55 protein-coding genes and 1 pseudogene (2 of these 56 running past the window's edge) are annotated in these 55,466 nt (G+C 71.8%); 38 read left to right on the forward strand and 18 right to left on the reverse strand.

What is annotated here, in order from left to right:
* On the reverse strand, window positions 1-180 hold the 5' end (the start) of the coding sequence (locus AC5WS8_RS27875; RefSeq protein WP_496106241.1) for a 3-hydroxyacyl-CoA dehydrogenase family protein. It extends 1,626 nt beyond the left edge of the window; 180 of the gene's 1,806 nt are visible here — the first part of the coding sequence; the start codon lies at window positions 178-180; its stop codon lies beyond the left edge, outside the window.
* A 364-nt stretch (window positions 181-544) separates the two neighbouring features.
* On the opposite strand from AC5WS8_RS27875, the gene AC5WS8_RS27880 reads away from it, so the two are divergent.
* The gene (locus tag AC5WS8_RS27880) at window positions 545-1,120 is read left to right on the forward strand and encodes an adenylosuccinate lyase (protein ID WP_496106242.1); all 576 of its coding nucleotides are present in this window, start codon (window positions 545-547) and stop codon (window positions 1,118-1,120) included.
* Between the two features lie 84 nt (window positions 1,121-1,204).
* On the opposite strand, the gene AC5WS8_RS27885 is transcribed toward AC5WS8_RS27880, so the two are convergent.
* Entirely contained in the window at window positions 1,205-2,791 is a 1,587-nt protein-coding gene (locus AC5WS8_RS27885) for an alpha/beta hydrolase (RefSeq protein WP_496106243.1), read from the reverse strand.
* 665 nt (window positions 2,792-3,456) lie between these two features.
* Here AC5WS8_RS27885 and AC5WS8_RS27890 point away from each other — a divergent pair.
* The gene (locus AC5WS8_RS27890; protein ID WP_496106244.1) at window positions 3,457-3,972 is read left to right on the forward strand and encodes a GNAT family N-acetyltransferase; all 516 of its coding nucleotides are present in this window, start codon (window positions 3,457-3,459) and stop codon (window positions 3,970-3,972) included.
* A 590-nt stretch (window positions 3,973-4,562) separates the two neighbouring features.
* Here the strand turns inward: AC5WS8_RS27890 and AC5WS8_RS27895 are convergent.
* Window positions 4,563-5,375, reverse strand: a complete 813-nt coding sequence (locus tag AC5WS8_RS27895; RefSeq protein ID WP_496106245.1) for an alpha/beta hydrolase — start codon at window positions 5,373-5,375, stop codon at window positions 4,563-4,565.
* A gap of 101 nt (window positions 5,376-5,476) precedes the next feature.
* Here AC5WS8_RS27895 and AC5WS8_RS27900 point away from each other — a divergent pair, with 101 nt between their 5' ends.
* The 6 genes from AC5WS8_RS27900 (at window position 5,477) to AC5WS8_RS27925 (ending at window position 9,413) form a co-directional block, all read left to right on the forward strand.
* Window positions 5,477-6,070 carry a TetR/AcrR family transcriptional regulator gene (locus AC5WS8_RS27900; protein ID WP_496106246.1) on the forward strand — a complete coding sequence of 198 codons (594 nt, stop codon included), beginning with the start codon at window positions 5,477-5,479 and terminating at the stop codon, window positions 6,068-6,070.
* A gap of 145 nt (window positions 6,071-6,215) precedes the next feature.
* Window positions 6,216-6,398: a LexA family protein gene (locus AC5WS8_RS27905; protein WP_496106334.1), complete on the forward strand. Its 183-nt coding sequence runs from the start codon at window positions 6,216-6,218 to the stop codon at window positions 6,396-6,398.
* 99 nt (window positions 6,399-6,497) lie between these two features.
* Window positions 6,498-7,139 carry an HAD family hydrolase gene (locus AC5WS8_RS27910; RefSeq protein WP_496106247.1) on the forward strand — a complete coding sequence of 214 codons (642 nt, stop codon included), beginning with the start codon at window positions 6,498-6,500 and terminating at the stop codon, window positions 7,137-7,139.
* A 144-nt stretch (window positions 7,140-7,283) separates the two neighbouring features.
* Entirely contained in the window at window positions 7,284-8,435 is a 1,152-nt protein-coding gene (locus AC5WS8_RS27915; RefSeq protein WP_496106248.1) for a helix-turn-helix domain-containing protein, read from the forward strand.
* A 96-nt stretch (window positions 8,436-8,531) separates the two neighbouring features.
* Entirely contained in the window at window positions 8,532-8,729 is a 198-nt protein-coding gene (locus AC5WS8_RS27920; RefSeq protein ID WP_496106249.1) for a hypothetical protein, read from the forward strand.
* Window positions 8,730-8,816: 87 nt separating this feature from the next.
* On the forward strand, window positions 8,817-9,413 hold the full coding sequence (locus AC5WS8_RS27925; protein ID WP_496106250.1) for a hypothetical protein: 597 nt from the start codon (window positions 8,817-8,819) through the stop codon (window positions 9,411-9,413).
* 285 nt (window positions 9,414-9,698) lie between these two features.
* On the opposite strand, the gene AC5WS8_RS27930 is transcribed toward AC5WS8_RS27925, so the two are convergent.
* Window positions 9,699-10,745 carry an Rv2578c family radical SAM protein gene (locus AC5WS8_RS27930; RefSeq protein WP_496106251.1) on the reverse strand — a complete coding sequence of 349 codons (1,047 nt, stop codon included), beginning with the start codon at window positions 10,743-10,745 and terminating at the stop codon, window positions 9,699-9,701.
* Between the two features lie 198 nt (window positions 10,746-10,943).
* Here AC5WS8_RS27930 and AC5WS8_RS27935 point away from each other — a divergent pair, with 198 nt between their 5' ends.
* The 4 genes from AC5WS8_RS27935 (at window position 10,944) to AC5WS8_RS27950 (ending at window position 17,905) form a co-directional block, all read left to right on the forward strand.
* Window positions 10,944-11,870, forward strand: a complete 927-nt coding sequence (locus AC5WS8_RS27935) for an alpha/beta hydrolase (RefSeq protein ID WP_496106252.1) — start codon at window positions 10,944-10,946, stop codon at window positions 11,868-11,870.
* Window positions 11,871-11,914: 44 nt separating this feature from the next.
* Window positions 11,915-12,358 carry an SRPBCC family protein gene (locus tag AC5WS8_RS27940; RefSeq protein ID WP_496106253.1) on the forward strand — a complete coding sequence of 148 codons (444 nt, stop codon included), beginning with the start codon at window positions 11,915-11,917 and terminating at the stop codon, window positions 12,356-12,358.
* Between the two features lie 295 nt (window positions 12,359-12,653).
* Complete coding sequence (locus AC5WS8_RS27945) at window positions 12,654-15,068, forward strand: MFS transporter (protein WP_496106254.1); 2,415 nt, start codon at window positions 12,654-12,656, stop codon at window positions 15,066-15,068.
* 401 nt (window positions 15,069-15,469) lie between these two features.
* Entirely contained in the window at window positions 15,470-17,905 is a 2,436-nt protein-coding gene (locus AC5WS8_RS27950; protein WP_496106255.1) for an ATP-binding SpoIIE family protein phosphatase, read from the forward strand.
* Window positions 17,906-17,935: 30 nt separating this feature from the next.
* Here AC5WS8_RS27950 and AC5WS8_RS27955 read toward each other — a convergent pair whose 3' ends face one another.
* Window positions 17,936-18,937, reverse strand: coding sequence for a LacI family DNA-binding transcriptional regulator (locus AC5WS8_RS27955; protein WP_496106256.1), 1,002 nt, complete (start codon window positions 18,935-18,937; stop codon window positions 17,936-17,938).
* A gap of 121 nt (window positions 18,938-19,058) precedes the next feature.
* On the opposite strand from AC5WS8_RS27955, the gene AC5WS8_RS27960 reads away from it, so the two are divergent.
* Window positions 19,059-20,213, forward strand: coding sequence for a Gfo/Idh/MocA family protein (locus AC5WS8_RS27960; protein ID WP_496106257.1), 1,155 nt, complete (start codon window positions 19,059-19,061; stop codon window positions 20,211-20,213).
* Between the two features lie 10 nt (window positions 20,214-20,223).
* Here AC5WS8_RS27960 and AC5WS8_RS27965 read toward each other — a convergent pair whose 3' ends face one another.
* The 6 genes from AC5WS8_RS27965 to iolC all read right to left on the reverse strand — a co-directional run bounded on the left by AC5WS8_RS27965 (window position 20,224) and on the right by iolC (window position 27,385).
* Entirely contained in the window at window positions 20,224-21,024 is an 801-nt protein-coding gene (locus AC5WS8_RS27965; protein WP_496106335.1) for a GntR family transcriptional regulator, read from the reverse strand.
* Window positions 21,025-21,103: 79 nt separating this feature from the next.
* Window positions 21,104-22,597, reverse strand: a complete 1,494-nt coding sequence (locus AC5WS8_RS27970) for a CoA-acylating methylmalonate-semialdehyde dehydrogenase (protein ID WP_496106258.1) — start codon at window positions 22,595-22,597, stop codon at window positions 21,104-21,106.
* Window positions 22,598-22,632: 35 nt separating this feature from the next.
* Window positions 22,633-24,507, reverse strand: a complete 1,875-nt coding sequence (gene iolD / locus AC5WS8_RS27975) for a 3D-(3,5/4)-trihydroxycyclohexane-1,2-dione acylhydrolase (decyclizing) (protein ID WP_496106259.1) — start codon at window positions 24,505-24,507, stop codon at window positions 22,633-22,635.
* Complete coding sequence (gene iolB, locus AC5WS8_RS27980) at window positions 24,507-25,391, reverse strand: 5-deoxy-glucuronate isomerase (RefSeq protein ID WP_496106260.1); 885 nt, start codon at window positions 25,389-25,391, stop codon at window positions 24,507-24,509. The genes iolD and iolB overlap by 1 nt, the downstream gene beginning before the upstream one ends.
* A 97-nt stretch (window positions 25,392-25,488) precedes the next feature.
* Window positions 25,489-26,367, reverse strand: a complete 879-nt coding sequence (locus AC5WS8_RS27985) for a Cgl0159 family (beta/alpha)8-fold protein (RefSeq protein WP_496106261.1) — start codon at window positions 26,365-26,367, stop codon at window positions 25,489-25,491.
* Window positions 26,368-26,428: 61 nt separating this feature from the next.
* Window positions 26,429-27,385 (reverse strand): 5-dehydro-2-deoxygluconokinase, encoded by a 957-nt coding sequence (gene iolC, locus AC5WS8_RS27990; protein WP_496106262.1) that lies wholly within the window; start codon window positions 27,383-27,385, stop codon window positions 26,429-26,431.
* Between the two features lie 311 nt (window positions 27,386-27,696).
* Between iolC and AC5WS8_RS27995 the strand changes: the two genes are divergently transcribed.
* From AC5WS8_RS27995 to AC5WS8_RS28045, 11 genes are all read left to right on the forward strand, one after another.
* Window positions 27,697-28,719, forward strand: coding sequence for a sugar ABC transporter substrate-binding protein (locus AC5WS8_RS27995; protein ID WP_496106263.1), 1,023 nt, complete (start codon window positions 27,697-27,699; stop codon window positions 28,717-28,719).
* Window positions 28,720-28,723: 4 nt separating this feature from the next.
* Window positions 28,724-29,794: an ABC transporter permease gene (locus AC5WS8_RS28000; protein WP_496106264.1), complete on the forward strand. Its 1,071-nt coding sequence runs from the start codon at window positions 28,724-28,726 to the stop codon at window positions 29,792-29,794.
* A gap of 5 nt (window positions 29,795-29,799) precedes the next feature.
* The gene (locus AC5WS8_RS28005) at window positions 29,800-30,702 is read left to right on the forward strand and encodes an ATP-binding cassette domain-containing protein (RefSeq protein WP_496106265.1); all 903 of its coding nucleotides are present in this window, start codon (window positions 29,800-29,802) and stop codon (window positions 30,700-30,702) included.
* Window position 30,703: 1 nt separating this feature from the next.
* Window positions 30,704-31,612, forward strand: coding sequence for a sugar phosphate isomerase/epimerase family protein (locus AC5WS8_RS28010; RefSeq protein ID WP_496106266.1), 909 nt, complete (start codon window positions 30,704-30,706; stop codon window positions 31,610-31,612).
* A gap of 22 nt (window positions 31,613-31,634) precedes the next feature.
* A complete protein-coding gene (locus AC5WS8_RS28015; protein ID WP_496106267.1) occupies window positions 31,635-32,654 on the forward strand; it encodes a Gfo/Idh/MocA family protein in 1,020 nt (339 codons plus the stop codon).
* Window positions 32,655-32,991: 337 nt separating this feature from the next.
* Window positions 32,992-33,825, forward strand: a complete 834-nt coding sequence (locus AC5WS8_RS28020; protein ID WP_496106268.1) for a M55 family metallopeptidase — start codon at window positions 32,992-32,994, stop codon at window positions 33,823-33,825.
* Window positions 33,818-35,122: a M20/M25/M40 family metallo-hydrolase gene (locus AC5WS8_RS28025; RefSeq protein ID WP_496106269.1), complete on the forward strand. Its 1,305-nt coding sequence runs from the start codon at window positions 33,818-33,820 to the stop codon at window positions 35,120-35,122. The genes AC5WS8_RS28020 and AC5WS8_RS28025 overlap by 8 nt, the downstream gene beginning before the upstream one ends.
* A 13-nt stretch (window positions 35,123-35,135) precedes the next feature.
* On the forward strand, window positions 35,136-37,100 hold the full coding sequence (locus AC5WS8_RS28030) for a dipeptidyl-peptidase 5 (protein ID WP_496106270.1): 1,965 nt from the start codon (window positions 35,136-35,138) through the stop codon (window positions 37,098-37,100).
* The gene (locus AC5WS8_RS28035) at window positions 37,097-38,020 is read left to right on the forward strand and encodes a S66 peptidase family protein (RefSeq protein WP_496106271.1); all 924 of its coding nucleotides are present in this window, start codon (window positions 37,097-37,099) and stop codon (window positions 38,018-38,020) included. The genes AC5WS8_RS28030 and AC5WS8_RS28035 overlap by 4 nt, the downstream gene beginning before the upstream one ends.
* Window positions 38,021-38,109: 89 nt before the next feature.
* The gene (locus tag AC5WS8_RS28040) at window positions 38,110-38,361 is read left to right on the forward strand and encodes a LapA family protein (protein WP_496106272.1); all 252 of its coding nucleotides are present in this window, start codon (window positions 38,110-38,112) and stop codon (window positions 38,359-38,361) included.
* 24 nt (window positions 38,362-38,385) lie between these two features.
* The gene (locus AC5WS8_RS28045) at window positions 38,386-38,931 is read left to right on the forward strand and encodes a GNAT family N-acetyltransferase (protein WP_496106273.1); all 546 of its coding nucleotides are present in this window, start codon (window positions 38,386-38,388) and stop codon (window positions 38,929-38,931) included.
* 45 nt (window positions 38,932-38,976) lie between these two features.
* On the opposite strand, the gene AC5WS8_RS28050 is transcribed toward AC5WS8_RS28045, so the two are convergent.
* Together AC5WS8_RS28050 and AC5WS8_RS28055 are read right to left on the reverse strand one after the other, a co-directional pair.
* Window positions 38,977-40,671: a purine-cytosine permease family protein gene (locus tag AC5WS8_RS28050; protein WP_496106274.1), complete on the reverse strand. Its 1,695-nt coding sequence runs from the start codon at window positions 40,669-40,671 to the stop codon at window positions 38,977-38,979.
* 122 nt (window positions 40,672-40,793) lie between these two features.
* Window positions 40,794-41,147, reverse strand: coding sequence for a VOC family protein (locus tag AC5WS8_RS28055; RefSeq protein WP_496106275.1), 354 nt, complete (start codon window positions 41,145-41,147; stop codon window positions 40,794-40,796).
* Window positions 41,148-41,280: 133 nt separating this feature from the next.
* Here AC5WS8_RS28055 and AC5WS8_RS28060 point away from each other — a divergent pair, with 133 nt between their 5' ends.
* Both AC5WS8_RS28060 and AC5WS8_RS28065 read left to right on the forward strand, forming a co-directional pair.
* The gene (locus AC5WS8_RS28060) at window positions 41,281-41,763 is read left to right on the forward strand and encodes a phage holin family protein (RefSeq protein ID WP_496106276.1); all 483 of its coding nucleotides are present in this window, start codon (window positions 41,281-41,283) and stop codon (window positions 41,761-41,763) included.
* Between the two features lie 5 nt (window positions 41,764-41,768).
* Entirely contained in the window at window positions 41,769-42,806 is a 1,038-nt protein-coding gene (locus AC5WS8_RS28065) for an SDR family oxidoreductase (protein ID WP_496106277.1), read from the forward strand.
* A gap of 102 nt (window positions 42,807-42,908) precedes the next feature.
* Here the strand turns inward: AC5WS8_RS28065 and AC5WS8_RS28070 are convergent, their stop codons facing one another.
* The gene (locus AC5WS8_RS28070) at window positions 42,909-43,865 is read right to left on the reverse strand and encodes an LLM class F420-dependent oxidoreductase (protein WP_496106278.1); all 957 of its coding nucleotides are present in this window, start codon (window positions 43,863-43,865) and stop codon (window positions 42,909-42,911) included.
* Between the two features lie 190 nt (window positions 43,866-44,055).
* Here AC5WS8_RS28070 and AC5WS8_RS28075 point away from each other — a divergent pair, with 190 nt between their 5' ends.
* The 12 genes and pseudogenes from AC5WS8_RS28075 (at window position 44,056) to AC5WS8_RS28130 (ending at window position 51,492) form a co-directional block, all read left to right on the forward strand.
* Window positions 44,056-45,393 (forward strand): NAD(P)/FAD-dependent oxidoreductase, encoded by a 1,338-nt coding sequence (locus tag AC5WS8_RS28075; RefSeq protein ID WP_496106279.1) that lies wholly within the window; start codon window positions 44,056-44,058, stop codon window positions 45,391-45,393.
* Entirely contained in the window at window positions 45,390-47,237 is a 1,848-nt protein-coding gene (locus AC5WS8_RS28080; RefSeq protein ID WP_496106280.1) for a transketolase, read from the forward strand. The genes AC5WS8_RS28075 and AC5WS8_RS28080 overlap by 4 nt, the downstream gene beginning before the upstream one ends.
* A gap of 88 nt (window positions 47,238-47,325) precedes the next feature.
* A pseudogene (gene ligD, locus AC5WS8_RS28085) lies at window positions 47,326-47,625 on the forward strand (non-homologous end-joining DNA ligase LigD); the annotation flags it as partial.
* Between the two features lie 62 nt (window positions 47,626-47,687).
* Window positions 47,688-48,023, forward strand: a complete 336-nt coding sequence (locus AC5WS8_RS28090) for a gas vesicle protein GvpO (protein ID WP_496106281.1) — start codon at window positions 47,688-47,690, stop codon at window positions 48,021-48,023.
* Between the two features lie 49 nt (window positions 48,024-48,072).
* The gene (locus tag AC5WS8_RS28095) at window positions 48,073-48,495 is read left to right on the forward strand and encodes a gas vesicle structural protein GvpA (protein ID WP_496106282.1); all 423 of its coding nucleotides are present in this window, start codon (window positions 48,073-48,075) and stop codon (window positions 48,493-48,495) included.
* A complete protein-coding gene (locus AC5WS8_RS28100) occupies window positions 48,492-49,256 on the forward strand; it encodes a GvpL/GvpF family gas vesicle protein (protein WP_496106283.1) in 765 nt (254 codons plus the stop codon). Before AC5WS8_RS28095 ends, AC5WS8_RS28100 begins: the two co-directional genes overlap by 4 nt.
* Before the next feature lie 4 nt (window positions 49,257-49,260).
* The gene (locus tag AC5WS8_RS28105) at window positions 49,261-49,524 is read left to right on the forward strand and encodes a gas vesicle protein GvpG (RefSeq protein WP_496106284.1); all 264 of its coding nucleotides are present in this window, start codon (window positions 49,261-49,263) and stop codon (window positions 49,522-49,524) included.
* Window positions 49,521-49,883 (forward strand): hypothetical protein, encoded by a 363-nt coding sequence (locus AC5WS8_RS28110; protein WP_496106285.1) that lies wholly within the window; start codon window positions 49,521-49,523, stop codon window positions 49,881-49,883. The genes AC5WS8_RS28105 and AC5WS8_RS28110 overlap by 4 nt, the downstream gene beginning before the upstream one ends.
* On the forward strand, window positions 49,880-50,206 hold the full coding sequence (locus AC5WS8_RS28115; RefSeq protein WP_496106286.1) for a gas vesicle protein: 327 nt from the start codon (window positions 49,880-49,882) through the stop codon (window positions 50,204-50,206). The genes AC5WS8_RS28110 and AC5WS8_RS28115 overlap by 4 nt, the downstream gene beginning before the upstream one ends.
* Window positions 50,203-51,015, forward strand: coding sequence for a GvpL/GvpF family gas vesicle protein (locus AC5WS8_RS28120; RefSeq protein WP_496106287.1), 813 nt, complete (start codon window positions 50,203-50,205; stop codon window positions 51,013-51,015). Before AC5WS8_RS28115 ends, AC5WS8_RS28120 begins: the two co-directional genes overlap by 4 nt.
* Window positions 51,012-51,206 carry a gas vesicle protein gene (locus AC5WS8_RS28125; protein ID WP_496106288.1) on the forward strand — a complete coding sequence of 65 codons (195 nt, stop codon included), beginning with the start codon at window positions 51,012-51,014 and terminating at the stop codon, window positions 51,204-51,206. Before AC5WS8_RS28120 ends, AC5WS8_RS28125 begins: the two co-directional genes overlap by 4 nt.
* 1 nt (window position 51,207) lies before the next feature.
* Window positions 51,208-51,492: a gas vesicle protein K gene (locus AC5WS8_RS28130; protein WP_496106289.1), complete on the forward strand. Its 285-nt coding sequence runs from the start codon at window positions 51,208-51,210 to the stop codon at window positions 51,490-51,492.
* Between the two features lie 87 nt (window positions 51,493-51,579).
* Here the strand turns inward: AC5WS8_RS28130 and AC5WS8_RS28135 are convergent, their stop codons facing one another.
* The 4 genes from AC5WS8_RS28135 to AC5WS8_RS28150 form a co-directional block, all read right to left on the reverse strand.
* Window positions 51,580-51,750 carry a hydrophobic protein gene (locus AC5WS8_RS28135; protein WP_496106290.1) on the reverse strand — a complete coding sequence of 57 codons (171 nt, stop codon included), beginning with the start codon at window positions 51,748-51,750 and terminating at the stop codon, window positions 51,580-51,582.
* Window positions 51,751-51,791: 41 nt separating this feature from the next.
* Window positions 51,792-52,607 (reverse strand): class I SAM-dependent methyltransferase, encoded by an 816-nt coding sequence (locus tag AC5WS8_RS28140; protein ID WP_496106291.1) that lies wholly within the window; start codon window positions 52,605-52,607, stop codon window positions 51,792-51,794.
* Between the two features lie 237 nt (window positions 52,608-52,844).
* A complete protein-coding gene (locus AC5WS8_RS28145; RefSeq protein ID WP_496106292.1) occupies window positions 52,845-54,368 on the reverse strand; it encodes a bifunctional phosphatase PAP2/diacylglycerol kinase family protein in 1,524 nt (507 codons plus the stop codon).
* A gap of 525 nt (window positions 54,369-54,893) precedes the next feature.
* On the reverse strand, window positions 54,894-55,466 hold the 3' portion of the coding sequence (locus AC5WS8_RS28150; protein ID WP_496106293.1) for a baeRF2 domain-containing protein. Its footprint extends 534 nt past the window's final position; the window shows 573 of its 1,107 coding nt (coding positions 535-1,107); its start codon lies beyond the right edge, outside the window; it ends in the stop codon at window positions 54,894-54,896.

A 55,466-nucleotide genomic window follows, 5' to 3' on the forward strand; every position in this document is an offset into this window, starting at 1 on the left:
GGTGGTGGTCTCCAGGGTGGCGACGGCCTTGGCGGCGGCGGCCTCGCTGATGTCGATGCCGACGACCTCGCGGCCGGCCCGGGTGAGCACCTCGGCGATGCCGGTGCCCATGGTGCCGAGGCCGACGACGGCAACGGTCCTGAGCGGGGACAGGGGGGTGTCGGAGAGGGGAGTGGCCATCGCGGGACTCCAGAAATGAGGGTGACGACTGAGGGAGCGCGCCTGGGTGCGCCGAGGGCGCACCGCAGGGCGGAGAGTGCGGGTGCTTGCCGGGCTGACGAGCGCACACGCCCGGCGCCGCGTCACGGGCGAACACACGCCCGGAACGGCGACATCGACCGGCCCTGTCCCGGAGCCGAGTCGTACTGAGGTACGTGATGTACCGAACCGACCAGCACTCACGACGGCTGCGTCACCAGGCCGCCGCGAGTCTCGCGAGTGGGTAACTCGCTCGTCTGAGCTTAACCCGTGGGTAACGAGCGCGCCAGCCCTCGGCTTTGTGATCTGGGTCCCGCCGCGGGGACCGCGCGCCTACGCTCTGAGCATGGACGAAGCGTTGCGATCACTCACGGAGCGTGTACGGGTCGAGAGTGGCGGCTCCCCGGTCTGCGAACGGCTGGCGGCCACCGGTGATCTCGACGAGCTGGCCGCCGTGCTGACCGAGCCCGGGCAACCGCTCTGGGCCCGGGAACTGGCCGCGTTCCGGCTCGGCGTGGCGGGCGACCGGCGCTCCTTCGAGGCGCTTGTCCTGCTGCTCAACCACCGCGATCCGCAGCGTTGCGCATCGGCCGCCCACGCCCTGGCCCGGCTCGGCGACCCGCGCACCGCACGGGCGGCGGCCGCCCTGGCCACCAACGAGCTCCGTGTCGCCTACGCCCTGCACCCCGTGCGCCTGCTCGTCGAACTGCGCGCCCCCGAGTCCGTGCCCGCGCTGATCACCACCCTGAAGCGCCGGCTCCGCCCGCGCGATCCGTACCGCACGGTGGCGCTCGCCTGCGTGGAGGGGCTGGGCGCACTCGGCGACCCCCGGGCCAGACCCGTCCTGAACGATGCCCTCGCCCACCCGGCCCTCGCGGAGGCGGCGGTCCACGCGCTGGCCCGCATCCCCGGCGGGCGGTGACCACCGGTCCCGGGCGGGCGGTGGCCGCCGGTCCCGGGCGGGCGGTGGCCGCCGGTCCCGGGCGGGCGGTGGCCACCGCGCCGCTCAGTGGCGGAAGCCCAGCAGCGCGTGCAGCGCCGAGCCGTGCCCCGCGGCGGACCCCTCCGGGGACGCCGGCTTGCCGGTCAGCGGCTTGGGCTCGGGGAGTCTGCGGCACACCGCGTCGATGTCACCGACACCGCGTGGCACCGTACCGTCGGCGAGGTACGCCGCCAGATACCTGTCCAGGCAGGCGTTCCCGCTCAGGGTGACGCCGTGGTTCCCGCCGCCCTGTTCGACCACCAGACGCGAGCCGCGCAGCAGATGATGCATCGTCAGTCCACCCTGGTACGGGGTGGCGGCGTCGTCGGTCGCCTGGAACAGCAGCGCCGGCGGCAGCGCGTCGTTGGCCACGTCCACCGGCTGCAGGGAGTCCGTCGGCCAGAACGCGCACGGCGCGTTGTACCAGGCGTTGCTCCACGTCATGAACGGTGCCTTGGCGTACACCGCCCATGTGTCCGCGCGCCACCGTGCCCAGGCGCGCGGCCAGGCGACGTCACGGCACTGCACCGCGGCGTAGACCGCGTAGTTGTTGTCCCCCGAGGCGCCGACCGCGCCGAAGCGCTGGTACGCGTCGACCAGCGGTCGGGGGTCGCCGTGCTCGTAGGCCGCGAAGGCCTCGGCGAGGAGCGGCCAGTAACCGTCGTAGTAGCCGCCCGGCACGAAGGTGTCCTCCAGCTCGGAGGCGCCCACCTTCTTCCCGGCCGGATGCCTGGCCAGCGCCGCCCTCATCGCGTACCACTTGACCTCGACGGCCGCCGGGTCGGTACCGAGCCGGTACACCGCGTCATGCCGCGCCACCCACGCCAGGAAGGCCCGGTGACGGTCGTTGAAGGCGTAGTCCTGCCGGATGTTGTTCTCGTACCACACCCCTTGCGGGTCGACAATGGAGTCGAGCACCAGGCGCCGCACCCGCTGGGGGAAGAGCTTCGCGTAGACGGCGCCCAGATACGTCCCGTACGAGTAGCCGAAGTAGCTGACCTTCTCGACCCCCAGCGCCCGCCGGATCGCGTCCAGGTCGCGCGCGGTGCTCACCGTGTCGATGTACGGCAGCAGGTCCGCGTACTTGGTGGCGCACGCCTGGGCGAAGGAGGCGACGCGGGCCAGGTTCTTCTTCTCCCGGGAGGGTGTGCGGGGCATCGAGTCCGGGCGCACCGGGGAGAAGTAGCCCGGCGCGCAGTTCAGGGCGGGTCTGCTCTTCCCCACGCCCCGCGGGTCGAAGCCGACGACGTCGTACTGAGCCGCCACCGCCTTGGGCAGCGAGGAGGCGACGTAACCGGCGAGGGTCAGGCCGTTGCCGCCGGGCCCGCCGGGGTTGACCAGCAGCGGTCCCTGATACGTCTTCGCGGTGTGCGGAACGCGGGACAGCGCCAGCGTGATCTGCTTCCCGCGCGGATCGGTGTGGTCCAGAGGCACCGTGACGGTCGCGCACTGGAGCGTCGGATACTTGGTGGTGCCGCACTTCTTCCAGGTCAGGTGCGCCGCCGGTGCGGTGTCCGTGGTGCGCGGTGTACTCGCACCGGCCGGGACGGCGGTGAGCATCCCGGCCACCACCAGGGCGGCGCCGCACAGCAGGGCTGCGCGGTGTGTCATGTCGGACCTCCCAGGACGGAGGGGTTCGGACCGCGAGTGCCGGGTCCTTGCCGCATCGTTGCGGAAAGGTCGACCGGAAGAGCGCTGTTCGATGAGTGGTTGACCCGTTTGGGCCGTGCGCACCGCTCGTATGCGCGTCGATCACAGGAGCGAGAGCTGCTTGCGCCCGGCCGCCGGGGGCTCCGCCGCCACGGGCCGGCCCGGCCCGCCGATCGAGGCCGGACTCGAGCCGCCGCAGCACGGTGGGATGGGATTCCCACCCCGCAGAGCAGCCCCGATGCGGTTCGTCCGCCAGTCGCCGGTCATGACCCCAACGGCCCGGGGGCGAGTGCGGATCACCCCGAGGACTTGACCACCGTTGGGAACTGAGATGCGTGGGCGGTGGTATGGCGACCACGACCAGACGGCCTCCGAGCTCCAGAACCGCCTCGGCGAACAGCGAGTCACCGCCCTCGGCGATGCACGAGATGCCCGTCAGTGAGCCTTCGCCAACTTGAAGTCGCAGTTCAAAGGGCTGGTGTGACCGGTTCTCAGTGTGCTCGCGCTGGTCGTAGGCAGGTGTCCGCAGAGGAGATCGTTCGTCAGGAGCCGTTCTCGTGGGAGGAGGCGCCGACAGCGGGGTAAAGCAGTTCGTTCCGCGGTACCTGTGTTACTACGGTGGCGCGATGGTGCGCGTGCAGGAGATGGATGAGGCCGACATCGAGGCCGTTTCGACGATCCGAGTCAGAGGATGGCAGGCGGCGTACGCCGGCATTGTTCCCCAGACGTATTTGGATGCCATGACGGTGGAAGGCGATGCCGGTCAACGGCGGCAGCGGTTTTCTCAACCCGGACGAAAGTCTCGAGACCTTGTGGCGCTCGGTGACCGTGGCCCGGTGGGGTGGATCTGCTTCGGGCCGTATAGAGGTGAGATGCCCGGTCTGGAACGGGTCGGTGAGGTCTACGCCCTGTACATCTCGCCGGATCTGATCGGCCAGGGCATCGGCCGGACTCTCCTGGGTGAGGCTCATGCTCAGATGAAGGGCCAGGGCTTCGAGACGTCAGCTTTGTGGGTGTTGTGTGACAACCAACGAGCCCGGCGCTTCTACGAGCGGGCCGGCTACCAGGCTGACGGTGCGGCTCAGGACGATGTCTACGACGGGATCACGCTCACTGAGCTCCGCTACCAGCACGTGCTTTGACAGGGGCCGGCTTGTCGGTTCCCGCTCACCGCGACCGGGCGGCCTTCTCCGATCCGGCCCATGCTGGATCCCGAGCTGCTGGAACGGATCACCGCGCGGCGCGCGGAACTGGACGGACTCCAACGGGCGCCGAGGCGCCCGTTGGAGAGGCGGCCGGGCAGTCATTCGGCGGCGCCGGAGGGAGGCCGACGGGCGGGAGGGTGCTGCTGTGGTCGAAGCACTCCAAGAGGCAGGTGGGCCCGCGTGGTGGAGCAGAAGGCGGTAGGGGCCTTCCGCGTGTTCGTGGCGTCGGCCGCGAGCTCGGAGGCGGCCAGAAGGAGGTCATCAATGCCGTTCTGGGTGAGGCCGAGCGCGTGCAGGGCCTTGGCGACGTGGTGGCGGATGTGGACGGTCGGTTGTTCCGTCGTCGTCCACTGGCAGGAAGACCACAGCGCCTGCGATCGGTTGGCACATGCACCTCGTGAGGTCCTCCTGGCGATGGGGGCGGCGGTCGACGGCGGAAGCGGGCATCTCAGGCTCCGTGGCCCGTGTGATCCGGCCACCACGACGCTGCGGGGTCGCGGTAGGCACCGGAAGCTCGCGGCTCAGTATCAGTAGGTGTGGGCGGGGCGTCGCGTCTGCAGGGCCCAGTCGAGGACGTCGTCCGCGACGACCTCCCAGCCGTCGTGGAAGCCGGTGCCGTGGTCGCGGCCCGAGTACTCCTTGTACTCGGTGAGCGCCTTGGAGCGGCGGTAGCGGCGGTGGGTCTCGCGGACGACAGCGGCCGGCACGATGTGGTCGGCCGTGCCGCCCACCAGCAGCAGCGGTGCACGGTCGGAGTTGTCGAACCGGATCGCGGTGGCGGCGCGGCCGGCGGGGGTGAAGTTGGCGAAGCCGGCCTGGAAGAGGGGGCGGCCCACGCCCGGCACGGACCAGCGGGCGCGTTCGGTGGCGGCCTGCTCCTTGGCGACCGTGTTGGCGAAGGCGTAGTGGAACTGCCGGTCCGTGATCCTGACGGTGCGGCGGAGGTTGGCGGGGTTGCCGAGGACCGGCCGGGTGGCGAGCAGGGTGGACAGGGGGAGGCGAAGGACGCCCTTGGCCTGTGCGGGGTGCAGGGCCACGCCCGCGGCCCCCAGCCCACGGTCGAGAAGGATCTGGGTGACCAGGCCGCCGAAGGAGTGGCCGATGATGACGGGCGGCTCGTCCAGGGTGCGCACGAAGCGCTCGTAGTGGTCGGCGATCTCCCGCACGCCCAGGCCGGCGGGTGCCCGGTCGTGGTCGAGGGGCTCGTGCAGCTCCGAGACGCCGGGCCAGGCCGGGGCGTGGACCGTGTGGCCCTGTGCGCTGTAACGGTCGATCCAGGCCTGCCAGCTGTGCGGGCTGAGCCACAGGCCGTGGATCAGGACGATGGGCTTCGCGGACATCTTCACCACTCCTCAAATAGACAGACGGTTCTGTCTTCTCTCAACCTGAGCACGCAGTGCAGACGTCTGTCAAGACAGACCTGTCTGTTACCCTGGAGGTTATGGATGCCGTGCCCGACCGTGCCGCCCCGAGGTCGCAGCCGCGTGAGCGGCTGCTGGAGACCGCGTCGCGCCTCTTCTACGCCGAGGGGATCCAGGCCGTGGGGGTGGACCGGCTGATCGCCGAGGGTGCGGTGACCAAGGCGACGTTCTACCGCCATTTCCCCAGCAAGGACGACCTGGTCCTGGCCTACCTGCGCGGCCGCGATGCCGCCATCCGCGCCCAGTTCGCCGCCGGCACCGCCAAGGATGCCTCTCCTCGGCAGGCACTCGACCTGCTGGTCGCCGGGATCGCCGACGAGACCTGCGGTGCCGGCTTCAGGGGCTGCCCGTTCATCAACGCGGCCGCGGAGTACCCCGACCCGCAGCACCCGGTCCGCCAGGCCATCGACGAGCACCGGTCCTGGTTCCGCGACGCCCTCACCTCCTTGGCGACGGCCTGCGGGCATCCCGAGCCACCCGCCGCCGCTGCCATGCTGGTCCTGCTGCGTGACGGTGCCATGGTCGGCGGTTACCTCGACGGTCCGGCCGCCTCCGAGGCTCTGGCTCGTGGCGCCCACGCCGTCCTGAGTGAACCAGCGCCCGCTCACCACTGAGATTCGCTGTCCGACTTCCCGGTTCGGTGGGTGTTCGGGTGTGCCGGAAACCGAGCTGTGTAATCGGCTGTAGGCGGGCTCCGCCGGGCGCCCGGGATCGGGAGCAGCCAAGCAGGAGCGCGGCGGACACACGGTCTGTCAGCGGATCGTCAAGGTCATCCGGGAGGCGATCGCCGGGCACGGAGAAGGGCCCACCCTGCGCGAGATAGGCGAGCAGGTAGGGCTCGGCAGCATCGGCTCGGTGCACTACCACCTGAGGCAGCTGGAAGAGAAGGGCGTCATCGAACGCGCACGGTGGCAGCCCAGGGCCATCCGGCTCACGCGGTAGCCCGCAAACTCGGGCCCAGTTCCCGGATGGCCGCGAGCAGGCGGTCGCTTGGATCTTCTGTGCATCCCGGCGCGAGGGAGGAGCCCTTAGGCTCACAGGGTGATTGAGACCATCGTCTTCGACGTCGGCGAGACCATCACTCGGGACGACCGCTATTGGGCTTCCTGGGCTGACTGGCTTGGCGTTCCCCGTCACACCCTCTCTGCGCTCGTGGGAGCTGTTGTCGCACAGGGGCGCGACAACGCTGACGCCGTCCGGCTTGCCCGTCCTGGCATCGATATCGCTGCCGAGTACGACGCCCGCGAAGCGGCAGGACGCGGTGAGGTCCTCGATGAGAGCGATCTGTACGACGATGTACGCGCTGCCCTGGCCGGCCTCCGCAAGCTGGGGATCCGCGTCATCATCGCCGGCAACCAGACCCGCCGCGTCGGCGACCTGCTGCGCGACCTCGACCTCCCGGCGGACCTCATCGTCACGTCTGGAGACTGGGACGTTGCGAAGCCCGAACCGGAGTTCTTCCGGCGGGTGCTGGAGGTGGCGCAGGCCGCTCCCGGTGCAACGGTGTATGTCGGCGACCACCCGGCGAACGATGTGTTCCCGGCGAAGGCGGCCGGGCTGCGTACGGCGCACATCCGCCGGGGCCCCTGGGGGTGCCTGTGGGCCGACGATCCGGAGGTTGTGGCGGCGGCGGACTGGCGGATCGACAGCCTGACCCAGCTCATCACCCTCGCCGAGGGCTGACCGGAACGGAGCGCGGCCCCACCGGCTGTAGGTAGTGGGGCCGTTCATGTGCACGCGGCGTCTTCGCGCGGGTACGGTTCGGAGCGGACGTACCGCACTGGAGCCAGCATGCCCGCAGGAAGCAGAGGCGGTGTAGGCAGTCGGATGGCCTACTACCGCAGCGTCATGCGCCCCAAGATGACGCAGGAGCAGCTTGCCGAGGCGGCCTGTGTCGCGCTCGGCACCATCCGCAAGATCGAACGTGGCGAGCGTGGCGTCAGCGATTCCACCCTCGAAGCGATCGCGGACGCCCTCGGCGTGGACCCCTCCCGGCTCCGAACAGATCGCAGTCCCGCCAACACTCGCGTTCACGACGCACTGCCGACGCTGTCCGCCGCGATCGCCGCCTACGACATTCCCGAAGACGGGCCGGTCCGTCCCCTTCTCGAACTCCGTGAAACCGTTGACCAGGCGGTCGACTGGCGTCTGGCCGCCAAGTACACACGCATCGCCCGCCAGGTCCCCAGCCTTCTCTCGGAGCTCGCCCGCGCTTACCATCAGGCTGCCGCCCACGAGCGGGCCCAGTGGGCTTCGCTCCTCGTCCAGGCTTGTCGGTCGGCTGATGCCGTCGCCTACAAGTTCGGTGCCCGCGACCTGTCCGCGCGCCTTATCGACCTCATGCGGTGGGCTGTTCCCGAGACTGGTGACCCTCTCCTGGCCGCGTCCGTCGCCTACGTACGGACGGAGACGTTCTTCGCCGCGCACGCCCACGCTCCCGGACTACGGGCCCTGGAACAGGCCCTGGACGCCGCACCCGCGCCCAGCACAGCCCCCCAGATCGCGGCCAGGGGAGCCCTCCACATGCGGGCTGCCGTCATCTCCAGCCGGGCACGCGAGGCGGACACCGCAGCCACCCACCTGGACGAAGCCCGCTCGTTAGCGGACCAGGTGGCCGAGGACGTGTACTGCGGCACCGCGTTCGGCCCCGACTCGGTGCGCATCCATGAGGTGTCCGTGGCCGTCAGCCTCGGAGACGAACATGTCGGCCGGGCCCTCGACGTGGCCGGCGAATGGAAACCCCCCACAGACCTGCCAGCCGAACGCCGCAGCGGCTTCTACATCGAGCTCGCCCGCGCCCAGCTGTGGGCGGGGCTCGCGGACGACGCCTTCGAGTCGCTCAAGGTCGCCCGCCACATCGCCCCCCAGCACACGCGCGAGCACCCGTGGGTCCGTGAGGACGCCGCCACGTTGCGGCGACTGAAGCGCGCCGACGCGGAGAGCCTGACCAACTTCGCGGAGTGGTGCGCCGCCACCTGAGCGAACTACCGCAACTACCCCTCGCTGGGGTACTTGTGGCCTTCTCTTGCCCCCACCATCTGTGACACGCGCAGAAACCAGCAGATGGGAACGGGGATGCCCGACGCACTCCCGCTCACCCCGACAGTCATCGACGGGCCGGTGAGCATCGTCCGATTGCACGGCGAGGCCTGCATCGACTGTGGAGCCGTCAGTAAAAACCTGCGCACGGCCGGCCATGTAGTGGTTTGCGGCACTACCCGCATCTGGCAGGTCGTCACGTGCGGCTGCCGCAGCAAGGCGAACGCCGCATGAGCACCGCAGACCCAGGAGACCCCCGCGACCGCGCGAACGGCCCGGGGGCGTGGCCAACGCTCGAACCAGAGAGGGAGCGTCGACACCATGAAACCTACCGCGCAACCGGGCACCGTCGCATTGCGGCCGCTCGAACCCGAGCCGGGCGTGCTTGTACACCCCGCCTCCGACCGGAGGCTGGCCGTCGAGCACTGGCTCTTGGCGACGCGCCCGGACACCGGCCACGCCCGCAACGAGTGGAAGGAACACGGGGTGGCCCTGATGCCCCTCGGTGGCCTGTTCTCCACTGTGCGGCTCCCGGCCTACCTGCTGCTCGCCATCGTCGGAGGCAAGGCTCCCTCGAGGGACGTCGACGCGCTCCTGGCCGAGGTTCTGGACGGGCCGGTCATCTGCGACCCGCGGCACCAGCGGTACTACGCGCTCGTGCCCGCAACGATGCCAGTCACGTGGCACCAGGCCGCGGACGACTGGCGGGCGATGGACGTCGACTGCCTGGGGCGCGGCACCTACCTCGGCGTGCCCCGGATGGACGCCGTCGAGCTGCGCACTCTCATCGCTTACTGGTCGGTGCCGATGCGGTCCCCCGGCGAGCTGTGCGCGCCGCTTGCCGTGGCGCGGTTGATCGCGGCCGGACGGCACGTGCTCGCTGAGCTCGCCGAGGAGGAACCGCTCGATGAGCCGTGAGCACCGCTTGGTGACCGCCCGCCTCGTGGTCCTGGCCGCGCTCGCCGCGGCGCTCGGGTGGGGGACAGCCCACTGAACCCAGCCCCGGTCGGGGGCCCCACGGCGGCCGCTTCGGGTCAGGGCCGCACTCCGGAAGCCCTCGCCTCGCCGGTCTTCGCCAAGAACTGGTGAGGCGGGGCGGCCCGTCCCCGCCGAGCCTCCGCAAGAGCTCCGCCGGGACGGGGCTCCCATCCCGGCCCGGCTCCGTAACCCTGCACCCGGCGGGGCAGGTCGTCCGTGCGTCGATCACAGCAGTGACAGCTGTGTCGGCTCGGTCGCCGTGGGCTCCGTCGCCACGGGCTCGGGCTCGGGCGGGCGGATCCTGCGCGGCATCCCGGGACGCGTCGGGCCGATGCCGTACTCCTGGGCCAGCTCGTGCACCTGGCCGGTGATCCGGCGCTGGTACCACTTCGGGGCGTAGGCGCCGTCCGCGTACAGGCGTTCGTACCGGCGTACGAGGTGCGGATGCCGGCGCTCCAGCCAGGCCATGAACCATTCCCGCGCGCCCGGGCGCAGATGCAGCACCAGCGGGGTCACCGAGGTGGCCCCGGAGGCGGCGATCGCCCGTACGGTGGCGCGGAGTTGGGCCGGGTGGTCGCTCAGGAAGGGGATCACGGGGGCCATCAGGACACCGCAGCCGATGCCGTGCTCGCCCAGTGCGCGCACGACGTCCAGCCGGCGCTCCGGGGCCGGAGTGCCCGGTTCGACGGTGTGCCACAGTTCCTGGTCGGTGAAGCCCACGGAGACGGAGATGCCGACGTCGGTGACCTCGGCGGCCTGCTTCAGCAGATCGAGGTCGCGCAGGATCAGGGTGCCCTTGGTGAGGATCGAGAAGGGGTTCGCGCGGTCGCGCAGCGCCGCGATGATGCCCGGCATCAGCCGGTAGCGGCCCTCGGCACGCTGGTAGCAGTCCACGTTGGTGCCCATCGCGATGTGCTCGCCGCGCCAGCGGGGTGAGGCGAGGTGGGCGCGCAGCAGTTCGGGGGCGTTGACCTTCACGACGATCTGGGTGTCGAAGCCGATCCCCGTGTCGAGGTCCAGGTAGCCGTGCGTCTTTCGGGCGAAGCAGTACACGCACGCGTGAGTGCAGCCCCGGTAGGGGTTGACCGTCCACTCGAAGGGCATGCGGGAGGCGCCCGGCACCCGGTTCACGATCGAACGGGCCCGGACCTCGTGGAAGGTGATGCCGCGGAACTCGGGGGTGTCGAAGGTGCGGACGGTGACCGCGTCCGCGTCGAACAGTGCGGCGCCCCGGGCCGCGGCGGCGTTCTCGGCCAGATGGTCCCAGCGCATGGGCGCCTCCTCGGTAGCACTGGGCCACAGAATAGAACAGACGTTCCCTTGATCGCGATGTGTAATCGGTCTCAAGTTCGAATCTGGGGCGTCCTCGAGGCCGACCTGGGGCTTTCCGGGCGACGTCGGCGCGCGCGGCTGCGCGGGAAGTTGGCGCGCCCCAAGCACGCGTGGCGCTGCCTGGGCCATAACAGAGGGATGCATCAGCCGAGACCGCCGGGGACCCTCTCCACGGGCGTCCGCCCCCTCACCCTGGAAGCCGCGGGCGTCACCCTGTCCTGCCTGCTCGCCGAGGTACCGGACGGCGAGCCGCGCGCCACCGTGGTCGCCCTGCACGGCGGCGGCATGACGGCGGGCTACTTCGACGGGCAGGCCCACCCCGACCTCTCCCTCCTCACGCTCGGCGCGCGCCTCGGCTTCACGGTGCTCGCGGTGGACCGGCCCGGCTACGGCCTGTCCGCCGCCCGGCTGCCCGACGGACAGACCCTCGCCGAACAGGCCGAGGTGCTTCAGGCGGCCCTGGAGGCGTTCGCGGCGCGGTACGCCACCGGAGCGGGCTTCTTCCTGCTGGCGCACTCCTACGGCGGCAAGCTCGCCCTGGTGACCGCCGCGCGCGCCGCCGGGCTGCTCGCCCTGGACCTCTCCGGCTGCGGCCACCGCTACGGTGTCGAGACCGCCGAGCTGCTGCAGATCGGGCGCGGCGCGCACCGGGGGCGCAACTGGGGTCCGCTGTGGCTGTACCCACCGGGGACGTTCCGCTCGATCGGCTCGGTCATCGCTCCCATGCCGCCCCGCGAGGCCGCCGAAGTCGCCCACTGGCCCGCCCTGTTCGAGGACCTGGCGCCGCGCGTCCGGATCCCCCTACGGCTGACCTTCGCCGAGCACGAGGCGTGGTGGCTGCACGGGGAACGAGACCTGGCCGACCTCACCGCCCGCCTCGCCGCGGCACCGGCCGTCCGTGTCGCACGCCAGCCCGCCGCGGGCCACAACATCAGCCTGGGATGGGCGGCCCGCGCGTACCACCTGCGCGCGCTCGCGTTCTTCGAGGAGCGCCTGTCGGTGTCCGCGCAGGACCAGCGGCACCGGACGGCACGGGTGCGGTCCGAGGCCCTGCCCCGGGTGTGATGGGATGGCGCACACCCCATCTCACGTACAGGAAGAGGAAGGTCATGGCGCAGGTCGAGGCCACCACGGAGCGGACCATCGCGGCGGACGCGGAGACGGTGTTCGACGCGCTCGCCGACTACAGCGGCACTCGCGCACGGCTGTTGCCCGAGCAGTTCAGCGAGTACGAGGTGCGCGAGGGCGGCGACGGCGAGGGCACCCTCGTGCACTGGAAGCTGCAGGCCACCAGCAAGCGTGTCCGTGACTGCCTGCTGGAGGTCGGTGAGCCCACCGACGGCGAACTCGTCGAGAAGGACCGGAACTCCTCCATGGTCACCACCTGGCGGGTCAGCCCGGCCGGCGAGGGCAGGTCCCGGGTCGTCGTGACGACCACCTGGAAGGGCGCCGGCGGCATCGGCGGCTTCTTCGAGAAGACCTTCGCGCCCAAGGGTCTCGCCCGGATCTACGACGCGATCCTTGCCAAGCTCGCCGCCGAAGTGGAGAAGTGACGGGGCGTACGGTGCCGGCGTGAGCGGCGATCCCGTTCGCGCCGCCGTGACTCCCCGCGCGCTCCGGGGGCTCAGGAGCGGTGTTCCGCTCCCCGGAGCGCGCGCCGTCAGATGACGGGCTGATTCTCGCGCTCACCGGTTCGAGTGGTTTTCCGCGCGGTGCGGTGGTGCGCCGTAGCGCTCCGACCGGCGCATACCTTCCGCGCCCCGCCTCGCGGGCGACTCGTCGCGGTTGCTCCCTGTTGTCGCGCAATGCGAGAAATGGGCGGCGCAGACGCGAAGAGGGGAGCGGCATGTGGGCGGGACGACTGCGGTGGACGTGGACGACGAGCGGGCCGTGAGGTCCCCGGTCCCGTACACGCACCCGGAGCCGGCCGGCGCCGAACCGCCCCGGACGCCCGAACCGTCCGGGGCGCTCAGCCCGCGCCGGATCCGCCTGGTGTTCGTCGGGCTCATGCTCGCCCTGCTGCTCGCCGCCCTCGACCAGATGATCGTGGCCACCGCGCTCCCCAAGGTCGTCGGCGAGCTGCACGGCCTGGACCGGATGTCCTGGGCGATCACCGCCTACCTGCTCACCTCCACCGTCGGCCTTCCGGTCTACGGCAAGTGCGGTGACCTCTTCGGCCGCAAGGGCGTCTTCCAGTTCGCGATCGGCGTCTTCGTCCTCGGATCCGCGCTCGCCGGCCGGGCCTCGACCATGGACCAGCTGATCGCCTTCCGTGCGATCCAGGGGATCGGCGCGGGCGGACTCATGATCGGTGTGCAGGCGATCATCGCGGACATCGTCCCGCCCCGCGATCGCGGACGCTACATGGGCGTCATCGGTGCCGCGTTCGGCCTCGCCTCCGTGGCCGGGCCGCTGCTCGGCGGCTACTTCACGGACCACCTCTCCTGGCGCTGGTGCTTCTACGTCAACGTCCCCTTCGGCCTGGTGACCTTCGCCGTCATCACCACCGTGCTGAAACTTCCGAAGCCCGCCGCCAGGGCCCGCCTCGACGTCGTCGGCACCCTGCTGCTGGCCGGGACCTCGACCTGCCTGGTGCTGCTGACCAGTTGGGGCGGCACCGAGTACGCCTGGGACTCGCGGGTCATCCTGGGACTCGGCGCGGGCGCGGCCCTCGGATGCGTCCTCTTCCTGGTCGTTGAGCGGTTCGCTGTGGAACCCCTCATTCCGCTGCGGCTGCTGAGGGACCCCGTCTTCAACGTCACCGCCCTGGTGGGGCTCGTCATCGGCGTCGCCCTGTTCGGCGCAGCCAGCTACCTGCCCACCTTCCTGCAGATGGTCGACGGGGCGAGCGCCACCGCGTCCGGGCTGCTGATGCTGCCGATGATGGCCGGGATCGTCGGCGCCTCGGTCGTCAGCGGACAGCTCATCAGCCGCACCGGCCGCTACAAGGTCTTCCCGCTCCTCGGCAGCGTCCTCGCCGCGATCGGCATGTGGCTGCTGTCCCGGCTCGACGCGGACACGCCCCGGCTGCACTACAGCCTCTGGATGGCCGTCCTCGGCACCGGTATCGGCATGGTGATGCCGGTGCTGATCCTCGCCGTGCAGAACTCCGTCCGCCCCGCCGACCTCGGCACCGCGACCAGCGCCAACAACTACTTCCGGCAGATCGGGGGCAGCGTCGGCGCCGCCGTCTTCGGCGCCCTGTTCGCCCACCGGCTCTCGGGCGCGCTGCGCGAGCGCCTCCCCGCGGGCGCCGGCGCCCGGCTGCCCGACCCCGAGTCCCTCACCCCCCAACTCGTCCACGCCCTGCCGCCGACGCTGCGGCACGCGTACACCGAGGCGTACGCCGAGGCCATGCCGCGGATCTTCCTCTACCTCGTCCCGGTGATCGTCCTCGGCCTGCTCATCGCCTTCTTCCTCAAGGAGAAACCACTGGTGTCCCACAACGCCCCAGCCGACTGCCCGACCGCCGCCCAGGTCCCGCAGGCGCGCGCGCCGTACGCCGCCGGCGTGCCGGTCTGCGGCACGGTCCAGCACCCCGACGGCACCGTCGTGCCCCGCGCCGCGCTCACCCTCATCGACGTGGCGGGCGTGCAGATCGGCCGGGGTGCGAGCGGTGAGGACGGGCGGTACGCGCTGTCCACGCCCGGGTCCGGCTCCTATGTGCTCATCGCCGCCGCGGGCGGCCACCAGCCGCAGGCCGTGTCGGTGACCGTCGGGGAACGCCCGGTCGAACTGGACGTCGTGCTCGGCGGCGCGGGCCGGCTGGCGGGCAGCGTGGTCACGGCCGACGGCACCCCGGTGCGCGACGCCGCCGTCACGCTCACCAACGTGCACGGAGAGGTGGTCGCGACCACCCGCAGCGGGCGCGAGGGGAGCTACGTCATCACCGAGCTGGTGGCCGGCGAGTACACCCTCGCCGCCAGCGCGCCCGCCTTCCGCCCGGCAGCCCTCCCCGTCTCCGTGCAGGCCTCGCGCGAGACCCGGCAGGACGTGGAACTGGCGGGCGGCGCGGTGCTGCGGGGCACGGTCCGCGCGGGGGACGGGCGGCCGGTCGAGGACGCGCGGGTGACACTGCTGGACGCAGCGGGCAACGTGGTGGACACGCTCACCACCGGGGCCGACGGGACGTATCGGTTCGTTGATCTGTCGTCGGGGGAGTACACGGTGATCGCGGCGGGATACCCGCCGGTGGCCACGGTGCTGCAGGTCGCCGGCGGCGGGAGGACCGAGCGGGACCTTCAGCTGGGGCATGAGGACTGAAGGGCTTCCGACCGGTCGTTGTCTGCTCGGCCCGCGGTTTCCGGGACGGGCCCAGGCCCCTCCACGTCCACGCCTGGACGTGCGGGGAACTGGGCACCGAACACGACCGGGACCACAACGCAGGAAGAACGTCCTGTCCGAAGGGCGCCGGATCGTCGCCGCCGGACGGGTGGAGATGCTCAACGCCTCGCCGAGCACAGGCAGGACCAGGGCCCCGGCCCCGGCACGGCGCGTGGGGACAGGAAGCCGTCGAGAGGGTCAGCCGACCCTGGTGCGAATCCCCGTTCTGCGGGGCGGGGAGCACGTCAACAATTCGCGTAATGCCACACATCGCTACCGGGCGGGGCCGTACCGTGTTCGTGAGGCACGGATCTTGCACGCGGGCAGAAAGGGCCTGGGCCATGGACCACCGCACCGAGACGGGCGCCTCGGCCGGGCACGGCGTGGCCGGCCGTATCCCACTGGCCGTGGTCGTGGTGGGCCGCGAGGGCCTGGTCTCGCACTGGAGCCGGGGCGCACGAAGGTTGTTCGGCATCCCCAGGGAGGACGCGCTCGGCCGCCCTGCCGTCGATCTGCTGCCCGTCTCCGGCGCCCTGCCCGAGGAGAACGACGCCGGCCCCTACGGGGCTTGCACGGCCTACGACGGACTCGGTCCCGACCTGGAGTCCTCACTCGACGGGCGGCTGTCGTACCCGGCCGCGGGGCGCGCCCGCCTCTTTGGACCCGACAGGGACCGTGTCGACGTGGTGTGGTGGGCGTACCCCCTGGTGGGGCCCGGCCCCGAGCGGCTGCTGGTGCTGTCCGCCGACGCACAGGCGCTGCATCGCCGGGAGGACGGCGTGGCCGTCGAGCGCATCGCGCCGGGCTTCGCCCTGCACACCGACTTCCCCGGCGCGGAGGAACTCGCCCGCAGGCTGCCGGAGATACTGCCCAGCATGAGCGTGGGCGACAGCGCCCGCATCGTGTCGCAGATCCTCGAACTGGGCTATCCGATCCTGGAGTTCAGCCAGAACGAACGGGTGCCCGTCACCCCCGACTGGGGCGTGCCCCGGCGTGTGGAGCGCAGGGCGCGCCGGGAGCGGGCGGCGCTCGCCGCGGCGGCCGGGCACCCGGTGCCGCGAGACGTCCGGGACGAGGGCGAGGACCTCGAGTACGCCGCGGTGCGCGAGCGGCTGGAGTTCCTCAACGAGGTCAGCGGCAAGATCGGCACCTCGCTCGACCTGGCGCAGACCATCGTCGAGGTCAGCAAGGCCGTCGTGCCCCGCTTCACGGACGTGGCCTGCACGTATCTGCGTGAACAGGTCGTCGCCGGTGAGGGTTTCCCGGACGGTGTGCCCGACACGACCACCATGTGGCACCGGGTCGCCCTGGAGCACACCGACGAGCCGGGCCGCTGGGAGGACGTCGTACCGGTCGGCGAGGCCATGCCGTTCCCGGCCCAGACGCCCTTCTTCCAGTGCATGACCACCGGGGAGCCCGTCGTCATCCCGCGCATCAGCGAGGAGATGGGGCACGCCATCGCCTCCCAGTTCGACAAGCGTGACATCCGGCCCCTCATCACCCACCGCTCCATGCTGATCGTGCCGCTGAAGGCACGCCAGGTGGTCCTCGGCTTCATGGCCCTGATGCGCCATCCGGAGCGGCCCGAGTTCAACGACATGGACCGCGTCACCGGTGCCGAACTCGCCGCCCGCGCCGCCCTCGTGCTCGACAACGCACGCATGTACACGTACCAGGAGAACGTCGCGGAGACGCTCCAGGACAGCATGCTGCCGCACATCGCCCCGCGCACGACCGGATGCGACATCGCCACCCGCTATCTGCCGGGCACCATGCTCGGGCGCGTCGGCGGCGACTGGTTCGACTCCGTGAAACTGCCCGGAGCCCGCACCGCCCTCGTCGTCGGTGACGTCATGGGCCACGGGCTGAACTCCGCAGCGATGATGGGCCAGTTGCGTACGGCCGTACAGACCATGGCCGCGCTCGACCTGCCGCCCGCCCAGCTGCTGCGCAACCTGGACGACCTCGCCCAGCGGCTCGGCGACAACTACCTCGCCACGTGCCTGTACGCCGTCTACGACCCGATCGCGAGCGAGTTGCACATCGCCAACGCCGGCCATGTCCCGCCGGTGATCGTCCGCGCGGCGGACGGACGCAGCGAACTGCTCGACCTGCCCACGGGCGCGCCGATCGGCGTCGGCGGGGTGCCGTTCGAGTCGGTCCGCGTGCCGGTGGCGCCCGGTGACCGGCTGGTGATGTGCACCGACGGGCTGGTCGAGGTGCGCGGCGAGGACATCGGTGCCGGGCTCGCCACACTGTGCGAGTCCGCCGCGCACCCGGCGGCCTCCATGGACGACGCCTGCGACACGATCATCCGCGCCCTCAACACGCACGGCGGCCGCAAGGACGACGTGGCGCTGCTGATGGCCCGGCTGGGCGGCATCGAACCCGAGGACGTGGCCGTCCGGAGGCTCGCCCTGAACCCCCGTGAGGTGGGCCGGGCCCGCGCCGCGGTCCGTGAACAGCTCCATGAGTGGGGCCTCGGCACGCTCGCCCGCAACGCCGAGCTGATGGTCAGCGAACTGGTCACCAACGCCGTACGGCACTCCCACAGCCGCCCGGTCGAACTGCGGCTGGTGCGGGGCGACACCCTGCTGTGCGAGGTGGACGACGACGATCACACCCTGCCCACGCTGCTCAGCGCGGGCCCCGGTGACGAGTCGGGGCGGGGACTGCGTGTGGTGAGCACGCTGGCCCGCGAGTGGGGGACCAGCAGGACGAGCGCGGGCAAGACGGTGTGGTTCGAACTGACGCTGCCCCGCGCTGCCCGACGCTGACCGGCCCGCCGCGGTGCCGGGGGCCCGGTGTCAGACCGGCGGCGCGCTCGTCGTCCCCCTCACCTCCAGGGCCGGTGTCGTCAGGACCAGTTGGGCCGGGCGGGCCGGGTCGGCGATGCGGTCCAGGAGGCGTCCGGCGGCGCGGCGGCCCACGTCGTGGCTGCCGTTGTCCACCGTGGTGAGCCACAGGTGGCGCAGGCGCGAGAGGTAGGTGTTGTCGTAGCCGACGAGGGACAGGTCGCGTGGCACCCGGAGGCCCAGCTCCTCCGCCGCCGACAGGGCGCCGACCCCCGCGATGTCGTTGAACGCGAAGAGGGCGGTGGGGCGTTCGGGGGCGCTGAGGAGGCGGACCGTGGCACGGTAGCCGCCCTCTTCCGTGAGGTCGCCCTGTTCCACGACCGCCGTGTCCGCGAGGCCGTGCTCGCGCATCACGGTCTCGAAACCGCGCCGGCGCAGTGAGCCGACCACCCCCCGGCCCGCGATGTGCCCGATACGGCGGTGCCCGAGGCCGATGAGGTGCTCGGTGGCCAGGCGCGCGCCGTGCTCGTCGTCGCCCGCGACGATGTCGACGGCCGGCAGCTCCGGTTCCCGGGCCCCCGCGACGACGGCCGGGATGTGGCCGGCGGCCTGGCGCAGCGCCTCGGACGCCGGCAGCGTACCCACCGCGACCAGCCCGTCGACGCCGAGGTCCGTGAAGGTGCGGGTCAGGTCCTCGCCGAGGCGCCGGCTGAGATGGCCGTCGGCCAGCAGCATGCGCAGACCGGCGTCGTGGAGCCGGGAGTTGAGGCCGTCCAGGAGCTCCACGAACCAGGGGTTGCGCATGTCGTTCAGCAGGACGCCGACCGTGCGGGTGCGGCGCTCGCTGAGGCTGCGTGCGGCGGCGTTGGGCCGGTACCCGAGCTCCTCGACGGCGGCGAGCACCGCCGCCCGCTTCTCCGGGCGCACCTGGTCGGAGCCGCGCAGTACCAGGGAGACCAGTGACTTCGACACTCCGGCCCGTTCGGCCACATCGCGGATCGTCGGTGGTCTCATGTGTGGACCGTTCCATACGGTGAGCTTCCTTGTCAAAGGCCATGCCGAGCATTGACAACTGGAGAGGAGGCCCTTCAGTCTGGAGCGCGCACGTTGTGGACCGGTCCAAAAAGGGGCAGTCATGGTGAGTACGCTGGGCGTCGCCGTCGTGGGATTCGGCTGGATGGGGCGGGTGCACACCCAGGCCTATGTCCGCCTGCCGCACCACTTCCCGCACCTGCCCCTGCGGCCCGAACTGGTCGCCGTCGCCGACGACGTGCCCGGACGTGCCGAGGAGGCCGCCGCACGGTACGGCTTCGCGACCGCGGTCCGGGACTGGCGTGAGCTCGCCGCCGATCCGCGGGTCGGGGCGGTGAGCATCGCCGCCCCCAACTTCCTGCACCGTGAGATCGGCGTCGCCATGGCCGAGGCGGGCAAGCACATCTGGATCGAGAAGCCGGTCGGCCTGACCTCCGAGGACGCCCGCGCGGTCGCCGACGCGGTCGCCGAGGCGGGCGTCCAGGGCACGGTCGGCTTCAACTACCGGAACGCGCCCGCCGTCGCCGCTGCCCGCGAGCTGATCGCCTCCGGTGAGATCGGCGCCGTCACCCACGTCCGCTTCCGTCTCTTCAGCGACTATGCCGCCCACCCCGAGGGCGCCCTCACCTGGCGGTACGAGCGGGAGCGCGGCGGCAGCGGGGTCCTCGGAGACCTGGCGTCGCACGGCGTGGACCTGGCCCGGTTCCTGCTCGGCGAGATCGAGTCGCTGGCCGCCGACACCGCCGTCTTCATCCCTGAACGTGCCCGCCCCACCGGCGCCACCGCCGGCCACACCCGAGCGACCGGCGGCGCGCCGGGCCCCGTGGAGAACGAGGACTACGTGAGCTGCCTGCTGCGCTTCGCCTCGGGCGCCCGCGGCGTCCTGGAGGCCGGCCGGGTCTCGGTCGGTGAGCAGAACAACTACGGCTTCGAGGTCCACGGCACCCGGGGCGCCCTGCTCTGGGACTTCCGGCGCATGGGCGAGCTCGGCGTCAGCCGCGGCACGGCCTACCAGGACCAACCCGTCAGCACCCGCTACGTCGGCCCCGGCCACGGCGAGTACGCCGCCTTCCAGCCCGGCTCGGCCAACGCCATGAGCTACGACGACCTGAAGGTCATCGAGGCCCACCACTTCGTGCGGTCGGTCGCGGAGGGCACGGCGTACGGCCCCACCCTTCAGGACGCCGTGCGCAGCGCCACCGCACTGGACGCCATGAGCCGCTCGGCGGAGCGGCGCACCTGGGTGGACGTGACGTGAGCCCGGCCCGTCAGGGCCGCACCAGCAACTGGAAGTCGAAGGAGTACCGCGAGGCGCGGTAGATGTGGGTGCCGTACTCGACGGCGCGGCCGGTGTCGTCGTACGCCGTGCGCTGCATGGTCAGCAGGGCCGCGCCCTCCGGCTCGCCCAGCCGCTCGGCCTCCTCCGCGGTGGCGCAGCGGGCGCCGACGGTCTGCCGGGCGCTGTGCAGGGTGATGCCGGCGCTGCGCATCATCCGGTACAGGCCGGTGGCCCGGAGCCGGTCGGTGTCGAGGTCCAGCAGGCCCGCCGGCACGTAGTTGGACAGGTACGCCACCGGCTCTCCATGGGCGAGGCGCAGGCGCTCCAGGTGGTGCACCTCGCCGCCCTCCGCGATCCCCAGCGCGGCCGCGACCTCCGCGGATGCCCGCACGACCTCGTTGCGCACCACCCGGGTCGCGGGCTTCTGCCCGGCGGTCTCCAGGTCGTCGTAGAGGCTGCTCAGCTCCAGCGGGCGCTTGACCTGGCTGTGCACCACCTGCGTGCCCACGCCCCGGCGGCGGACCAGCAGGCCCTTGTCGACCAGCGACTGGATGGCCTGGCGCACCGTGGGCCGGGACAGGCCGAGCCGCCCGGCGAGCTCGATCTCGTTGCCCAGCAGGCTCCCCGGGCCCAGCACTCCGTGTTCGATCGCCGCCTCCAACTGCTGTGCCAGCTGGTAGTAGAGGGGGACCGGGCTGCTGCGGTCCAGGGCGAAGTCGAGGGCTTGGGGCGCGGAAGGGGTCACAGAGGGAGAATATGCCGCCGACTGGTTGACCGGAACACTTGTCATCATCTTGTCCTGACAATGAAGGAGAGCGCGGCCGGTGGGGGAGGCCACACGTCCTCTCCCGCACCGGCCGCCGCTGTCATCAGGAGTTGCTGGGGAAGCCGAGGTTGATACCGCCGTCGGCCGGGTCCGGCCAGCGCGTGGTGATCACCTTGCCCTGGGTGTAGAAGGCGACGCCGTCGTTGCCGTAGATGTGCAGGTCACCGAAGAGCGAATCCTTCCAGCCACCGAAGGAGTGGTAACCGACCGGCACCGGGATCGGCACGTTGACGCCGACCATGCCCGCCTGGACCTCCAGCTGGAAGCGGCGGGCCGCGCCGCCGTCCCGGGTGAAGATCGCGGTGCCGTTGCCCCAACGGGAGCCGTTGATCAGCTCGATCGCGTCGTCGTAGGTGTCGGCACGCACCACGCACAGGACGGGCCCGAAGATCTCGTCCCGGTACGCGTCCGCTGTGACGGGCACCTTGTCCAGCAGCGACACGCCGATGAAGAAGCCGTCCTCGTGGCCCTCCACGCTGTAGCCGGTGCCGTCGACCACGACCTCGGCGCCCTGCCCGGCCGCGCCCGCCACGTACGACGCCACCTTGTCCCGGTGCTCGCGCGTGATCAGCGGGCCCATCTCGGAGGCGGGGTCGTTCCCGGGGCCGATGCGCAGGTTCTTCGCCCGCTCGGCGATCTTGGCCACCAGCTCGTCACCGGTGTCGCCCACGGCCACGACCACGGACACGGCCATGCAGCGCTCGCCCGCCGAGCCGTACGCGGCGTTGATCGCCTGGTCGGCGGCGAAGTCCAGGTCCGCGTCCGGCAGGACCAGCATGTGGTTCTTGGCGCCACCGAGGGCCTGGACGCGCTTGTCGTGCTCGACCGCCTTCAGCTGGATGTACTTGGCGATCGGGGTGGAACCGACGAAGGAGACCGCGGCGACGTCCGGGTGCTCCAGCAGGCGGTCCACGGCCACCTTGTCGCCCTGCACGATGGTGAACACACCGTCCGGCAGACCGGCCTCGGCGAGCAGTTCGGCGAGGCGGAAGGAGGCCGACGGGTCCTTCTCACTCGGCTTGAGCACGAAGGTGTTGCCGCACGCGATGGCGATCGGGAACATCCACATCGGCACCATCGCCGGAAAGTTGAACGGCGTGATACCGGCCACGACGCCGAGCGGCCGGCGGATCGAGGCCACGTCGACCCGGGTGGAGACCTGGGTGGACAGCTCGCCCTTCAGCTTCTCCGCGATGCCGCAGGCCAGCTCCACGACCTCCAGGCCCCGCGCGACCTCGCCGAGCGCGTCGGAGTGGACCTTGCCGTGCTCGGCGGTGATCAGCTCGGCGATCTCGTCGCGGTGCGCGTCCAGCAGCTCGCGGAACTTGAACAGGATCGCCGTGCGCTTGGCGAGCGAGGTCTGGCCCCAGCTCTCGAAGGCGGCCTTGGCCGTGGCGACGGCGGCGTCGACCTCGTCGACCGTGGCGAAGGCGAGCTGCTTCTCCTGGGCGCCGGTGGCCGGGTTGTAGACGGGGCCGAAGCGGCCCGAGGTGCCCTCGACGGGCTTGCCGCCGATCCAGTGGGTGATGGTCTTCATGGTGCGGTGCGGGACCTTTCGTTGAGCGGGGGGAGTCAGAGGTGGCGGCGGCGGCCGGCGACGTGCCGGTCGTAGCGCTCGCGGGCGGACACGGCGGCCTCACGCGAGGCGACCTCGGCGACCGGCACGTCCCACCAGGCCTCGGCGGGCGGAGCGGTGGGTGTCGGGTCGGTCTCGACGTAGACGCAGGTCGGCCGGTCGGAGGCGCGTGCCGCGGCCAGGGCGTCCCGCAGCTCCCGTACGGTCTTGGCGCGCAGCACGTCCATGCCGAGGCTGGCGGCGTTGGCGGCCAGGTCCACCGGGAGCGGCGCCCCGGTGAAGGTGCCGTCGGCGGCCCGGTAGCGGTAGGCGGTGCCGAAGCGCTCGCCGCCGGTCTCCTCCGACAGCCCGCCGATGGAGGCGTAGCCGTGGTTCTGGATCAGCACCAGGTTGACCGGCAGGCCCTCCTGGACGGCGGTGACGATCTCGGTGGGCATCATCAGATAGGTGCCGTCGCCGACCAGCGACCACACCGCCGTGCCGGGCGCGGCCTGCTGGACACCGATGCCTGCCGGGATCTCGTAGCCCATGCAGGAGTAGCCGTACTCCAGGTGGTACTGGCGCGGCGAGCGGGCCCGCCACAGCTTGTGCAGGTCGCCGGGGAGCGAGCCGGCCGCGTTGATCACCACGTCGTCGTCGCCCACGACCGCGTCCAGGGCGCCGAGGACCTGGGTCTGGGTCGGCGCGGAGTTCTCGTCGTCGGCGCGGTAGGCGGCCTCGACGATCTGCTCCCAGCGGTCCTTGCCCGCGCGGTACTCGGCCTCGTACGCCTCGCTCACCCGGTGGCCGGCGAGGTCCTCGGCGAGTGCCGTGAGGCCTGCCCGGGCGTCCGCGACCAGGGTGAGGGCCGCGAGCTTGTGGGCGTCGAACGCGGTGATGTTGAGGTTGACGAACCGTACGCCGGGATTCTGGAACAGCGTGTTCGACGCGGTGGTGAAGTCGCTGTAGCGGGTGCCGACACCGATGACCAGATCGGCGGTGCGGGCGATGTCGTCGCAGACCGCCGTGCCGGTGTGTCCGATTCCGCCCAGGTCGGCGGGGTGGTCGTGGCGCAGCGAGCCCTTGCCTGCCTGGGTGGAGGCCACCGGGATGCCGGTCGCGTCCACGAGTTCCCTGAGGGCGTCCTCCGCCTCGCTGTGGTGGACGCCGCCGCCCGCCACGATCAGCGGCCGCTCGGCCTCGCGGATCGCGCGGACCGCCTCCGCCAGCTCCACCGGGTCGGGAGCGGGGCGGCGCACGTGCCAGACGCGCTCGGCGAAGAACTCCTCCGGCCAGTCGAAGCCTTCCGCCTGCACGTCCTGCGGCATCGCGAGGGTGACCGCGCCGGTCTCCGTCGGGTCGGCGAGGACCCGCATGGCGTTCAGTGCGGACGGGACCAGCATCTCGGGGCGGGTGATCCGGTCGAAGTAGCGCGAGACCGGGCGCAGGGTGTCGTTGACCGACAGATCGGCCTCCACCGGGTGCTCCAGCTGCTGGAGCAGCGGGTCGGCGACGCGCGTGGCGAAGTAGTCGCCGGGCAGCAGCAGGACCGGCAGGCGGTTGATCGTGGCCAGGGCCGCACCGGTGACCAGGTTGGTGGCGCCCGGACCGATGGAGGTCGTGACCGCCTGCGCGGAGAGCCGGTCCCGCTGGCGGGCGTAGCCGACGGCGGCGTGCACCATGGCCTGTTCGTTGCGGCCCTGGTGGAAGGGCATGGTGTCCTCGCCGGCCTCCAGCAGCGCCTGGCCGATGCCGGCGACATTGCCGTGGCCGAAGATCCCCCAGGTGCCGGCGATCAGCCGGTGGCGTACGCCGTCGCGCTCGGTGTACTGGGCGGACAGGAACCGCACCAGCGCCTGGGCGACGGTCAGTCGGCGGGTAGTGCTGCTCATCAGGGCTTCTCCGGTGCCGTGTAGAGGGGGAGACGGGGGTCGACCGGTTGCGCGGGCCAGGTGTCGCGGATCCACGCGTGGCCGGGGTGGTCGCAGATCAGCCAGGCGCGGTCGGGGTCGGGGCCCGCCATGACGTTGAGGTAGTACATGTCGTGGCCGGGCACGGCCATGGACGGTCCGTGCCAGCCGTCCGGGATGAGTACGACGTCACCGTCGCGCACCTCGGCCAGCACGTCCGTGCCGCTGCCGTGGCCGGAGGGGGAGACCCGTTGGTAGCCGAGCCCGGGCGTCCCCTCGTGGGCGGCGAACTCGAAGTAGTAGATCTCCTCCAGCTCCGACTCCTCGCCGGGCCGGTGCTCGTCGTGCTTGTGCGGCGGGAAGGACGACCAGTTGCCGCCCGGAGTGATCACCTCGACGGCGATCAGCTTGTCGCACTCGAACACGCCTGCCGCTCCGAAGTTGTTGACCTGGCGGGAGCAGTTGCCGGTGCCGCGCAGCTCGACGGGCACGGAGGAGGCGGGCCCGTAGCGGGCGGGCAGCCGGCGTTCGCAGCGCGCGCCGGTGAGCGCGAAGCGGCCGCCGTCCCGGGACGCGATCGAGACCTGGGCGTCGCGCGGCACGTACGCGAAGTCGCTGACGCCGCTGAAGACGCTGTCGCGGCCGTGCAGGCGAAACGTGTCACCGCCGACGGCGACGGTGCAGGAGCCCGACAGCGGGAGCACGATCCACTCGCTGTCGCCGGTGTCGAACGAGTGCCAGCCGCCGGACGGCAGTTCGAGCACCTTCAGGCTGGAGTAGCCCCAGCCGGCCGACTCGGGGGTGATGTCGACCGCGTGGGCGCCGGTTGCGGCCTTGCCCGCGGGGAGGTGGTGCGCGGTGGTCATGATGCCCTTCTTCTCGGCGTTCTCGGCGTTCGTGGTGTCGCCGCCTTCGTGGCGGTCATGGCTTGCGTGGCGTTCCCGGCGTGCACTTCGGGCCGCGTCACAGCAGGCCGACCGCGGTGTCCACCGCGGTCTCCACGCTGCCTTCGGCGGGGTACAGCAGGGACCTGCCGACCACCATCCCCTGCACGGTGGGCAGGCGCAGCGCCTTGCGCCACTTCTCGTAGGCGCCCTCCTGGTCCTTGCCGACCTCGCCGCCGAGGAGTACCGCGGGCAGCGTCGAGGCCTCCAGCGCCTCGGCCATGTCGTCGATGTCCTCGGTGACGGGCAGCTTCAGCCAGGTGTAGGCGGAGGTGCCCCCGAGGCCCGAGGCTATGGCGATGGACCGGGTGACGGCCTCGCCGCTGAGGTCGTTGCGCACCCGGCCGTCGACACGGCGGGAGATGAACGGTTCGATGAACAGCGGCAGCCGGCGCGCGGCCATGTCGTCCACCGCCCTGGCCGTGGACTCCAGCGTCGTCAGGGAGCCCGGGTCGTCGTAGTCGATGCGCAGCAGCAGCTTGCCCGCGTCGAAGCGGAGCCGTTCGATGTCCTCGGCGCGGTGCCCGGTGAAGCGGTCGTCCATCTCGAAGGAGGCGCCCGCGAGACCACCGCGGTTCATGGAGCCCATGACGACCTTGTCGTCCAGGACGCCGAGGAGCAGCAGGTCCTCCAGGATGTCCGCGGTGGCCAGCACCCCGTCCACACCGGGCCGGGCCAGCGCGGTGCACAGACGCTCCAGCAGGTCGGCGCGGTTGGCCATGGCCAGCCGGCGGTCGCCGACACCGAGGGCGCCGCGGGCCGGATGGTCGGCGGCGACGATCATGAGTCGGCCGCTGTCGCCGATCAGCGGGCGGCGGACCCGGCGGGCGGCGGCCTCGGCGATGGCCTCCGGGTGCCGGGCGCGCACCGTGGCGAGGTCGGGGATGCTGATGCTCAAGACAGGCTCCGTTCAGGGGTGGCGGCCGTCGGGCCGCGTGCGAGAGGCCTCGAGGCGACGGTCAGCCGCGGGCGACGAGGTCGGCGACCTCCGACTCGGTCGGCATCGCGGAGGAGCAGGCGAGACGGGAGGCGACGAGCGCGCCGGCCGCGTTGGCGTGCCGCATGGTCTTCTCCAGCGGCCACCTGGCGAGCAGCCCGTGGCACAGGGAGCCGCCGAAGGCGTCCCCGGCGCCGAGCCCGTTGACGACCTCCACCGGCACGGGCGGCACCTCGGCCGTCGTCCCGTCGCGGTGCACGGCGAGCACACCCTTGGGGCCCTGCTTGACGACCGCGAGCTCCACACCGGCTTCCAGCAGTGCCTGAGCGCAGGCCCGCGGTTCGCGTACGCCGGTGGCGATCTCGCACTCGTCGAGGTTGCCGACGGCCACCGTGGCGTGGCTCAGCGCCTCCCGGTAGTACGGGCGGGCGGTCTCGGGGTCGTTCCAGAACATGGGGCGCCAGTCCAGGTCGAACACCGTGATGCCGGTCCTGCCGCGGGCCTTGAGGGCGGCGAGCGTGGTCGAGCGGCTGGGCTCCTCGCTCAGGCCGGTGCCGGTGATCCAGAAGATCCGGGCCGAGCGGATGGCGAAGAAGTCCAGCTCGTCGGTGTGGATCTCCAGGTCGGGCGCCTTGGGCCGGCGGTAGAAGTACAGAGGGAAGTCGTCCGGCGGGAAGATCTCGCAGAACGTGACGGGGGTCGGATACTCGTCCACGGGCGTGACGAACCGGTCGTCGACGCCGAACTCCTTCAGCTGCTGGTGCAGATACGTGCCGAAGGGGTCGTTCCCGGTCCGGGTGATCACCGCCGTGTGGCGGCCGAGCCGCGCGGCGGCCACCGCGACGTTCGCCGCCGAGCCGCCGAGGAACTTTCCGAAGGTCTCGACCTGGGGGAGCGGCACACCGGTCTGCAGCGGGTAGAGATCGACCCCGATGCGACCCATGGTGATGAGATCGAAATGTTCGGCGGGCTCAGGCATGTGCGACGCTCCTCATGCGGGGGATGCGGGCGACCGGACGCCGGGTGGGCGGGCATCCGGCGCCGGATGCCTCACAGGTGTAGGCCGCGCGACGAGCCCCTGTCAAGGCTTTGTACTTACATTCGGACCTGCTTCTGAAATGATGTCTTAACAAAGTATTGACAGGTGGGTGCGACAGGGGTTTGTATCCCGTGCCAGCGAAGCCGCCGGTTCACCGGCATACGACCCGGACGTCCGCCCGGGCCCCGAGCGGGGTACCGTCCGGCACCGTCCCACCCCTTCCCCGGTCGCACAGTGAGGTGCAGGTAAAGATGGACCGCACGTTTCACCCTCGCCGCTCCCACAGGGTCGCCCCAGTCCTCGCGCTGGCCGCCGCCTCCGCACTGCTCGTCGCCGGCTGCTCCAGCAGCTCGGGCGGAAAGAAGGCGGAGGACGCGAGCAACGACGTCTCCGCCGGCAAGGCCAGTACTCCTCAGATGACGGTAGCGCTGGTGACCCACCAGGCGCCGGGTGACACCTTCTGGGACATCGTCCGCAAGGGAGCCGAGGCGGCGGCGGCCAAGGACAACATCAAACTCGTCTACTCCAGCGACCCCAACGCGGGCAATCAGGCCAACCTGGTGCAGAACGCGATCGACCAGAAGGTCGACGGCATCGCGGTCACCCTCGCCAAGCCGGACGCGATGAGGGACGTCATCAGCAAGGCCACCCAGGCGAAGATACCCGTGGTCGGCCTGAACTCCGGTCTCAGCGACTGGAAGAAGCTCGGCCTCATGGAGTTCTTCGGGCAGGACGAGACGGTGGCCGGTGAGGCGTTCGGCAAGAAGCTGAACGAGCTGGGCGCCAAGAACACCGTGTGCGTGATCCAGGAGCAGGGGAACGTCGGCCTCACCCAGCGCTGCGACGGACTGAAGAAGACGTTCACCGGCAAGACGCAGATCCTGTACGTCAACGGCACCGACATGCCGTCCGTGAAGTCGACGATCAGCGCGAAGCTCAAGCAGGACACCTCGATCGACTACGTGGCCACGCTGGGCGCGCCGTACGCCCTGACCGCGGTGCAGTCGGTCTCCGACGCCGGCAGCAAGGCGAAGGTCGCCACCTTCGACCTGAACAAGGACCTGACCAACGCCGTCAAGAAGGGCGACATCCAGTTCGCCGTCGACCAGCAGCCCTACCTGCAGGGCTACCTGGCGGTCGACTCCCTGTGGCTCTACAAGAACAACGGCAACTACAGCGGCGGCGGTGAGCAGCCCGTGCTGACCGGGCCGGCCTTCGTGGACAAGTCCAACGTCGACACCGTCGCGACGTTCGCCGCCAAGGGCACGAGGTGATCGCATGACTCAGCAGGCTGTGCCGGCGGTGACCTCACCGCCGGCCTCCGGCCCCAAGGAACGCGACGGCCGGACCGCGCAGCGCTCCCTCGTGGTGCGGCTGCTCGCCCGGCCGGAGGTCGGCGTCTTCCTCGGCGCCGTCGCCGTGTTCGTCTTCTTCTTCGCGATGGCCCCCACGTTCCGCTCGGGCAGCGCCATGGCCACCGTCCTCTACCAGTCGTCCACCATCGGGATCATGGCCCTGCCCGTGGCCCTGCTGATGATCGGCGGCGAGTTCGACCTGTCGGCCGGTGTCGCGGTGATCACCTCGGCGCTGACCGCGAGCATGATCAGTTTCCAGCTGACCATGAACGTCTGGGTCGGCGTGGTCGTCGCCCTCGTCGTCTCGCTCGCGATCGGCGCCTTCAACGGCTGGATGATGGTCCGCACCGGACTCCCCAGCTTCCTGGTCACCCTCGGCACCTTCCTCGGTCTGCAGGGCGTCAATCTCGCGGTCACCAAGCTGGTCACCGGCAACGTCGCGACCGACGACATCAGTGACATGGACGGCTTCGACCAGGCCAAGGCGCTCTTCTCCTCGAGCTTCACCGTCGGTGGCGTCCAGTTCAAGATCACCGTGTTGTGGTGGCTGCTCTTCGCGGCCCTGGCGACCTGGATGCTGCTGCGCACCAAGTACGGCAACTGGATCTTCGCGGTCGGCGGCAACAAGGACAGCGCCCGCGCCGTCGGCGTCCCCGTGAAGTTCACCAAGATCTCGCTGTTCATGCTGGTCGGCTTCGGCGCCTGGTTCGTCGGCATGCACCAGTTGTTCGCCTTCAACACCGTGCAGTCCGGCGAGGGCGTCGGCCAGGAGCTGATCTACATCGCCGCGGCGGTCATCGGCGGCTGCCTGCTCACCGGCGGCTACGGTTCCGCGATCGGGCCTGTCTTCGGTGCTTTCATGTTCGGCATGGTCAGCCAGGGCATCGTCTACGCCGGCTGGAACCCCGACTGGTTCAAGGCCTTCCTCGGCGTGATGCTCCTCGGCGCCACGCTCATCAATCTGTGGGTCCAGAAGTCCGCGACCCGGAGGTGACCACCATGACCACCGCTGACCTCGACCAGAACAACGGCACGGCCACCCCGGCGGACCAGACCCCCGTCGTGGAACTGCGCGGCGCCGGCAAGTCCTACGGCAACATCCGGGCCCTGCACGGCGTCGACCTCGCCGTCCACCCGGGCAGGGTCACCTGCGTGCTCGGCGACAACGGCGCGGGCAAGTCCACCCTCATCAAGATCATCTCCGGGCTGCACCAGCACACCGAGGGCGAGTTCCTCGTCGACGGCGAGCCGGTGCGGTTCACCACTCCGCGTGACGCCCTCGACAAGGGCATCGCCACCGTCTACCAGGACCTCGCGACCGTCCCGCTGATGCCGGTGTGGCGCAACTTCTTCCTCGGCTCCGAGATGACCAAGGGGCCCTGGCCGATCCGCCGCCTCGACATCGCCCGCATGAAGCAGACCGCGGACGAAGAACTGCGGAACATGGGCATCGTCCTGGACGACCTCGAGCAGCCCATCGGCACCCTCTCCGGCGGCCAGCGCCAGTGCGTCGCCATCGCCCGCGCCGTCTACTTCGGCGCCCGCGTCCTCATCCTGGACGAGCCCACCGCCGCGCTCGGCGTCAAGCAGTCCGGTGTGGTCCTGAAGTACGTCGCCGCCGCCCGCGAGCGCGGACTCGGCGTCATCTTCATCACCCACAACCCGCACCACGCCTACATGGTCGGCGACCACTTCAGCGTGCTGCGCCTGGGCACCCTGGAACTCAGTGCCTCCCGCAGTGAGGTCGGCCTCGAGGAGCTGACCAACCACATGGCCGGCGGCGCCGAACTCGCCGCCCTCAAACACGAACTGGCACAGGTCAGCGGCGTCGACGTCGACGAGCTCCCGGAAGCGCGGGACATCCGGGCGTCCGCGGCGGTATCACCCGAAGGGAACTCCTGACATGACCACCCTCCCCTCCCTGGACCGCATCCGGGTGGGCTCCGCCCCGGACTCCTGGGGCGTCTGGTTCCCCGACGACCCGCAGCAGGTGCCCTGGGAACGCTTCCTGGACGAGGTGGCCGAGGCCGGTTACTCCTGGATCGAGCTCGGACCCTACGGCTACCTGCCGACCGACCCGGCGCGGCTCACCGACGAGGTGAACAGGCGGAACCTCAAGGTGTCGGCCGGCACGGTCTTCACCTCGCTGCACCGCGGGCCGTCCGTGTGGGAGTCCACCTGGGAGCACGTCAGCCAGGTCGCCGCGCTCGCCCAGGCCATGGACGCGAAGCACCTGGTGGTCATCCCCTCCTTCTGGCGGGACGACAAGACCGCCGAGATCCTCGAGCCCTCCGAGCTCACCGCCGGACAGTGGGCGGACCTGACCAAGGGCATGGAGCGGCTCGGCCACGAGGTCAAGGAGACCTACGGCCTCGACATCGTGGTCCACCCGCACGCCGACACCCACATCGACACCGAGGAGCACGTCGAGCGCTTCCTCGACTCCACCGACTCCGACCTCGTCAACCTCTGCCTGGACACCGGGCACTACGCCTACTGCGGCGGCGACAGCGTCAAGCTGATCGAGACCTACGGCGAGCGCATCGGCTATCTGCACCTCAAGCAGGTCGACCCGGAGATCCTCGCCGACGTCGTCAGCAACGGGGTGCCGTTCGGGCCCGCCGTGCAGCGCGGCGTGATGTGCGAGCCCCCGTCCGGCGTGCCCGCGCTGGAGCCGGTGCTGGCCGCCGCGCAGGGGCTGGGCGTCGACCTGTTCGCCATCGTCGAGCAGGACATGTACCCCTGTGAGCCGGACAAGCCGCTGCCCATCGCCGTCCGCACCCGCACGTTCCTCCGCTCCTGCGGCGCCTGACCCCGAAGGGACCAGCAACACCATGACTCAGCGTGGAACGCTCGGAGTCGCCGTCATCGGAACGGGCAGGATGGGCGCCGACCACGTGCGCCGCATCAACGAGGTGATCAGCGGGGCACGCGTGGCCGCCGTCGTGGACGTGGACGCGGAGCGGGCCAAGTGCGTCGCCGCGGGCGTCGAGGGCTGCACCGCCTACACCGAACCGGCCGCCGCGATGGCCGCCGACGACGTCGACGCCGTACTGATCGCCTCGCCCGGCCCCGCGCACGAGGCCGCCCTGCTCACCGCCTTCGAGCACGACCTGCCCGTGTTGTGCGAGAAGCCCCTCACCCCGGACGCGGCCTCCGCGCTGCGCGTCCTTCAGGCCGAGCAGAAGCTGGGTCACCGGCGCGTCCAGGTCGGCTTCATGCGGCGCTACGACGCCGAGTACATCAGGCTCAAGGCACTGCTGGACAGCGGCCAGCTCGGCCGGCCGCTGATGCTGCACAACCGGCACCGCAACGCGGGCAGCCCGCCCGGCTTCACCGAGGCCATGCTCATCAACGACTCCGTCGTGCACGAGATGGACGTCACCCGCTGGCTGCTCGGCCAGGAGATCACGGCGGTGTCGGTGCTGCGCCCGACACCGTCGGGCAACGCCCCCGAAGGCCTCTCGGACCCGCAGTTCGTCGTCTTCGAGACCGACGGGGGCGCGCTCGTCGACGTGGAGATCTTCGTCAACTGCGGCTTCGGCTACCAGGTGCAGGCCGAGGTGGTCTGCGAGTCGGGCACCGCCCGGATCGGCGACGGGCACGCCATGGTCACCAACATGGCGGGCCGCTGGGGCGGCACCATCGCCCAGGACTTCGTGGAGCGCTTCGCCGAGGCCTACGACCGCGAGGTGCAGGCCTGGGTCGACGCCACCCGGCGGGGCGAGGTCACCGGTCCGAGCGTCTGGGACGGCTACGCGGCGGCGGCGGTCTGCGAGGCGGGCGTCCGCGCGCAGGCGGAGGGGCAGCGCACCGAGGTGCGACTGGTCGAACGTCCGGCGCTCTATCGCTGAGCGGCCGGGCGTCGCGGGACGGTCAGGTCGGCGCGTGACCGGTCGCGTGACCGGTCACGCGCCGTTGATCACTGCGCCGGTCATGCGACCCGCTTCCGTGTCGCCCTTCGGTCCGGTGCCGCCCGCGCACGCCCGCCGGATCGGACCGATCGGCTCCACCGGGCACCGTCCTTCGAGGTGCCGGACGGAGGAGTCGGTCGTCTCGTCTTCGTGGCCCCTTTCCTCCCCGACGCGTAACGTGACGGAGCATGGAGATCTCCGTCACCGCCGCACGCCGGGCCCCGCTGCTGTCATCAGCCCGACGACAAACCTCCGAGCTGACTCCGGACGGTCCGGCATGAAGATCCTCATCAGCGCCGACATGGAGGGCGCCACCGGTGTGACCTGCCCGGCCGACGTGATTCCCGGGACCCCGCAGTGGGAGCGGTGCCGCGCGATGTTCACCTCCGACGTGAACGCCGCCGTACTCGGCTTCCTCGACGGCGGTGCCGACGAGGTGCTCATCAACGAGGCGCACTCGACCATGCGCAATCTGCTCCTCGAACAGCTGGACGACAGGGCGCAGATGCTCACCGGGCGGCACAAGTCGCTCTCCATGGTGGAGGGCGTGCAGCACGGCGACGTGGACGGCATCGCGTTCGTCGGCTACCACGCGGGCGCGGGGACGGAGGGCGTGCTCGCCCACACCTATCTCGCCAACTCCCTCACGGGGGTCTGGCTCAACGACGTCCGCGCCAGTGAGGGCCTGCTGAACGCGCACGTCGTCGCCGAGTACGGCGTGCCCGTCATCCTCGTCACCGGCGACGACGTGGCCTGCGAGGACGCGCTCGGGTACGCGCCCGAGGCGCTCAAGGTCGCCGTCAAGGACCATGTGTCACGGTACGCGGCGGTGTGCCGCACCCCGGCCCGGACCGCCGCCGACATCCGCGCCGCGGCCAAGGAGGCCGTGTCCCTGGCGGTGCGTCAGGAGCCCGTGGCGCGAGGTCCCTTCACCATCGCCCTGGAGTTCGACGCCGAGCAGCTGGCGATGGCCGCCACCGTCGTACCGGGGGTGGACCGCGTCGGAGAGCGCAAGGTGGCGTACACGAGCGGGACCATGTACGAAGGCATCCGCACCTTCAAGGCGGTCACCACGATCGCCTCGGCCGCGATCGAGGAGCAGTATGGCTGACCGGCAGGCACTCGACGAGGTCGTGCGGTTCACCTCCGACCTCATCCGCGTCGACACCACCAACCGCGGCGGAGGCGACTGCCGGGAGCGGCCCGCCGCCGAGTACGCGGCCGAGCGGCTGGCCGAGGCCGGCCTGGAGCCCCTGCTCCTGGAGCGCACCCCGGGCCGGACGAACGTCGTCGCACGCATCGAGGGCACCGACCCCTCCGCCGACGCCCTGCTCCTGCACGGCCATCTCGACGTGGTGCCCGCCGAGGCCGCGGACTGGAGCGTGCACCCGTTCTCCGGCGAAGTGCGCGACGGCGTGGTGTGGGGCCGGGGCGCGGTCGACATGAAGAACATGGACGCGATGATCCTCGCCGTCGTGCGGCACTGGGCGCGCTCGGGCACCAGGCCCCGGCGCGACACCGTCATCGCCTTCACCGCCGACGAGGAGGCCGGCGCCGAGGACGGCTCGGGATTCCTCGCGGACCGGCACGCGGACCTCTTCGAAGGATGCACGGAGGGTGTCGGCGAGTCGGGGGCGTTCACCTTCCACGCCGGTGAGGGACGGCAGATCTACCCGATCGCGGCCGGTGAGCGCGGCACCGGATGGGTGAAGCTGACCGCGCGCGGCCGGGCGGGCCACGGCTCCATGGCCCACCACAGCAACGCCGTCACCCGGCTCGCCGCCGCCGTCACGCGCATCGGCGCCCACGAGTGGCCGCTCCGGCTCACCCCCACCGTGCGCGCCGCGCTCACCGAACTCGCCGCGCTCCACGGGCTCCGGGCCGACCTCGACGACGTGGACGGCCTGATGAAGAGGCTCGGCCCGGCCGCCGCGCTCGTCGAGCCGACCGTCCGCAACAGCACCAACCCGACCATGCTGAGCGCGGGTTACAAGGTGAACGTGATCCCGGGCGAGGCCGTCGCCTACGTCGACGGGCGCTGTCTTCCCGGCACCGAGGACGAGTTCCGCGCGACGCTCGACGAACTCACCGGACCGGACGTGGACTGGGAGTTCCACCACCGGGAGGTCGCCCTGCAGGCGCCCGTGGACTCGCCGACGTTCGCGCGGATGAGGGCCGCCGTCGAGGAGTTCGCGCCCGAGGGGCACGTGGTGCCGTACTGCATGCCGGGCGGCACGGACGCCAAGCAGTTCTCCCGCCTGGGCATCACCGGTTACGGGTTCACACCGCTGAAGCTCCCCGAGGGCTACGACTACCGGGCCATGTTCCACGGCGTCGACGAACGGGTGCCCGTGGAGGCGCTGCACTTCGGGGTCCAGGTCCTCGACCGCTTTCTGCGCACTGCCTAGGAGGGAGGCGGAGATGGTGCGGACCCTGCCGTACGGGGCATGGCCCTCGCCCGTCGACGCGGCGCTCGCCGCCTCGCACGGCGGGCAGCCGGAAGCGGTCGGCTTCGTGGGCGAGGAGGCGTGGTGGACCGAACCCCGCCCCGCCGAGAGCGGCCGGCGCACCCTTGTCAGGCGCACGGCGGACGGCCGGGAGGTGTCCGTCCTGCCCCCGCCGTGGAACGTGCGCAGCCGGGTCATGGAGTACGGAGGCCGGCCCTGGGCCGGAGCGACGCGCCCCGAGGGGCCGCTGGTGGTGTTCGTGCACTTCGCCGACCAGCGGCTGTACGCCTACGAGCCGGAGGCCCCGGCCGGCGGGCCGCGCCCCCTCACCCCGCGGTCGTCGGTGGGCGGCGGACTGCGCTGGGTCGACCCCCGGCTGCACGTCGAGCGCGGCGAAGTCTGGTGCGTGGTGGAGGAGTTCACCGGTGACGGGTCCACGGACGTACGGCGGGCGCCGGTCGCCGTACCGCTGGACGGATCCGCGGCCGAGGACCGGGACGCCGTACGCGAACTCACCGACGCGCGCCACCGGTTCGTCACCGGCCCCCGCCTCTCGCCGGACGGACGTCGCGCGGCCTGGCTCGCCTGGGACCATCCGCGCATGCCGTGGGACGGCACCGAGCTGCTCGTCGCCGAGGTGACCGGCCGGGGGACACTCCAGCAGCCGCGTAGGGTCGCCGGCGGTCCCGAGGAGTCGGTCGCCCAGGCCGAGTGGGCGCCCGACGGCTCACTGCTGTACGCGAGCGACCGCACCGGCTGGTGGAACCTGTACCGGGACGGTGTGCCCCTGTGCCCCCGCGAGGAGGAGTTCGGCGGCCCGCTGTGGAAGGTCGGACTGCAGTGGTTCGCGCCCCTGGACGACGGCACCGTCGCGGTCGTGCACGGCAGGGGAGCGGGCCGGCTCGGGATCCTCGACCCCGTCGGCGGCGAGGTCGTCGATGCGGCCGGGCCCTGGACCGAGTTCGCCGCCACGCTCGCCGTGCACGGCAGCCGCGTCGTCGCCGTCGGGGCCGGGCCGCGCACCGCGTACGAGGTCCTCGAGCTGGACTCCGCCACCGGCCACACCCGCGTGATCGGCGCCGCGCACGAGGACCCCGTGGACCCCGCCTACTACCCCGAGCCACAGGTCCGCACCTTCACCGGGCCCGAAGGCCGCGAGATCCACGCGCACGTCCACCCGCCGCGCCACCCCGAGTGCGTCGCGCCCGACGGCGAGCTGCCGCCGTACGTCGTCTGGGCGCACGGCGGCCCGACCAGCCGCGCGCCCCTCGTCCTCGACCTCGAGATCGCCTACTTCACCTCGCGCGGCATCGGCGTCGCCGAAGTGAACTACGGCGGCTCCACCGGCCACGGACGCGCCTACCGCAACCGGCTGCGCGGACAGTGGGGCGTCGTCGACGTCGAGGACTGCGCGGCCGTCGCGCTCGCCCTCGCCGGCGAGGGCACCGCCGACCGGGACCGGCTCGCCGTGCGCGGCGGCAGCGCCGGCGGCTGGACGGCGGCCGTGTCCCTGACCTCGACCGACGTGTACGCCTGCGGCACGATCAGCTACCCGGTCCTGGACCTGGCGAGCTGGGGCTCGGGGGAGACCCACGACTTCGAGTCGCGGTACCTGGAGACGCTGGTCGGGCCGTACGCCGAGGTGCCCGGCCGGTACGCCGAGCGGTCGCCCGTGGAGCACGCCGACCGGATCGAGGCCCCCTTCCTGCTGCTGCAGGGGCTCGAGGACCCGATCTGCCCGCCCGCGCAGTGCGAGCGGTTCCTGGCCCGGCTCCAGGGGCGGCGGATCCCGCACGCCTACCTCGCCTTCGAGGGCGAGGGGCACGGCTTTCGGCGGGCTGAGACCATGGTGCGTGCCCTGGAGGCCGAGCTGTCCCTGTACGCGCAGGTCTTCGGGCTGAACCCGCCCGGCATCCCCACCCTGGAGCTCACCGAGTGACCCACCTCGTCAGGCCGCCCAGACTCACCCCCGGCGCCCGTGTGGCCGTCGTCGCCCCCAGTGGGCCCGTGATCGAGGAGCGGCTCGCCGCCGGCCTCGACATCCTGCGCGGCTGGGACCTCGATCCGGTCGTGGCCCCGCACGTGCTGGACCGGCACCCCGGGTTCCCCTACCTCGCGGGTACGGACGCCGACCGGGCCGCCGACTTCCAGAACGCCTGGTGCGACCCGGAGGTGTCCGCGGTGCTGTGCGCCCGCGGCGGGTACGGTGTGCAGCGCATGACGGACCTGCTCGACTGGGACGCGCTGCGCGCCGCCGGGCCCAAGGTGCTGGTCGGCTTCAGCGACATCACCGCGCTGCACGAGGCGTTCGCAGCCCGCCTCGGCCTGGTCACGCTGCACGGGCCGATGGTGGCGGCCGCCGACTTCCTGAAGAACACGCGGACGCAGGAGCACCTGCGGGCGACCCTCTTCGAGCCGGAGTCCGTACGGACGATCTCCTCCTCGGGCACCGCGCTCGTGCCCGGCCGCGCCCGGGGTGTCACCTCCGGCGGATGCCTGTGCCTGCTCGCGGCCGAGGTCGGCACCCCGCACGCCCGGCCCGGGGCGCCGGGTGGGCTGCTGCTGCTCGAGGACACCGGCGAGGAGGCGTACCGCGTCGACCGGCTGCTCACCCAGCTCCTGCGCTCGGGCCGGCTCGAGGGGGTCACCGGGATCGCGCTCGGCTCCTGGGAGCAGTGCGGTCCGTACGAGCTGCTGCGCGCCGTGTTCGCCGACCGGCTCGGCGGGCTCGGGGTACCGGTCGTGGAGCGGTTCGGTTTCGGCCACGGCGAGGGAGCCCTGACGATGCCGCTCGGCGTCGCCGCGGAACTGGACGCGGAGCTCGGGACGCTCACGCTGGAGGTCCCGGCGCTGGCCTGACGCAGACCCGTCCGTCCCGCCCCGCCCACAGCTCACCCGTCCGGGCCACCCGCCGGGCGGCGCCCGGCCGCGCCGTCCATCCTGGGCCCATGAGCCCGAAGACCTCCCGCGGGACCGCGACGAGCGGCGGGACAGGCCCGGGGCGGCAGGGTGTCACGCCGCGCGGGGTCGCCGTCGTGGTCCTGGCCGCGCTCGCGCTGGTCTTCGTCTTCGAGAACACCCAGCGCGCCCGGATCCGGGTGTTCGTGCCGCTGGTGACGATGCCGCTGTGGCTGGCGCTGCTCGGTACGGGGGTGATCGGGGCACTGTGCGGCGCCCTTCTCGTCAGCCGACGCCGGTGACGGCGGATCACGTACGGTGTCGCCGTGTCCGACACCCGTGAATACCTCGCCGAAGGCCCCCGCGTGGGCATACGCCACTTCACCCATGACGACGCGTCCGAGTTCACCGCCCGGGCCAGGGAGAGCAGGGAGCTGCACCACCCGTGGCTGTTCCCGCCGACCACCACCGAGGAGTACGCCGCGTACGCGGGACGGCTGATCGAGGACCCGACGCGGGCGGGGTTCCTGGTGTGCGAGAGGGAGACCGGAGCCATCGCCGGGTACATCAACGTCAACAACATCGTCCGGGGCGGTTTCCAGAGCGGGGCGCTCGGTTACGGCGCCTTCGCGCACGCCGCCGGGCGCGGGCTGATGACCCAGGCGCTGAACCTGGTGGTGCGCTACGCGTTCGGGCCGCTGGGGCTGCACCGCCTGGAGATCAACGCACAGCCCCGCAACACCGCCTCGATCGCCCTCGCCCGGCGCTGTGGCTTCCGCCTGGAGGGCTTCTCACCGGACATGATCTTCGTCGACGGGGCCTGGCGGGACCACGAGCGCTGGGCCATCACCGCGGAGATGGTACGCGGCTGAGCGGTGATGGCCCCGCACGGCCGTCCGGCCGGCCACCGCAGGCCGTCAGTCCGCCGACCGTACGGTGGGCGTCGCGAGGCTCACCGGCCCGCTGCCCGCTGCGCTCTTGCAGGCGTCGTGGCAGTCCTTCTCCAGGCTGCAGCACAGCGAGCAGACCGCGCCGGAGTGGAACGGGCAGCCCGCCATGTCGGGCCGTTCGAAGGTGTCCGCGCACACCGAGCAGGTCAGCGTCGCCGCGGAGGGCAGCCCCTGGGGGTCGAGCAGCGGCTCGTCCAGGGCGTCGACACGGGCGATGTAGTACCTGCCCCTGGTCGCCACCGCGAACAGCGGCGAGAGCACCATGGCCAGGAACAGGGCGATGAAGGGGGAGTAGGCCTTGCCGTAGGCGCCGAACGCCTCGAAGTACGCGGCGATGGACACCGCCGAGGCGATCAGCATCGAGCCGAAGCCGACCGGGTTGAAGTTGTACAGGTGCGCCCGCTTGAACTCGATGTACGACGGGCTGAGCCCCAGCGGCTTGTTGATCACCAGGTCGGCCACGACCGCGCCGATCCACGCGATGGCGACGTTCGAGTAGAAGCCCAGCACCGTGTTGAGGAACCCGAACACGCCACCCTCCATCAACGCGAGCGCGATGCCCACGTTGAGGAAGATGTAGACGACGCGCCCGGGGTGACGGTGGGTCAGCCGGGAGAAGAAGTTCGACCAGGACAGCGAACCGGAGTACGCGTTCGTTGAGTTGATCTTGATCTGGGAGAGGATCACGAAGAACGTCGCCAGCCCCAGGGCGACCGGCGCCGCGAACGTCCTGAAGCCGTGCACGTACTGCTGGATGGGCTCGTTCGCCTTCGCGAGCCCCACGCTGCCGGCGATGTAGAAGGCCAGGAACGCCCCGCCGATCTGCTTCGCCGCGCCCAGCACCACCCAGCCCGGACCGGCGGACAGCACCGCGCCCCACCACTGCCTCGCGTTTGCGGGCGTCTTGTCGGGCATGAAGCGCAGATAGTCGACCTGCTCACCGATCTGTGCGATCAGCGACAGCGCCACACCCGCACCCGCGCCCACCCCCAGCATGCTGATGCCCGATCCGGTGGGCGAGTTGCCCGCGAAGTGGGTGAACTCGGAGAACCTGCCCGGCTCCTGGATCGCGATGGACACGAACGGCGCGACCATCAGCACCAGCCAGACCGGCTGGGTCCACACCTGCATCTTCGACAGTGCGGTCATGCCGTAGACCACCAGCGGCAGGATGATCAGGGAGCAGACGACGTAGCCGATCGCGAGCGGTATGTGCAGGCCGAGTTCCAGGGCCTGCGCCATGATCGAGCCCTCGAGGGCGAAGAAGATGAAGGTGAAGCTGGCGTAGATGACCGAGGTCAGGGTCGAGCCCAGATAGCCGAAGCCGGCGCCCCGGGTCAGCAGGTCCATGTCGATGGAGTACTTCGCGGAGTAGTACGAGACCGGGATGCCGGTGAGGAAGATGACCACCGCCGCGGCCAGGATCGCCACCATGGCGCTGGAGAAGCCGTTGGAGATCGCGATCGACCCGCCGATGGCGAAGTCCGCCAGGTAGGCGATGCCGCCGAGAGCGGTGGTGGCCACCACGTACGGCGTCCAGCGGCGGAAGGACTTCGGCGCGTACCGCAGCGAGTAGTCCTCGAGCGTGTCGTTCCGCGTCCAGCCGTTGTACGTCCGGCTCGTGGTGTCCGGCGGCGTTTGCTTGTCGACGATGTCCGTCATGAACGTTCCCTCTTCCGCGAGCTCGCGTCACCTGCCCGGGGACCGGGGCAGTGCGGTTGCACGGAAGAGTCCCGCCACCGTGTTTCGCTGCGATTTCGATGCCTTTACGAGGCTGGAGTGCGTCATTGCGCCAGGCGGCGGTCCACGTACTCGTACACCGCGCCGTCCGGGTGCACGGCGATCAGGTTGCGGCCGACCGGGGTCGGGACCGGGCCCGCGATGATACGCGCGCCGAGGCCGGTCAGCACCCGGTGGGCCTCGTCGACGTCCTGCACCGCGATCGTCGCCGCCACCTTGCGGAGGATCTCCAGCTCGGACTCGGGCCCGCTCATCAGCAGGAAACAGCCGACCGCGGCGACCGAGACACCGCCGCGCTCGAAGCGGAGCGCGCGGCTGCCCGCCAGTCTCTCGTAGAAGGGGACCGAAGCCTCCAGGTCGTCGACGCAGATCCGCAGGGTGGCTCCCAGAATCTCCATGCGGACGAGCCTAGTTGGACCCGGCCGAGAAGGAGACCACGAGCTGGTTGCGGCAGGCGGGCAGGACCGCCCCGTACCGGCGCAAGCCGCGTACCAGCCGTTACGCGTGCCCGGGCACGGGTACCCGGCGGACATGAACCGCTTGGATCACCTGGAACATCTGGACAGGCAACTGGTCGACGAGCTCGCGCAGGTGGCCCGGGAGGCCGTGCGCGACGAACTGCGCGAGCAGACCCGCAAGCAGCGCCGCTCGGCCGCGCTCTACGCCGCCTCCGGCGCCGTCGGGCTGTACGCGGGCGCCGCGGTGGCACTCGCCCTGGGCCTGGCGCTGGCGCTGGCCCTGCCGGCCTGGGCCGGCGCGCTGATCACGGCTGCCGTGCTCGGCGTGGCCGCCCACCTGCTGCGCGGAGCGGCCCGTGCCGGCGGGCACGGAGCCGGGGCGCAGCACGGCCACGGCGCCCACGGCCGGGTCGCCGGCGGTACAACGGGCGGGCTCGGCACGCCGTACCCGCCCATGCCGCACACCCCGCCCACGGCGGGCGTGACCGATCCCGCCGCGCCGGGTTCCGCGGGTCCTGGAGCGGACCCCGAGACGCCGCGCCACCGGGCCCGGTGAGCGTCATGGCCAGGGCATGGTCGGGAGCCCTGCCGAAGCGCCGCAGGGCAGTGGTGGTGACCGGGGCGAGCGGCGGCGTGGGCCGGGCCACGGCGGTGGCCTTCGCCGAGCGGGGCGACCGGGTCGCGCTGCTCGCCCGGGGACGCGAGGGCCTCGCCGCGGCAGCGGAGGAAGTGCGGCGCGCCGGGGGTGAGGCGCTGGTCGTCCCCGTCGACGTGTCGGACGCGCGGGCGGTCGAGGACGCGGCGGAGCAGGTCGTCGAGGAGTTCGGACGGATCGACGTCTGGGTCAACAACGCGTTCGCCGGTGTCTTCGCACGGTTCACCGACGTCACGCCGGACGAGTTCCGCCGGGTCACCGAAGTGACGTACCTGGGCTATGTGTTCGGCACCCGGGCCGCGCTGCGGCACATGCTGCCCGCGGACCACGGGACGATCGTCCAGGTCGGCTCCGCGCTGGCCTACCGGGGCATCCCGCTGCAGTCGGCGTACTGCGGGGCCAAGCACGCGATCCAGGGCTTCAACGAGTCGCTGCGCTGCGAGCTGCTGCACGAGGGCTCGAAGGTGCGGACGACGATGGTGCAGATGCCGGCGCTCAACACCCCGCAGTTCGACTGGGTGCTCAGCCGGATGCCGGGGCGGGCGCGGCCGGTGGCGCCGGTCTACCAGCCGGAGGTCGCCGCACGCGCCATCGTGCACGCGGCCGGGCATGCCAGGCGCCGGGAGTACTGGGTGGGCGGGTCCACGGCGGCCACGCTCATCGCCAACGCCGTCTTCCCGGGGCTGCTGGACCGCTACCTCGCGCGTACGGGGTTCGACTCGCAGCGCGACGAGGGACAGCACAGCACGGCGGGCAACCTGTGGTCCCCGGCGGACGGACCGCACGGCCACGACTACGGTGCCCACGGCCGCTTCGACGCGGAGTCCCATCCGGACAGCGTGGAGGACTGGCTGTCCCGCAACCGGACGCGCATCGGTGCGGGGATCCTCGCCGGAGGCCTGGGAGCCGCCGTCACGGCGGCCGGCCTGCGGCGCCGTGGCTGAGCGCCTCGCGGAGCGCACGGACACGCACACGGGCACCTGCACGAGTGAACCCCCGGGGCCGGGCCCCGGGGGTTCACTCGTGCAGGTGCCCACCGACCACGCTCAGCGCGGCAGCTGCGGCAGCACCTTCGTGCGGTAGAAGTCGAAGAAGCCACGCTGGTCCGGGCCGATCTGGTTGACGTGAACCACGTCGAAGCCCGCGTCCACGTACGCGGCGAGCGCGGACACGTGCTCGTCCACGTCGTCGCCGCACACCCGGTTCTCCCGCACCGTGTCCTCCGAGACCAGCGGCATCAGCTGCTCGAAGTGCCTCGGTGTCGGCAGCACCTGCCCCATCTCCCCGGGCAGCAGTTCGTTGGACCACAGCTTGCGGACCGTGCGCACGCACTCCTCGCGGTCCGTGCCGTAGCAGACCTTCACGCCGCCGCTCACCGGCTTGGTGCCGCCCCCGCCCTTGCGGAACTGCGTCACCATCGACTCCTCCGGCATCATCGTGATGTAGCCGTCGCCGACGCGCGCCGCCAGCGCCGTCGCCTCGGGCCCGAAACCGGAGATGTCGATCGGGATCGGCTCGTCCGGGATCGTGTAGAGGCGGGCGTTCTCCACCTTGTAGTGGCTGCCGTAGTGGGTCACCTGCTCCCCGCTGAACAGCCGGCGCATGATCTGGATCGCCTCTTCCAGCATCTCCAGGCGCGCGGTGGTGGGCGGCCACGCATCGCCGAGGATGTGCTCGTTCAGCGCCTCGCCGGTGCCCACACCCAGCCGGAACCGACCACCGGTCATCACCGCGCTGGTCGCGGCGGCCTGTGCCACCACCGCCGGGTGCATCCGCACGGTCGGACAGGTCACCGCGGTCTCGACGGGCAGTGACACCGCCTCGGAGAGGGCACCGATCACCGACCACACGAACGGGCTCTGGCCCTGTGCGTCGTTCCACGGATGGTAGTGGTCCGAGATCCACAGGCGCTGGAATCCGGCCTGCTCGGCCATCCTCGCCTGTTCGATCAGATCCGCCGGGCCGAACTCCTCGCAGGAGAGGAAGTAGCCGTACTCGGTCATGTGGGTGAACCTCCGGGGAGGGGGTACCGCGTCGGTCACCGGCCGGGTAACCGTGCGGGACATGGACGAAACGCCCGCCCTGCGGCGTTTGGGCGCCCTGACCCGGGGGACGCGGAAGGTCTCGCACGGGTGGCGCATCCGTGCGTCCGCCAGGCAGACGACGTACGCGCGAGAACGCCGGAGGCGCATCGTGAGCCGACCCCGCATCCTCATCGTCGGTGCCGGATTCGCCGGGTACCAGACGGCCCGCACCCTGTCCCGGCTGACCCGTCACCGGGCCGACATCACTCTGCTCAACCCGACGGACTACTTTCTGTACCTGCCCCTGCTGCCGCAGGTGGCCACGGGCATCCTGGAACCGCGGCGGGTCGCCGTGTCGCTCTCCGGCACCCTGCGCCACGTCCGCCTGGTGCTCGGCGAGGCCGACGGCGTCGACCTCGACGCGCGCACCGTGCACTACACCGACCCGGAGGGCAACGGCGGCACCCTCGGCTACGACCGGCTCGTCCTCGCCGTCGGCAGCGTCAACAAGCTGCTGCCGATCCCCGGCGTCTCCGAGCACGCCCACGGCTTCCGCGGCATGCCCGAGGCGCTGTACCTGCGCGACCACGTGACCCGCCAGATCGAGCTGGCCGCCACGTCCGACGATCCGAAGACCTGCGCCGCACGCTGCACCTTCGTGGTGGTCGGCGCCGGCTACACCGGAACCGAGGTCGCCGCGCAGGGCAAGCGGTACACCGACGCACTGGTGCGCAAGCAGCCGCTGCGCCAGGGCGTCACACCGCGCTGGATGCTGCTGGACATCGCCCCCCGCGTGCTGCCGGAGATGGACGAGCGGCTCTCCCGCACCGCCGACCGCGTCCTGCGCAAGCGCGGCGTCGACGTGCGGATGGGAACCTCCGTGAAGGAGGCGACCCACGACGGAGTGCTGCTGACCGACGGGGAGTTCGTCGACACCCGCACCCTCGTGTGGTGCGTCGGCGTTCGCCCCGACCCGTTCGTGGAGGGCCTCGGCAAGCCCCTGGAGCGCGGCCGGCTGCTCGTCGATCCCTACCTGCAGGTGCCGGGACACCCCGAGGTGTTCGCCTGCGGTGACGCCGCCGCCGTACCCGACCTGGAGAAGCCCGGCCAGTACACGCCGATGACGGCGCAGCACGCCTGGCGGCACGGCAAGGTCTGCGCCCGCAATGTCGCCGCCTCCCTCGGCATCGGCTCCCGGCGCGCCTACCGCCACCACGACCTGGGATTCGTCGTCGACCTCGGCGGCCCGCAGGCCGCAGCGGCCCCGCTCGGCATCCCGCTGTCCGGGCCGCTCGCCTCGGCCGTCACGCACGGCTACCACCTCGCCGCGATGCCCGGCAACCGCATCCGGGTCGCCGCCGACTGGCTCCTGGACGCCCTCCTGCCGCGCCAGGCCGTCCAGCTGGGGCTGGTCCGCTCCTGGTCGGTGCCGCTGGAGTCCGCCTCGCCCGAACTGGCCCGCATGCCGGGTGGCAACGACCAGCCCGGCAAGGAGGAACAGACATGAACACCCGTCATCTCCACGAGCTCGCCCAGCAGTTGCGCGTCGACAGCGTCCGCGCCTCCGCCGCGGCCGGCTCCGGGCACCCCACCTCCTCGATGTCCGCAGCCGACCTGATGGCCGTCCTGCTGGCCCACCACATCCGCTACGACTTCGAACGGCCCGCCCACCCCGGCAACGACCGGTTCGTCCTCTCCAAGGGGCACGCCTCGCCCCTCCTGTACGCCGCCTACAAGGCCGCGGGCGCCCTCAACGAAACGGAACTGCTCACCTTCCGCAGGCTGGGCAGCCGTCTCGAGGGGCATCCCACGCCCCGTCGGCTGCCCTGGGTGGAGACCGCCACCGGCTCGCTCGGCCAGGGGCTGCCCGTCGGGGTCGGCATCGCGCTCGCCGGGCAGCGGCTGGACCGCACCGGCTACCGGGTCTGGGTGCTGTGCGGCGACAGCGAACTCGCCGAGGGCTCCGTGTGGGAGGCCGCCGAGCACGCCGGGTACGAGCACCTCGACAACCTGATCGCGATCGTCGACGTCAACCGGCTCGGCCAGCGCGGCCCCACCCGCCACGGCCACGACCTGGACGCCTACGCGCGCCGCTTCAAGGCCTTCGACTGGCACACCGTCGAGGTCGACGGCCACGACGTCGAGGCCGTCGACCGGGCCTTCGCAGAAGCCGAGTCCACCGTGGGACAGCCCACCGTCATCCTCGCCCGCACCCTCAAGGGCAAGGGCGTCACCGCCGTCCAGGACCGCGAGGGCCAGCACGGCAAGCCGCTGCCGGACGCCGACGAGGCGATCGCGGAACTCGGCGGCGTACGCGACCTCCACGTGGAGGTGCAGGCGCCGCCGGCCGCCCGCATGCTGCACGCCGTGCAGAGCGGCCACCTGGAACTGCCCCGCTACGACATCGGGGACGAGGTCGCCACCCGCGACGCCTACGGCCAGGCGCTCGCCGCGCTCGGCAACGCCCGCGGCGACGTGGTGGCCCTCGACGGCGAGGTCGGTGACTCCACGCGGTCCGAGTACTTCGGCAAGGAGCACCCCGAGCGCTACTTCGAGTGCTACATCGCCGAGCAGCAGATGGTCGCCGCCGCCGTCGGCATGGCCGCGCGCGGCTGGGTGCCGTACGCCTCCACGTTCGCCGCGTTCCTGACCCGCGCCCACGACTTCGTGCGCATGGCCTCGATCAGCGGCTCCGGCCTCAACCTCGTCGGCTCGCACGCCGGCTGCGCCATCGGCCAGGACGGGCCCTCCCAGATGGGCCTCGAGGACCTCGCGATGTTCCGCTCGGTGTACGACTCGACCGTGCTGTACCCGTGCGACGCCAACCAGACCGCCCGGCTGGTCGCCGCGATGGCCGGCCGTGAGGGCATCCGCTATCTGCGCACCTCGCGCGGGAAGACCCCGGTCATCTACGGGCCCACCGAGGAGTTCCCGCTCGGCGGCAGCAAGGTGCTGCGCGCCTCGTCCGAGGACCGGCTCACCGTCGTCGCCGCCGGGGTCACCGTCCACGAGGCGCTCAAAGCCGCCGACACCCTCGCCGAACAGGGCATCCGCGTCCGCGTCATCGACCTGTACTCGGTCAAGCCCATCGACCGGGAGACCCTGCGCGAGGCCGCCGAGCGCACCGGCTGCCTGCTCACCGTGGAGGACCACCGTGAGGAGGGCGGCCTCGGCGACGCGGTCCTCGACGCCTTCCTCGACGGGCGGCCCGTGCCGCGCCTGGTGCGGCTCGCCGTCCGTACGATGCCGGGCTCGGCGACCCCCGAGGAACAGCTGCACGCCGCGGGCATCGACGCCGAGTCGATCGCCGCCTCGGCCCGGCTGCTGGTGGATCACGCCATCGTGCCGTGACCGGAGCGAGCGAGCTGAGCAGCACGCGGGCCGTGCGCGCCGGCCGCCGCACGGTCGAGGTGCACCGGCCGGACGGGGTCGCCGCCCACCCCACCTGCTGACCACCGCCGCCCGCAAGAAGGACCGCGGTGACCGCCTCCACCTCGACGTGCAGCGCAACGCCTACGCGCGGACCGTCGTAGCCCCCTTCACCGTACGGGCGCTGCCGGGCGCACCGGTCGCCACACCGCTGTCCTGGGCCCAGTTGGACGACCCGGATCTGAACGCCCGCCGCTCAACCATCGCCCACGCGGTCGACCAGGCCCGCACCGGCCCCTGGGCCGAGGTGCCGTCCCGGGGCCGTTCCCTCGGGCCCGCCCGGCGGCGGCTCGACGACCTGCGCGGTTGAGGCTCCCCGGACTTCGAAGGTTTGGCCAACGCCCTTGCGGCCACCCGGTGGTCGAGGTGGCCATGTCGAACACATCACGTACACATTCACGGAACTCTCCCGAGAACAGCGACCGGGCGGACGGTAGGCCGAGCCCCATGGAGGTGCTGCGCCATGCGCGCGCACAGTTCACGGAGCTCACCGGTCTGGCCGCCGAGTCCGTGTCGTCCTTCGAACAGACCGAGGACGGCTGGACGCTCGAGATGGAGGTCCTGGAACTCGCCAGGGTCCCCGACACCATGAGTCTGCTCGCGAGCTATCAGGTGGTGGTATCCGCCGACGGCGAGCTCACCGGGTACCGGCGCGTTCGCCGTTACGAACGCGGGAGGGCCGATCCACGCAGGGGCGGCGGCAGTTAGCCCGCCGCACGCACCGACACCGACACACAGACAAGGAGGGCCGGTCGGCATGACCGTTGTCCCGGCACAGCAGACATCCGGAGGCGGCTCCAGCGGCCTGTACGACGTCCTGGAGCTCGTCCTCGACCGAGGTCTCGTCATCGACGCGTTCGTCCGCGTGTCCCTCGTCGGCATCGAGATCCTGAAGATCGACGTACGCGTCGTCGTCGCCAGCGTCGACACCTACCTGCGCTTCGCCGAGGCGTGCAACCGGCTCGACCTGGAGGCCGGGCCGCGCAAGGACCCCGGACTGCCCGACCTGGTCGGGGAGATGACCGAGTCCGGCGCGCGCGGCAAGTCCAAGGGCGCTCTGTCCGGAGCCGCCGAGACCATCTCGGACGCCTTCCGGCAGGCCCGCGAGGAGGCGCAGACCGAACCGAGCCGGCGCACCCGTAAGTCGACGGCCTCGCGCGGGAAGGAGGAGCAGGAGTGAGCACGTACGTCTACGGCATCGCCGCGGCCGACCACCCCTCGCTCCCCGACGGCATGGGCGGCGTCGGCGACCCCGCCCGGACGGTGCGCATCCTGAAGCGGGGCGAACTGGCGGCGATCGTCAGCGACGCACCCGAGGGGTTGCGCCCCAAGCGCCGTGACCTGCTCGCCCATCAGAACGTACTGAGTGAGGCGGCCGCGGGCGGTCCGACCCTGCCCATGCGGTTCGGCAGCCTCGCACCCGACGACGACGCCGTCACCGGCGTCCTCGAAGAGCGCGCCGACCACTACCGGGAGCGACTGGGCACCCTCGACGGCAAGGTCGAGTACAACATCAAGGCCAGCCACGACCAGGATGCCGTCCTGCACCGTGTGATGGCCGAGAACCCCGAGGTCCGGTCGCTGGCGGAGGCCAACCGCAGGGCCGGCGGCGGAAGTCACGAGGAGAAGCTCCGGCTCGGCGAGATGGTCGCGGCGGCGGTGCAGAGCCGCGAGGCCCGGGACGCCCGGGACCTCCAGCGCGCCCTGGAGCCGGCCGCCGAGGCCGTCAGCGTGGGACCCGAGTCCACCGGCTGGCTCGCCAACGTCTCGTTCCTGGTGGCGCGGGACGCGGCCGAGGTGTTCCTGACCGCCGTGGAACAGCTCCGCACGGCACATCCGCACCTCGAGGTGCGGGTCAACGGGCCGCTGCCGCCGTACAGCTTCGTCGAGCCGGGACCGTCCGAGCCCGTGGGCAGCCGGACGGCCGCCGCCCAGGGGTGAGCACATGGGCCTGATCGGTGAGGTGCTGCTGCTGCCGTTCGCCCCGGTGCGCGGCAGCCTCTGGGCGGTGGGACAGGTGCTCACCGAGGCCGAACGACAGTACTACGACCCCGCGGCCGTACGCGCCGAACTCGCACGGCTGGAGGAGAGGCTGGCCGCGGGGGAGATCGACGAGGAGGAGTTCGACCGGCTGGAGGACGCACTCCTGGACCGGCTGGAGGCCGGCCTGGGGCGTGGCCGGGGGACAGCCGACGGGACGACACCATGAACCGACTGGAACTCGGCCTCGCCCTGGGCATCGCCTACGCCCTGGGGCGCAGGAGCAGGACGAAGGCCCCCGCTGCGACCCGTGCGACGGCGGCCGGCCGCGACCCGGCCGTCGAGCGTCTCGAACAGGAGGTGCGCGCCTATCTGCTGACGCGGGCCCAGCCCCTGCTGGCCGCTGCCGGGCGCAGGCTCGGCGCGCTCAGCGTCAGGCTCAACGACGTCGCCGAGGGCGACAGCCCCGCGCTCGGGCGGGTCGCACTCGCCGTGGGCCGCCATGTCACCCGGAGCCGGACCCGGTCGCTCCCCGCGGCCGGGTCCGAACCCGCACCCCGGGAACCCGAGGAGGGGAGCGGCCCATGACCACCCCAGGACGACTGCCCGAGCCCTACGGTCAGGGCGGCGGCGCCAACCTCGCCGACATCCTCGAACGCGTCCTCGACAAGGGTGTGGTGATCGCCGGCGACATCCGGATCAACCTCCTCGACATCGAACTGCTCACCATCAAGCTCCGCCTCGTCGTCGCCTCCGTCGACCGGGCGAAGGAGATGGGCATCGACTGGTGGGAGACCGACCCGGCGCTGTCGTCCCGCGCCCGCAACAACGAACTGGCCCGGCAGAACGCCGAGCTGCGCGACCGGCTCGCCGAACTGGAGGGTGCGCGCGGCGAGAAGGAGGCACCGTGAACGGACTGCGGTACGTGTACGCCGTCTGCCGCCCCTTTCACGCGGCGCTCGAGGACGGCCCGGCGGGCGTCGCGGGCGTACCGCCCAGGCAGCTGGCGCACGACGGCCTGGTCGCCGTCGTCAGCACGGTCCCGGAGCGTGACTTCGCCGAGGAGCCGCTCCGCGCCCGGCTGGAGGACCTGGACTGGCTGGCTGCCACCGCCCGCGCCCACCAGGGCGTCGTGGACGCGCTCACCGCCGTCACCACGCCCCTGCCGCTGCGGCTGGCGACGGTGTTCCGGGACGACAGCGGCGTGCGCGCGATGCTCCAGGAACGCGCGGACGACTTCCACCGCGCCCTCGACCGCCTCGACGGCCGGGTCGAATGGGGTGTCAAGGTGTACGCCCGGACGGAGAAGGCCGAGCAGGCGGACCGGACGGACCAGACGGGTCGGACGGAGGGGTCCGAGAGGGCTCCCCAGTCCCGGAAACCGGTCTCCGGCCGGGACTACCTGCGTCAGCGCCGGGTCCGCCAACAGGCCCACGAGGAAATGCGGGAGAACACCGAACGGTTCGCACGCCGCCTGCACGAGAACCTTTCCGGATGTGCCGAGGATTTCCGTCTGCACGCTCCGCAGAATCCCGCACTCTCCGGCTCCTCCGGTCGCAATGTACTCAACGCCGCTTACCTTGTGCCGCGTTCCGGGTCCGAGGCGTTCGTGGCAAAAGTGGAGCAGGAGAAAAGCGGAATTCCCGGGGTGCGGGTGGAACTCACCGGTCCCTGGGCGGTGTACTCGTTCAGCGGTGTCGAGGAACGGGAGGGGCCGTGACCGCGGGCGGACTTCAGCACCGCCAGGTCGCCCTGGTGGACCTGCTCGACCGGCTGCTGGCCGGGGGCGTCGTCATCACCGGCGACCTCACGCTGCGCATCGCGGACGTCGACCTCGTCCGTATCGACCTCAACGCGCTGATCAGCTCGGTCGGTGCCCAGGTGCCGGCCCCCTGGACGGAGGAGCCGTGACATGAGCGGCGGACGCAACCGACTCGACCTGGAACCCGACACGGTGGAGCGCGACCTCGTCACACTCGTGCTGACCGTGGTCGAGCTGCTGCGCCAGCTCATGGAGCGGCAGGCGGTGCGCAGGTTCGAAACCGGCGAGCTGACCGAGGACCAGGAGGAGCGCATCGGGCTCACCCTGATGCTGCTGGAGGATCGCATGGCCGAGCTGCGGGAGCGCTACGGACTGCGGCCCGAGGACCTGAATCTGGACCTCGGGCCGCTCGGGTCATTGCTTCCGCGGGAGTGATCGCCGAAGGACCGGAGATCGAAGGGTCACGGAAAATGACGCAGAAACGCGGTGCCCGGGCGGATCAACCGCCCGGGCACCGTCGATTCACCAGCGATACCATCGGCTGCGTCCGCCGGCCGCTGTGGTGCCGCGCACCAGGAAGCCCAGCAGCCAGACGACCAGTACCGCCAGGGCGATCCACCACAGGACCTTCACTGCGAATCCGAAGCCGAAAAGAATCACGGCCAGCAGAAGAACGAGCAGGATCGGAACCATAGTCACACCTCCTGTCATTCATGTTTCCCGAACAGCGGGAATCAGGCCTCTTTTCGGCAGAGAATCTCTCCGTGCAGCACCGAGAACCATCCGTCCTCGTGCCGGCCCCATTCCTGCCAGGCCGCCGAAACGGCCCGCAGTTCCTCCGCGGTCGCATGGCCACCGTCCGTCGCCCGGTCGGCGTACGCCGAGGCGACCGTGCGGTCCGTCCACAGCCCGCTCCACCAGGCCCGCTCCTCGGCGGTGGCGAAGGTCCAGGTGCCGGAAGTGGCGGTGACGTCCCTGATGCCCGCCCGCAGCGCCCAGGACTTCAGGCGCCGCCCCGCGTCGGGCTCCCCGCCGTTGGCGCGGGCGACGCGCTCGTACAGCCCCAGCCAGTCGTCGAGGCCCCGCGAGGCGGGATACCAGGTCATGGCTCCGTAGTCGGCGTCGCGCGCGGCGATGAAGCCACCCGGCCGGGTGACCCGGTGCATCTCGCGCAGCGCCTGCACCGGGTCACCCACGTGTTGGAGCACCTGGTGGGCGTGGACGACGCAGAACGTGTCGTCCGGGTACGGAAGCGCGTGCACGTCCGCGACCGCGAAGTCGACGTTGGTGACCCCGCATGCCCCGGCTGTCGTCCGGGCCTGGTCCAGGATCTCCGCGGCGCGGTCGACGCCGGTGACATGACCGTCGGGAACCAGGGCGGCCAGGTCCGCGGTGATGGTGCCCGGACCGCAGCCGATGTCCAGGATCCTCATGTGCGGCTTCAGCGAGCCGAGGAGGTACGCCGCGGAGTTGGCGGCGGTCCGCCAGGTGTGCGAGCGCAGCACGGACTCGTGGTGGCCGTGCGTGTAGACGGCCGTCTCCTTCGGCATGACGATCCTCTTCCCCTCGTACGGGCCCCCCGGCGTCGCCGCGGGGCGGTACGTGTCACGGTAGGCGATCGCGCCGAATAGTGAGACTCACGTCTTGTCATGTGGACAGGCAGGGTGTCGTGCGCGGGCAGGGGGACGGTACGGGCGCACGTGGTCCGAAGCCGGCCGAGTTCGGCCGAGTTCAGTCGAGTTCGGCCGAACTCGACTGGAGTATCGGCTGGAGTCGGGTGGCGTGAGTCAGTCGGCGGGCAGCGGCCGGTAGACGGTCAGCGCCCCGGGCAGGGCCTCGAGGGTCACCCCGCCCTGGACGGCGGTGACCTCTCCGTCGTAGGCGAGGAGGGTGCCGGGCGCGACGCCGTCCAAGTGCAGTCGCCGGACTCGCAGGGCCGCGTGGAACGGTGAGCGGGACAGCGGGCCCGCGAACGCGGCCGCGATCAGTCGGGCGGCGGGCCCGCGTCCGCCGTGCACGACCCGCACGTCCAGCAGCCCGTCGGCCAGGTCGCAGCGGCGGCCGGGTACCAGGCCCATACGGTGGTAGGTGCCGTTGCCCGCGAACAGCAGCCACAACGGGTGGGAGCGGTCACCGACGCGTACGGCCAGGGGGTGGCGGTCGGCGCGCAGGACGCGCAGGGCGGCGAGAACACCGGCCGGCCAGCCGCCGATCCGGGGGGACCAGCGCTCCCGCTCGCGCACCAGCTCCGGGTACACGCCGAGACTGCAGGTGTTGAGGAAGCAGCCCTGCGTCTCACCCGAGGTGAACCGGCCCACGTCGACCCGGACGGCGTCGCCCCGCGTCAGGGCGCCCACCAGGTCGCGGGGCTCCTCCACGCCGAGGTCCAGCGCGAAGTGGTTCAGGGTGCCGCCCGGGAGCACGGCGAGCGGGATGCCGTGGCGCAGGGCGACGCCGGCCGCCGTGTTCACGGTGCCGTCGCCGCCGCAGACGCCGAGGACGCGGGCGCGGGTGGCCGCCTTCTCCAACTCGGTGTGCACGTCGGGAGGTTCGCACTCCACGATCTCGGCGCCGGGGAGCGCCTCCGTGAGGGCGTGAATCCGGTCCCAGGTCGCCGCGCCCTTGTTCACGACGACCACGAGCCCCGTGCCGTCCTGAAGCGCGGGCGCGGGGGGCTCCGGCGCGGAGGCGGCCTCCGGGGAGCACCGGCGGCGGTCGGTCGGCGGGAGGGGATCGCGGGTGGGGACCAGGCCCCGTACGGCGTAGGCGGCGCCCACGCCCAGGGCCGCGCCCGCCAGGACGTCGCTCGGGAAGTGGACGCCGGTGTAGACGCGGGAGAGGGCGACGGCGGTGGCGAGCGGGGCCACGGCGGCACCCCAGCCGAGTGACTCCAGGGCGACACCGCACGCGAAGGCGGCGGCCGAGGCCGAGTGACCGGACGGAAAGGAGGTGGTGATCGGCTGCCGTTTGAGGCGGCGCACCGCCGGGACCGGATCGAGGACGGGGCGGGGGCGGCGGACCGAGCGCTTGCCGAGGGTGTTGATGGTGGCGGAGGCGAGCGCGAGGGACGCGACCCCGCGGGCGGCCGCGCGGCGGGCGCGGGGGCTGCCGGTGGCGGCGAGGGCGGCGGCGGTGGCGAACCACAGCACGCCGTGGTTCGCGGCGCGGCTGAGGCGGGGAAGCAGGGGGTCGGCACCGGGCCAGTGGCGGGCGGCGACGGCCTCGAACAGGCGGCAGTCGAGTCCGAGGAGGCGGTCGCGGAGGGGGTGGGGGCCGGGGGGCCGGGTGGTGAGGTCGACATCAGGGCTCATGAAGCTGCGGGTACCCCGACGACGGGTTTTCGCCCCACTGCCCGACCCGTCCCCTGGAGGCCGCCGCCCCCGGCCCCCGAAACGGGGTCCGGTGGGCGGAGGCTCAGCGGGACGCGGTGGCGGGGCCCCGCGAAGGGGTGCAGGGGAGGCGGTCCCCGCCGGGTCGAAGGACGGAGCTCTCGGGGAGCTGCTGCTGAACCTCCGTCAGGCGGCCACGGTCGGCCATGAGCCGACTCCCGATGCCAGGCCGCCCGACCCGGCTGAAGAAGTTCGAGGAGCCCGGCCCGCCACCGGAGCCGCGCGCGGGCAGCACACCACCGTGCGGGCTCGAGGGCGTCCGCACGGGCATCCGTGCCGTCACCGTCAGGGAGTCGAACCCACCGGCTCACGGGACACGTTCGACGTCGAGGTCCGCTACGGCGAACGCGTCGCAGTCCTCGGCTCCAACGGCTCCACCGAGTCGCACTGTGCACCGGAGCCCCGGCAGGCGCGCACAGGCACACACGGGCGCGCGCCGACCGCCGCCTACGCCCAGCGCAGCAGCGCACCCACCCCGCCGACCGGCCCCTCCTGGCCCCTGGCGGCCGTCACCGAGACGGCGGCTGCTCCGGTCTCCACCACGGAACGCAGCAGAGCGTCGTCCGCGCGGGCCGGCCAGGCATGCTCCTCGCCCACCGCCTCGAGGTCGGTGCGGCGCACCGCGACCTGGTCCGGGCCCTCGCCGATCCACACCTCACGACGTGTGTCCGGACCCTCCGGATTGATCAGGAGTTCGTCGATACGGTGTTCGCGTGCCGCCTCGATCACCGCCGGCACGCCCTCGACGGCGCCGGAACGCCCCTCGTCGTCCGGGGCCCGGGCGGCCAGGAAGCGCTCCAGTTCCTGCTCGGCGCGGCGCTGCACATGCCCGGCGCGGATCTGCTCCACCTCCTCGTCCAGCAGCCGGCTGCCCGCACCGTGCGTCGTCTCGGCCACCTGGTCCTGGAGCCGGCGCGGCAGCCGCTCGTGCACGGAGTGCCTCTCGCGCTCCTCGCCGACGAGGACCACCAGGTCGGCGCCGGTCTCCTCCTGGCAGACGGCGAGCGCGTCCGCGATCTC

The sequence above is a fragment of the Streptomyces sp. PTL18 genome (assembly GCF_059510295.1).

Bases quoted from the DNA above. Each gene is read 5' to 3' on its own strand.
- AC5WS8_RS28145 (WP_496106292.1), bottom strand. From the start codon at position 54,368: ATGAGCCCTGATGTCGACCTCACCACCCGGCCCCCCGGCCCCCACCCC.
- AC5WS8_RS27925 (WP_496106250.1), top strand. From the start codon at position 8,817: ATGAAACCTACCGCGCAACCGGGCACCGTCGCATTGCGGCCGCTCGAA.
- AC5WS8_RS28130 (WP_496106289.1), top strand. From the start codon at position 51,208: ATGAGCGGCGGACGCAACCGACTCGACCTGGAACCCGACACGGTGGAG.
- AC5WS8_RS28115 (WP_496106286.1), top strand. From the start codon at position 49,880: ATGACCACCCCAGGACGACTGCCCGAGCCCTACGGTCAGGGCGGCGGC.
- AC5WS8_RS27965 (WP_496106335.1), bottom strand. From the start codon at position 21,024: ATGACAAGTGTTCCGGTCAACCAGTCGGCGGCATATTCTCCCTCTGTG.
- iolB (WP_496106260.1), bottom strand. From the start codon at position 25,391: ATGACCACCGCGCACCACCTCCCCGCGGGCAAGGCCGCAACCGGCGCC.
- AC5WS8_RS27885 (WP_496106243.1), bottom strand. From the start codon at position 2,791: ATGACACACCGCGCAGCCCTGCTGTGCGGCGCCGCCCTGGTGGTGGCC.
- AC5WS8_RS28065 (WP_496106277.1), top strand. From the start codon at position 41,769: ATGGCCAGGGCATGGTCGGGAGCCCTGCCGAAGCGCCGCAGGGCAGTG.
- AC5WS8_RS27935 (WP_496106252.1), top strand. From the start codon at position 10,944: ATGCATCAGCCGAGACCGCCGGGGACCCTCTCCACGGGCGTCCGCCCC.
- AC5WS8_RS28015 (WP_496106267.1), top strand. From the start codon at position 31,635: ATGACTCAGCGTGGAACGCTCGGAGTCGCCGTCATCGGAACGGGCAGG.
- AC5WS8_RS28140 (WP_496106291.1), bottom strand. From the start codon at position 52,607: ATGCCGAAGGAGACGGCCGTCTACACGCACGGCCACCACGAGTCCGTG.
- AC5WS8_RS28055 (WP_496106275.1), bottom strand. From the start codon at position 41,147: ATGGAGATTCTGGGAGCCACCCTGCGGATCTGCGTCGACGACCTGGAG.
- AC5WS8_RS27930 (WP_496106251.1), bottom strand. From the start codon at position 10,745: ATGCGCTGGGACCATCTGGCCGAGAACGCCGCCGCGGCCCGGGGCGCC.
- iolC (WP_496106262.1), bottom strand. From the start codon at position 27,385: ATGCCTGAGCCCGCCGAACATTTCGATCTCATCACCATGGGTCGCATC.
- iolD (WP_496106259.1), bottom strand. From the start codon at position 24,507: ATGAGCAGCACTACCCGCCGACTGACCGTCGCCCAGGCGCTGGTGCGG.
- AC5WS8_RS28000 (WP_496106264.1), top strand. From the start codon at position 28,724: ATGACTCAGCAGGCTGTGCCGGCGGTGACCTCACCGCCGGCCTCCGGC.
- AC5WS8_RS27895 (WP_496106245.1), bottom strand. From the start codon at position 5,375: ATGTCCGCGAAGCCCATCGTCCTGATCCACGGCCTGTGGCTCAGCCCG.
- AC5WS8_RS28110 (WP_496106285.1), top strand. From the start codon at position 49,521: ATGAACCGACTGGAACTCGGCCTCGCCCTGGGCATCGCCTACGCCCTG.
- AC5WS8_RS28010 (WP_496106266.1), top strand. From the start codon at position 30,704: ATGACCACCCTCCCCTCCCTGGACCGCATCCGGGTGGGCTCCGCCCCG.
- AC5WS8_RS27890 (WP_496106244.1), top strand. From the start codon at position 3,457: ATGGTGCGCGTGCAGGAGATGGATGAGGCCGACATCGAGGCCGTTTCG.
- AC5WS8_RS28135 (WP_496106290.1), bottom strand. From the start codon at position 51,750: ATGGTTCCGATCCTGCTCGTTCTTCTGCTGGCCGTGATTCTTTTCGGC.
- AC5WS8_RS28050 (WP_496106274.1), bottom strand. From the start codon at position 40,671: ATGACGGACATCGTCGACAAGCAAACGCCGCCGGACACCACGAGCCGG.
- AC5WS8_RS28020 (WP_496106268.1), top strand. From the start codon at position 32,992: ATGAAGATCCTCATCAGCGCCGACATGGAGGGCGCCACCGGTGTGACC.
- AC5WS8_RS27920 (WP_496106249.1), top strand. From the start codon at position 8,532: ATGCCCGACGCACTCCCGCTCACCCCGACAGTCATCGACGGGCCGGTG.
- AC5WS8_RS27950 (WP_496106255.1), top strand. From the start codon at position 15,470: ATGGACCACCGCACCGAGACGGGCGCCTCGGCCGGGCACGGCGTGGCC.
- AC5WS8_RS27940 (WP_496106253.1), top strand. From the start codon at position 11,915: ATGGCGCAGGTCGAGGCCACCACGGAGCGGACCATCGCGGCGGACGCG.
- AC5WS8_RS27995 (WP_496106263.1), top strand. From the start codon at position 27,697: ATGGACCGCACGTTTCACCCTCGCCGCTCCCACAGGGTCGCCCCAGTC.
- AC5WS8_RS28040 (WP_496106272.1), top strand. From the start codon at position 38,110: ATGAGCCCGAAGACCTCCCGCGGGACCGCGACGAGCGGCGGGACAGGC.
- AC5WS8_RS27915 (WP_496106248.1), top strand. From the start codon at position 7,284: ATGGCCTACTACCGCAGCGTCATGCGCCCCAAGATGACGCAGGAGCAG.
- AC5WS8_RS28105 (WP_496106284.1), top strand. From the start codon at position 49,261: ATGGGCCTGATCGGTGAGGTGCTGCTGCTGCCGTTCGCCCCGGTGCGC.
- AC5WS8_RS28030 (WP_496106270.1), top strand. From the start codon at position 35,136: ATGGTGCGGACCCTGCCGTACGGGGCATGGCCCTCGCCCGTCGACGCG.
- AC5WS8_RS28090 (WP_496106281.1), top strand. From the start codon at position 47,688: ATGTCGAACACATCACGTACACATTCACGGAACTCTCCCGAGAACAGC.
- AC5WS8_RS27900 (WP_496106246.1), top strand. From the start codon at position 5,477: ATGGATGCCGTGCCCGACCGTGCCGCCCCGAGGTCGCAGCCGCGTGAG.
- AC5WS8_RS28005 (WP_496106265.1), top strand. From the start codon at position 29,800: ATGACCACCGCTGACCTCGACCAGAACAACGGCACGGCCACCCCGGCG.
- AC5WS8_RS28070 (WP_496106278.1), bottom strand. From the start codon at position 43,865: ATGACCGAGTACGGCTACTTCCTCTCCTGCGAGGAGTTCGGCCCGGCG.
- AC5WS8_RS28095 (WP_496106282.1), top strand. From the start codon at position 48,073: ATGACCGTTGTCCCGGCACAGCAGACATCCGGAGGCGGCTCCAGCGGC.
- AC5WS8_RS28080 (WP_496106280.1), top strand. From the start codon at position 45,390: ATGAACACCCGTCATCTCCACGAGCTCGCCCAGCAGTTGCGCGTCGAC.
- AC5WS8_RS27955 (WP_496106256.1), bottom strand. From the start codon at position 18,937: ATGAGACCACCGACGATCCGCGATGTGGCCGAACGGGCCGGAGTGTCG.
- AC5WS8_RS28060 (WP_496106276.1), top strand. From the start codon at position 41,281: ATGAACCGCTTGGATCACCTGGAACATCTGGACAGGCAACTGGTCGAC.
- AC5WS8_RS27960 (WP_496106257.1), top strand. From the start codon at position 19,059: ATGGTGAGTACGCTGGGCGTCGCCGTCGTGGGATTCGGCTGGATGGGG.
- AC5WS8_RS27880 (WP_496106242.1), top strand. From the start codon at position 545: ATGGACGAAGCGTTGCGATCACTCACGGAGCGTGTACGGGTCGAGAGT.
- AC5WS8_RS27970 (WP_496106258.1), bottom strand. From the start codon at position 22,597: ATGAAGACCATCACCCACTGGATCGGCGGCAAGCCCGTCGAGGGCACC.
- AC5WS8_RS28025 (WP_496106269.1), top strand. From the start codon at position 33,818: ATGGCTGACCGGCAGGCACTCGACGAGGTCGTGCGGTTCACCTCCGAC.